The 48,951-nt window shown below is 46.0% G+C and carries 33 protein-coding genes, 1 rRNA gene and 1 pseudogene (1 of these 35 only partly in view); 6 read left to right on the top strand and 29 right to left on the bottom strand.

Translation table 11 applies throughout. The annotated features are described in order from the left end of the window. A 16S ribosomal RNA gene (locus tag ACPV3A_RS01380) occupies window positions 1-128 on the bottom strand; the annotation flags it as partial. Window positions 129-621: 493 nt separating this feature from the next. Between ACPV3A_RS01380 and ACPV3A_RS01375 the strand changes: the two genes are divergently transcribed. Further along, window positions 622-1,878, top strand: a complete 1,257-nt coding sequence (locus ACPV3A_RS01375) for an MFS transporter (RefSeq protein WP_426197962.1) — start codon at window positions 622-624, stop codon at window positions 1,876-1,878. Window positions 1,879-2,150: 272 nt separating this feature from the next. Next, complete coding sequence (locus ACPV3A_RS01370; RefSeq protein WP_426197961.1) at window positions 2,151-3,929, top strand: protein kinase domain-containing protein; 1,779 nt, start codon at window positions 2,151-2,153, stop codon at window positions 3,927-3,929. 159 nt (window positions 3,930-4,088) lie between these two features. Here the strand turns inward: ACPV3A_RS01370 and ACPV3A_RS01365 are convergent, their stop codons facing one another. The 23 genes from ACPV3A_RS01365 to ACPV3A_RS01255 form a co-directional block, all read right to left on the bottom strand. Further along, the gene (locus ACPV3A_RS01365; RefSeq protein WP_426197974.1) at window positions 4,089-4,625 is read right to left on the bottom strand and encodes an S-layer homology domain-containing protein; all 537 of its coding nucleotides are present in this window, start codon (window positions 4,623-4,625) and stop codon (window positions 4,089-4,091) included. Window positions 4,626-4,832: 207 nt separating this feature from the next. Continuing rightward, window positions 4,833-5,651 (bottom strand): DUF5011 domain-containing protein, encoded by an 819-nt coding sequence (locus ACPV3A_RS01360; RefSeq protein WP_426197960.1) that lies wholly within the window; start codon window positions 5,649-5,651, stop codon window positions 4,833-4,835. Then, a complete protein-coding gene (locus ACPV3A_RS01355; RefSeq protein WP_426197959.1) occupies window positions 5,642-7,825 on the bottom strand; it encodes a hypothetical protein in 2,184 nt (727 codons plus the stop codon). Before ACPV3A_RS01355 ends, ACPV3A_RS01360 begins: the two co-directional genes overlap by 10 nt. Before the next feature lie 229 nt (window positions 7,826-8,054). Beyond that, window positions 8,055-12,554, bottom strand: a complete 4,500-nt coding sequence (locus ACPV3A_RS01350) for a S8 family serine peptidase (protein ID WP_426197958.1) — start codon at window positions 12,552-12,554, stop codon at window positions 8,055-8,057. A 361-nt stretch (window positions 12,555-12,915) separates the two neighbouring features. Continuing rightward, complete coding sequence (gene ligA / locus ACPV3A_RS01345) at window positions 12,916-14,931, bottom strand: NAD-dependent DNA ligase LigA (RefSeq protein WP_426197957.1); 2,016 nt, start codon at window positions 14,929-14,931, stop codon at window positions 12,916-12,918. A gap of 138 nt (window positions 14,932-15,069) precedes the next feature. Beyond that, window positions 15,070-17,400: a DNA helicase PcrA gene (gene pcrA / locus ACPV3A_RS01340; protein WP_426197956.1), complete on the bottom strand. Its 2,331-nt coding sequence runs from the start codon at window positions 17,398-17,400 to the stop codon at window positions 15,070-15,072. A gap of 314 nt (window positions 17,401-17,714) precedes the next feature. Further along, entirely contained in the window at window positions 17,715-18,404 is a 690-nt protein-coding gene (locus tag ACPV3A_RS01335; RefSeq protein WP_426197955.1) for a heptaprenylglyceryl phosphate synthase, read from the bottom strand. A gap of 422 nt (window positions 18,405-18,826) precedes the next feature. Beyond that, the gene (locus ACPV3A_RS01330) at window positions 18,827-19,699 is read right to left on the bottom strand and encodes a phosphatidylinositol-specific phospholipase C/glycerophosphodiester phosphodiesterase family protein (protein ID WP_426197954.1); all 873 of its coding nucleotides are present in this window, start codon (window positions 19,697-19,699) and stop codon (window positions 18,827-18,829) included. Window positions 19,700-19,817: 118 nt separating this feature from the next. Then, window positions 19,818-21,218 (bottom strand): undecaprenyl-phosphate glucose phosphotransferase, encoded by a 1,401-nt coding sequence (locus tag ACPV3A_RS01325; protein WP_426197953.1) that lies wholly within the window; start codon window positions 21,216-21,218, stop codon window positions 19,818-19,820. Further along, on the bottom strand, window positions 21,215-22,126 hold the full coding sequence (locus tag ACPV3A_RS01320; RefSeq protein WP_426197952.1) for a glycosyltransferase family 2 protein: 912 nt from the start codon (window positions 22,124-22,126) through the stop codon (window positions 21,215-21,217). The genes ACPV3A_RS01325 and ACPV3A_RS01320 overlap by 4 nt, the downstream gene beginning before the upstream one ends. Window positions 22,127-22,235: 109 nt before the next feature. Next, entirely contained in the window at window positions 22,236-23,165 is a 930-nt protein-coding gene (locus ACPV3A_RS01315; protein WP_426197951.1) for a glycosyltransferase family 2 protein, read from the bottom strand. Between the two features lie 129 nt (window positions 23,166-23,294). Continuing rightward, window positions 23,295-24,179: a dTDP-4-dehydrorhamnose reductase gene (gene rfbD / locus ACPV3A_RS01310; protein ID WP_426197950.1), complete on the bottom strand. Its 885-nt coding sequence runs from the start codon at window positions 24,177-24,179 to the stop codon at window positions 23,295-23,297. After that, entirely contained in the window at window positions 24,176-25,198 is a 1,023-nt protein-coding gene (gene rfbB, locus ACPV3A_RS01305) for a dTDP-glucose 4,6-dehydratase (RefSeq protein WP_426197949.1), read from the bottom strand. The genes rfbD and rfbB overlap by 4 nt, the downstream gene beginning before the upstream one ends. Window positions 25,199-25,210: 12 nt before the next feature. Next, entirely contained in the window at window positions 25,211-25,759 is a 549-nt protein-coding gene (gene rfbC / locus ACPV3A_RS01300; protein WP_426197948.1) for a dTDP-4-dehydrorhamnose 3,5-epimerase, read from the bottom strand. Window positions 25,760-25,780: 21 nt separating this feature from the next. Next, entirely contained in the window at window positions 25,781-26,524 is a 744-nt protein-coding gene (locus ACPV3A_RS01295) for a sugar phosphate nucleotidyltransferase (protein ID WP_426197947.1), read from the bottom strand. A 23-nt stretch (window positions 26,525-26,547) separates the two neighbouring features. After that, a complete protein-coding gene (locus tag ACPV3A_RS01290; RefSeq protein ID WP_426197946.1) occupies window positions 26,548-26,913 on the bottom strand; it encodes an EamA family transporter in 366 nt (121 codons plus the stop codon). Then, complete coding sequence (locus ACPV3A_RS01285; RefSeq protein WP_426197945.1) at window positions 26,900-27,289, bottom strand: DUF2304 domain-containing protein; 390 nt, start codon at window positions 27,287-27,289, stop codon at window positions 26,900-26,902. Before ACPV3A_RS01285 ends, ACPV3A_RS01290 begins: the two co-directional genes overlap by 14 nt. A 9-nt stretch (window positions 27,290-27,298) precedes the next feature. Continuing rightward, complete coding sequence (locus ACPV3A_RS01280) at window positions 27,299-28,000, bottom strand: glycosyltransferase family 2 protein (RefSeq protein ID WP_426197944.1); 702 nt, start codon at window positions 27,998-28,000, stop codon at window positions 27,299-27,301. Window positions 28,001-28,125: 125 nt separating this feature from the next. Beyond that, window positions 28,126-29,514, bottom strand: coding sequence for a DUF2142 domain-containing protein (locus ACPV3A_RS01275; RefSeq protein WP_426197943.1), 1,389 nt, complete (start codon window positions 29,512-29,514; stop codon window positions 28,126-28,128). A gap of 201 nt (window positions 29,515-29,715) precedes the next feature. Continuing rightward, window positions 29,716-32,007, bottom strand: a complete 2,292-nt coding sequence (locus tag ACPV3A_RS01270) for a glycosyltransferase family 2 protein (RefSeq protein ID WP_426197942.1) — start codon at window positions 32,005-32,007, stop codon at window positions 29,716-29,718. Window positions 32,008-32,021: 14 nt separating this feature from the next. Beyond that, complete coding sequence (locus tag ACPV3A_RS01265) at window positions 32,022-33,581, bottom strand: methyltransferase domain-containing protein (protein ID WP_426197941.1); 1,560 nt, start codon at window positions 33,579-33,581, stop codon at window positions 32,022-32,024. After that, on the bottom strand, window positions 33,578-34,807 hold the full coding sequence (locus ACPV3A_RS01260; RefSeq protein WP_426197940.1) for an ABC transporter ATP-binding protein: 1,230 nt from the start codon (window positions 34,805-34,807) through the stop codon (window positions 33,578-33,580). Before ACPV3A_RS01260 ends, ACPV3A_RS01265 begins: the two co-directional genes overlap by 4 nt. Before the next feature lie 14 nt (window positions 34,808-34,821). After that, entirely contained in the window at window positions 34,822-36,189 is a 1,368-nt protein-coding gene (locus ACPV3A_RS01255) for an ABC transporter permease (RefSeq protein WP_426197939.1), read from the bottom strand. Between the two features lie 150 nt (window positions 36,190-36,339). On the opposite strand from ACPV3A_RS01255, the gene ACPV3A_RS01250 reads away from it, so the two are divergent. Continuing rightward, window positions 36,340-38,799: an O-antigen ligase family protein gene (locus ACPV3A_RS01250; protein WP_426197938.1), complete on the top strand. Its 2,460-nt coding sequence runs from the start codon at window positions 36,340-36,342 to the stop codon at window positions 38,797-38,799. Window positions 38,800-38,862: 63 nt separating this feature from the next. Here the strand turns inward: ACPV3A_RS01250 and galU are convergent, their stop codons facing one another. After that, window positions 38,863-39,744, bottom strand: coding sequence for a UTP--glucose-1-phosphate uridylyltransferase GalU (gene galU / locus ACPV3A_RS01245; protein WP_426197937.1), 882 nt, complete (start codon window positions 39,742-39,744; stop codon window positions 38,863-38,865). A 198-nt stretch (window positions 39,745-39,942) separates the two neighbouring features. On the opposite strand from galU, the pseudogene ACPV3A_RS01240 reads away from it, so the two are divergent. Continuing rightward, window positions 39,943-40,122 (top strand): annotated as a pseudogene (locus tag ACPV3A_RS01240) (hypothetical protein); the annotation flags it as partial. A 59-nt stretch (window positions 40,123-40,181) separates the two neighbouring features. Further along, window positions 40,182-41,054: an acyltransferase family protein gene (locus tag ACPV3A_RS01235; RefSeq protein ID WP_426197975.1), complete on the top strand. Its 873-nt coding sequence runs from the start codon at window positions 40,182-40,184 to the stop codon at window positions 41,052-41,054. A gap of 430 nt (window positions 41,055-41,484) precedes the next feature. On the opposite strand, the gene ACPV3A_RS01230 is transcribed toward ACPV3A_RS01235, so the two are convergent. The 3 genes from ACPV3A_RS01230 to ACPV3A_RS01220 form a co-directional block, all read right to left on the bottom strand. Beyond that, on the bottom strand, window positions 41,485-41,745 hold the full coding sequence (locus ACPV3A_RS01230; RefSeq protein ID WP_426197936.1) for a hypothetical protein: 261 nt from the start codon (window positions 41,743-41,745) through the stop codon (window positions 41,485-41,487). A 304-nt stretch (window positions 41,746-42,049) separates the two neighbouring features. Further along, complete coding sequence (locus tag ACPV3A_RS01225; RefSeq protein ID WP_426197935.1) at window positions 42,050-44,563, bottom strand: DUF3656 domain-containing U32 family peptidase; 2,514 nt, start codon at window positions 44,561-44,563, stop codon at window positions 42,050-42,052. 621 nt (window positions 44,564-45,184) lie between these two features. Then, a complete protein-coding gene (locus ACPV3A_RS01220) occupies window positions 45,185-46,282 on the bottom strand; it encodes a DNA alkylation repair protein (RefSeq protein WP_426197934.1) in 1,098 nt (365 codons plus the stop codon). A gap of 590 nt (window positions 46,283-46,872) precedes the next feature. Between ACPV3A_RS01220 and ACPV3A_RS01215 the strand changes: the two genes are divergently transcribed. Next, window positions 46,873-48,081 (top strand): MFS transporter, encoded by a 1,209-nt coding sequence (locus ACPV3A_RS01215; protein ID WP_194539880.1) that lies wholly within the window; start codon window positions 46,873-46,875, stop codon window positions 48,079-48,081. A 339-nt stretch (window positions 48,082-48,420) separates the two neighbouring features. Here ACPV3A_RS01215 and ACPV3A_RS01210 read toward each other — a convergent pair whose 3' ends face one another. Next, window positions 48,421-48,951 carry the 3' portion of a GTP-binding protein gene (locus ACPV3A_RS01210; protein WP_426197933.1) on the bottom strand. 1,428 nt of this gene lie beyond the right edge of the window, so only the last 531 of its 1,959 coding nucleotides appear in the window; its start codon lies off the right edge, out of view — the gene reads right to left on this strand; the stop codon is at window positions 48,421-48,423.

Below are 48,951 nucleotides of genomic sequence, written 5' to 3'. Positions count from 1 at the left end.
CCTACGTGTTACTCACCCGTCCGCCGCTAACCATCAGGAGTGCAAGCACTCCATCAAGTCCGCTCGACTTGCATGTATTAGGCACGCCGCCAGCGTTCGTCCTGAGCCAGGATCAAACTCTCCAATAAAGTGTTTGACTTGCTCATTTCAAAGCTAACGTATTAACGTTTGCTTGTGTTACATTGACGTGATCCATTTGTTCAGTTTTCAAGGAACTTGTTGGCTGCTTTGCCGATCATCTCAATCAGCAGCGCAGGTTTATATCTTATCAAGTATTTAACTTGATGTCAACACTTTTTTCGACGCCGTTCGACAAGCTTCAAAAGCTTTCGTCAAAAGCGACAGTTAGTAATATACCATGATCCAAAAGATATAGCAAGCATTTTTAAAAGAAAATATGTAAAGTTTCGCATAACATCGTTCCTATCAGGATTTATACCTTATAGAGAACGATATCTAACCCCGCCTGCCGGCGACCTTACTATAAATTCGCTTCATCTCAGACTTTAAATTCATGAAGTATCATCTCGAAATGTAATTGATTTCCTATAGAAAAGGTTTTAAGGTTAGTTCATCGCTTTTCTGAAGCCCGACTATATACATAAGAAAGGAGTTCGCCGAATGGCAGACAAAAGCATCGTTCTCCAAAAGCCCACTGATACTCCAAGTCCTGCGCACAGAGAGGGAAATCAGGCTACCGTATATAAAATTCTAATCGCCATCAGTTTCGTTCATTTGTTTAATGATTCGATTCAGTCCGTGATCCCTGCTATCTTTCCTATATTAAAGGATAACCTGCTGCTTACCTTTACGCAGATCGGTTGGATCTCCTTTGCCATTAATTTTACTTCATCCATTATTCAGCCGGTTATCGGGTATGCTGCGGATCGAAGGCCAACACCGATTCTGCTACCGATCGGTATGTGTTTCACGTTTGCAGGCGTATTCATTCTTGCATATGCACATACATATATCCTTGTTCTGTTCGCGGTCGTTCTGATCGGATTAGGCTCGGCGACCTTTCACCCTGAGGGAATGCGAGTCGCTCATATGGCTGCAGGTATGCGAAAAGGGTTATCCCAATCGATCTTTCAAGTAGGAGGCAATGCCGGGCAATCACTTGCTCCGCTCCTGACACGATACATCTTCGTACCGTTCGGACAGTTCGGCGCGATCGGTTTCACCTTCGTTGCCGCGGCTGGTATCCTCGTGCAATCCTATGTTGCCCATTGGTATCATGGCATGCTGAAAGCTGGCTACACGTTTAAAAAGAAAGCCGCCGGACGTACGCTTGATCCCGCCCGCCGCAAAAGCGTACGCCATGCAACGCTGGTTCTCGTCATTCTCGTATTTATCCGCTCCTGGTATGGCGCAGCCATTAGCAGCTATTATGCGTTCTACCTCATGGATGCGTACAAGATCACGATTGATAACGCTCAGATTTATATTTTTCTATTTCTCGCATCCGGAGCTGTGGGTACCTTCTTCGGCGGTCCGCTGGCCGACCGTTTTGGCCGCCGCAACATGATCATGCTCTCCATGATAGGCACAGCACCCATTGCGTTGATTCTGCCGTTCGCCTCCCCGTTCTGGGCGGCTGTATTGCTCCTTATTGGCGGATTTGTTCTATTGTCCAGTTTTTCAGTTACCGTCGTCTATGCCCAAATGCTGCATCCGGGCAATATCGGCACGGTATCCGGGCTGATTACCGGGTTTGCTTTTGGCATGGGCGGGGTCGGTTCGCTTGTGCTCGGCAATCTCGGGGATGCTTGGGGAATCGGCAATGTTATGATCGCCATCGGCTTCTTGCCGCTGCTTGGTCTGCTTGCCCTGCTTCTTCCCGGTGATGATAAGCTGGACCAGTGGTCAAGAGATTAACAGTTTCCGCTAAGTCTCTGTAACCGTTCAGATTGCTTGCTTTAAATAACATAGTTATGGTCCTTATAAGACAGACGCCCAGATCATCCGCGCCGATACGGATCGACTGGGTGTCTGTCATTTATATTGACATAAAAAGGATATCTGTGCCTGTATCGCTAATCTTCCCTTCCTTTAGCGCTTTGTTTTTGATAATCCCAGTCAATAGACATGGTATACTAAACAAAATACAAGCCATAGTATGACCAGGCTAGACCAAAGGAATGTGCGATATGTTGAAAATCCCAGGATATACGATCATCGGCATCGTCTATGAGGATTCATATATAACGGTGGCGTATGCCCGTTCCGAGCGAACCCGGAGAACGATGCTCCTGAAAATTGTAAAAGAAGGTACCCGTACAACGATCGAGAACGCGAAGCTTATCCACGAATATCATTTCCTCAGTGACTTGGATGTGGACGGGCTGTTCAAGCCAGTATCCTACCTATCATTCAAGACAATGATCGTGTTGGAGTTTGAACCCATCCACGCTATTACCTTAAGGGAATATGTGCGAATTCACGGCTCCTCACCCTCAGTATTAATACCAATGCTTGAGCGTGCTGCCCGCAGGCTGCAGGAACTGCATATCCACGACGTTCTTCATTTAAACATCAGGCCAGATACGCTCCTTGTTCAAGAAAGTTCCCAGGACGTTTATTTAACAGGCTTCGGATACGCCGTTCGCAGGGATCAAATGAATATAGAAGGACATGGCAGTCTGGAAGCCAATCCAATCTATATGTCTCCGGAACAAACCGGGAGGATAGGCCATCGACTGGACAGCAGAGCCGATATCTACTCACTTGGCGTAACATTCTACGAGCTATTCGCTCATAGACTTCCCTTTACCGCGAACGGCGCGCTTCCTTGGGCTCACGCCCATCTTACCATAAGGCCTGAGCCCTTCCATGATATTCATCTGCCTCAATGGATATCCGAACTTATCCTGAACATGCTGGAAAAAGACCCCGCTGACCGCTACTTCGACATGCAGAGCATTACTGAGGAAATAGCCCAGCATCGATTAGCGGCTATAAAAGAATCAGATTCGGATGCCAAGCGCTGCAAGCATGAAATCAGGCAGAATCCTTTCGCTTCCAATTCAATTCCGACTCAGCAGCATCATGAAGTACCCAATGCTAAGAACGAGGAGGATAAGTCCTTCCAAGAAACGATCCCCTCCATCTCGCTTTCAGGCCATATCGTCAACTATCCACAAGTGTTGGATTTGGCCGCCATCATGCAGGCATCACATATTTTTAACTCGGAGATCGTAACGGAACGAGTAGCTGAACGTTTCTTGCAGCTCCTGATTAAGAACGCTGGTGCCCATCGCGGACTGATACTGACACTTCAGGAAGGCATGTGGTATGTAGAAGCTGAGGCAAAGCAAGACGGGAGACTTATGACGGCTTCTTCTCGGCGAACGCTCCTTGGGGATGCCCATAGAGTCAGTCGGCGTTTGCTCATTCAGACAGCGGAATCCAAAGCTGCCCTTTGCGGCTCGGCTGCCACATCAGGGATGGACGAGTTGAATTCCCCTTCTTCCGCTCATTCGGCAAAAGGTTCCGTGCTTTATTTTCCTGTCGTTGTACAGGATCAGTTGCTAGGAGTATTGTTTTTGCAAAATGATGTGATCACGAAAGCGTTTGCCCCCGAACGATTTCACGTGTTGAGTACCATTGCCTCCCAAGCTTTATTCGCCATTCATGCGAGAGTCCGCTCCCATGCCGAGCTGCAGCTTTCCGAACATGGCCTCCAAACAGTAAGAAAGCATACGGGAGAAGTGCATGATTTAACGGGACGGGAGAAGGAAGTGCTTCGCCTGATCTCAAAGGGGCTCTCGAATAAAGAAATCGCTGCGGCACTTACCATTACCCATGAGACAGTAAAAACCCACATCAAGAAAATCTTCGAAAAACTGAAGGTTGACCGAAGGGGAAAAGCCGCAGCCATCGCTAATACGCTCGGTTTGCTTCACGAAGACCATCAATCTCCTGAATAGCTCCTACCTTCTGAATGAACTAAACGCCAGTTATAAGCTGCTATCCCGTCGCCTCTGTTCTTCTGTTCCACGAATCAGTTATGCTGGGCAGCAAGGGAAAGCTCTTATAATAGATCTAAAAAGCTTACTTAAGGAAGGGTCCTTAAGTAAGCTTTTCTTTTATACGCTCTGTTCAATTGCTGTTATAAAACGGTGTATAACCGCTGTTACCTCTGCTCGTGTTGCTAAGCCTCGAGGCAAAAAGCGTCCCCCGGGGTATCCGTTCATCAACTCGTTCTCGACCACGTTGGATACATGCTGCTTCGCCCAGATAGAAATAGAGCTTTGATCTTTGAAGGACAGCATATCTTTGCTGGATTCACCGGAGGAAAGACTCGCAAGCCGGCTTGACTTAGACAGCATAACAGCCATTTGCTCACGTGTGATCGGATCATCAGGGCCAAAAGCACGGCTGCTGTAACCACCAATAATCCCATGGGCTAGAGCCGTGCGAATCGCATCGCCAGCCCAGTGATTTTTAATATCCTCGAATGCAGCGCTGTATTGCCCTTCTAATCCCAGGCTCCGTACCAGCAGCGCGACAAATTCGGCCCGGGTCACCGGACGGTCTGGTTTGTAGCTTCCGTCAGGATAACCTTTTGCCAGCTTCAGATCATATAATGCCTGGATTTCCGACTCCGCCCAGTGGCCGGAAATATCCGCAAAGGCAGGAGTTTGTTTGCTAGGGGGCGGCTGAGTAGCAGACGAGTCGCCGTCATTTCCCTGAGCTGGTGGTGTTGGGGGTGGTGTTGGGGGTGGTGCTGGGGTTGAAATCGATCCTGGAAGTCCTTCGTTCTGATCCCCCTTATCTACCGGAGAAGGATTCGGCTCACTCCCGCCGTTTCCCGGAGTAGGATCAGTCGGTCATGTATCTCCACCACCCGGCCGAGGCGTAACGTTAACCGTTCGAACAACCTCTTCCGCCTCATTGCCGGCACGATCGGCTACCGAATAACGGAGCGTGTATTGTCCCGGTCTGGAAGTATCGACTTTACCTTCAACCTCGATGCGATCCGTTAGATCCCCGTCCAGATTGTCAATGGCCGTGGCCCCCGGGTCCGTATAGTCAGAACCTTGCATCAATGAGATTCGAGAATCACCAAGCAGCGTAATCACCGGCTTCTCCCGATCGATATTCGTGATTTCGACCTGTTTTACCGACTCGTTGCCTGCATGATCGCGGACATAATAAGTAATCCAGCCGTTCTCATGGACCTCCAGCTTATCGCTCCAAGGCTCACCACCTCCAACTCCGAAATAGGCAGCATCCTGTTGTCCGAAGACAAACTTGCGATCAACTAAAGGGCTCGGGGCATAGACCGAAGCGGTGACTGTTACTTCCTTTTGCGTTGGCACGGTTGGGGACACCGTAACCTGAATGACAGGCACGCTTTTAAAAATGTTCGTAATTTCAATGGTCTCAATCCTCTTGTTGCCCGCGGCACTCTCGGCGTATACCGTGTACCATCCGTTCAGCTCCGCTTCGAAGGTTCCGTTAAAGTCGTTACCTTCCGCGTCAAAATAGGACAACGGCTGAATTCCCGGCGCCCACTTCGTAACCATGGTCGGACTTAACGTACCGTATACATCAGCCGTCACGGCCACGTTCTGGTTCGTCGGATCCTTGATAGAAGGCTGCAGGCGGATGATCGGTTCTTCTTTATCGATGTTGCTTACATGCAAGGACTTAACATTCCCGTTACCGGCAGCGTCTTTCGCATATACGTGTATTCTCCGTTCGCGTCCACCATAAATACATCCTGGAACACTGTGCCCCATCCCTGCTCGAAGTAGGCTTCATCCTGCACACCGGCGCTCCATTTCATAAGTGAGATCACGCCGGAGTTGTCCATGCCGGATACCCATATTTCGACATCCTGACTCGTCCACGCTTCGGGCGTCAGCCTCAGCTCCGATATGATCGGTTTTTCGTTATCCATTCGGGTAACCTCAATGACGGCCACGGCCTCGTAACCAGCATTGTCTTTAATATAAACGGTATACATTCCATTGCTGTCAACGGCAATGCTGCTACCGGTAAACGGAGTGCCTTCATTCATGAAATAATTGGGATCATGATGTCCGGCTGCCCATTTCTGCACTGCAATACCGCTGCCATTGTCCGTTATATCGAGCTGTATTCGTACGGGGCTGTTCGTCCAATTGATGTTGTCGAGTGAAAGACGGAGGTTTGGGCCACTTTTATAAATATTAGTGATTTCTACAGTCTCGATCTGTTCATTCCCGGCCTTGTCCTTGGCATAGACCGTGTATAGACCATTCTCCGAAACCGTAAAGCCTGTCCCTCGCAAGGCGCTCCCCTCTCCCGCAAAATAGGAATACGGCTGCTTGCCCGCTGCCCATTTGACGATCTCGATGCCGCTTTCCTGATCGGAGGCGTCTACAGTAATAGCGATATCCGTCTGCGTCGGCTCTGTCGTGGATGGCGCCAACGAAATTACAGGAGGGATGGCGTCCAGTTTGTCAATCGTGATCTGCTCTGTTACCGCATTCCCCGCTTGATCCTCTGCATAGACGGTGTAACCCCCGTTATCTGTCACTGTAAAAGAATCGCTGAACATGGTTCCGGCGCCATTCTTGAAAAATGCCAAAGGCTGGCTGCCGGCGGCCCACTTCGTGAGCTTAATCCCGCTGAGATCATCTGCGGTTGATGCGGTGATTTGGACAGACCCAGCTGCCCACCCCGTCGGCGATGACGTCAGGCTAAGCGTAGGTGATACTCGATCAATGTTCCCGATCTCAATGTACTGCACCGTCTCATTTCCCGCTTGATCGCTGGCGTACCAGGTATACCATCCGTTATTAAACGCGGTAAATGTGCCGCCTTGCGGCAAATGACCGTTATTATAGAAGAAGGACTCCGTTTGGCGGCCTTCCACCCATTTCTCAATCTGGACCCCGCTCCCCGTATCATAAGCTCGTCCGTTAACAATGACGTTGCCCTGTGTCCATTCTGACGTAGATTGCGTCAGAGATATCGACGGCGGGCTATTGTCGAAAAATACGGAGCTTCCATCCGTGGTTGCCGATACGGTCATTGGAATCCCTTCGTCTTGGTATGCAATGCTGAAATCTATTTGCCCTTCAGGATGGCTAGCGTCCAGCGTCACAGATGCCCTCCATTCGTTTAAGGCAGCGTTTGGTATAGCGGTTGCTTGTACTTGCTGTCCGGCTAGCATGACACTCGGAGATTGCAGTGCTGGAAGCGAAGTAAAGGACAGGGTAACGTTATCGCCTGCCAGTGCATATCCCGGATCGGCCCCATGGGACTCAATCGAAACACTCCGGATGAGGTCCGTCTTCAGGTTGTAACTTGCCTGGGAACGACTGTAGTTTAAGGCCTTGTTTTCGCCGCTCCAGGTGGTCGTATAATAACTTATTGTGGCCCATAACGCGTTAGCCGGCACCTCAGGACCACTTAAAACATTGACGCCGTCCACACTGTACGTATACTGCTGATTATCGATGGGGTGATTCTCAAAGAACGATCCATCAAAGTTGCTTAATGTCAGCCACTTCACATCGGCAGGAATGTCGTTCAATTGTCCAGTGGTAAGCATTCTCTTCTCCGTTGTAATCCCATCCCGGCTATAATAAAGCTCCATGCCGTCAAAATTGATCGGCACAAACGTGGCCCACTTTGCGCTTGATGGGACTTCCGATAAATTGGTCGACCTGATGGTCGTCCCGTCGCTGTAAATATGAAGGACTCCGGCAAATCCCCTTGGATCATAAACGATGTCACCGAGCGTCTCGGCCTGTACCTGTAATGCAAAAGCTTGATCTCTCACCGGAATGGCCAGGCTGCCTAATAGAAGCGGTACGATCATGGCCATCACAATGAATGTTTGTGCTACACTGCGCTTAATGGCTCTAATCCTCCTTTTTTTGTTTTTTAAACATACAACCTTAGTGAAATAGGAATGTATACCTATATAAAATAGTAGCTTTTGCCTGGGTAGATATACATCCCCCGTATGAGGGATCTTTGGAGAAAATGAAAAAGACTCGGCTGCTGCCAGCCGAGTCTTTCATAGTTAAAAATCCGCCTTTGCCTATCCTAGATTAGATTTTGTTCAGATAATCCAGCAAACGGTACACAATCACGGATACCTGAGCCCGAGTGGAAGTCTCACCCGGTCCGAAGCGGTTGCCATTCACTCCCTTCACCAGACCTTCCTTCACAGCAAAGGCTACGGCCGCGCGTGCCTCCTCCGAAATCAGATTCGTATCGTTAAATGACAAGGAGCCTGCTTCAGAATCAATCTTCAACGCTTCCGTAATCATGACCACCATATCCTCACGGGTCAGCGGATTCTTCGCTCCCGCTTCTTTGCTGCGTGTTTCCCAATCGATGCCTGTTTCGAAAATACGATCAAGCAGTGTCGCAAATTCGGCACGGGTCACCGCATTGTTTGGAGAGAAGCGGCCTGCACCTGTACCGTTCGTGATATGCTGCGAGGCAGCAACCTCGATCTCATCCTTAGCCCAGTGGCTGACGATGTCGTTAAAGGTCACGTTGTTCTCGGCCGCCACATATGAACCCGGACCGTTAACACGGAACGTGATCGATCCACGCGCAGCCGATTGCAGCAATCCAGCGGATTGCAGGTCTCCTTTTTCCGACTGCATGTAGGCACCTACCTTGCGCGCATCCTTCACTTTTGTTGGGTCATAGTTCAATGTCAACAGAAGTGGGTGTTTGAACTTGTCCCCGTGTTTGATCGAAACGATCGGGGATACAGCGTTCAATGTATTTTCGGATCCTGCTTTGCTTGCAGCTACGGAAACCGCTAAACTGAATCCGCTGCTCGTAGTGAAATCATCCAAGGCATCAGCAGAAACCGTCAGGCTAAATCCGTTACCCGCAATCACAAGCGGTTTGTCGGATGCTTTCAATTTATCTACGGCAGCCTTACCGAGGGTAAGAGCTACATCGCTATATTTGCCGAAATCGAGCTTCGATACGTCCAGCTTCACTTCTTTGCCGTCTCCGGTAATTCCTGCCGAAACCGCTGCTTCAGACAGAGCGGCCGTTGCAGACTCGGTACCATCTGAATTTTTCTTCGTGGTTACTTTGGCATCCCCCGATACTTCAGGTGCTGGAGTTGACGGAGTTCCCGTGGAACCCCCACCGGAGGACGAACCTCCACCGCCTCCTCCAGATCCGCCACCTGGGTTACCTGGATCCGGGTTGCCTGGTCCAGGCGCGCCCGTCAACTGCAAAGATACGGAAGCCGTTCCTTGAAGTCCTTGACGGTCTTTGACGGAAAGCTCAACGGTATAGTTGCCTGAAGATAATCCGTCTAACGCAATGTTAAATGCACCATTCTGTTCAACATCAAAGGTACCTTGCTTGGCGACCGTTTTGTTAGCTCTTTTAATAACATAGCTGGCATCCAGCCATTCGCTCACATCAAAATCAATTGCCCACTCATCCCACAGAGCCGGAACAGCCGTTACATAGAGGTCATCGATCGTGCCGGTTAGTGCAGGGTTATTCTTGCCAGAGATTTTGACATCCAGCTCGGTTTTGATCTCAGGCGCCGCTCTCTTCACAAAGAAAGGAATCGTCGCATAATCCGAGTGGACTACGAGATCGGTATCCAGGGATAAAAGCTCGATCGAGTATAGACCATCCTGAACCTCTACCTCTTTCTCAGTTTCATAATCGGCATACTTCCCATTCCAGCCGATCGTAAACGAGGTGTTTGCATCAAAATAGGCTTCCCCTCCGAATATTTGGCCAATAATACCGTCGCCGTCAACACCCGCTCCTGGATTAAGACTGTCATACAAATCCACAATGACGATCTGCATCGGATTGTAAAATTCGAAAGCCAGGTTAAGCTTGCCCAATTCACCAGTCTCGGTCAACGGAACATGCGGTAAATAGTTCTCTTTGTCACTGTAGGCTTTTGTATATTTCACACCTGTGATCTCAAGGTTAAAGTACGCAACGTAAGGAACTGAATAGGTGTGGGCTCCATTCGTAAAGGTAATATACCCTTGTTGTTCTGATACGCCCTCTATCCCTTCCGGCACTTGAATGGTTATTGTGACCTCTTCTTGACCGTTGAGGGTGAAGGTGCTTTTATCGGTTGTAACACTTACCCCAGGCGTGACTTGCGTGTTATTGATTTCCACGTTAAAAGTTCCGCCCGCATTTCCAATACTCTCTACCTTTATTTTTTTCTGAACAGTCTTGGCCGCTTTGCCCGTGAAATTACCGAAGTTGATGCTTCCCGTAATATTATCCTGCTCTTTACTTGTTCCGTTCTCCTGATATAAGGTCTTGTCCAAGACCTTCACCAGAGCCTCTGCCTGGATGGTGTTGAGTGCTTGTACGCGCCCGGCTCCTTGATCCGTTACATCGTAGGATTGGGTATTCAGCACTTTGGCGTTATTCATCAGTGCGACTTTGACGTCGAACGGAGTCCAGTCGTTGTGCTTCTCCAAAATGAGAGCTGCAAGCCCTGCCACATGCGGGGATGCCATACTGGTGCCCGTGAAGCGATCATAGGACTGACTGTAATCTGCATCGGCAATGTCCCTACCGTACGCCGGAATGGATGACAATATGCTTGTTCCCGGTGCAACCACGTCAGGCTTGATGTCCAGCGTCTTTTTGGCCGGGCCGCGGGAGCTGGAATCATTGATTTCATCGCCTGCGGTTCGGTTTTTGATAAAATCCGTAAAATTCACTTTCATATTCGGGTTGGCATCGAGCAGCGATTTGATATAATCGCCGTCTTCTTTGCTCATACTAAAGGTTGGAATGAAGGCAAAACTGTCTCCAAGCAACACACCGATAGGTCCAGGGTTCTGGTTGAACACAATAACACCCTTCGCGTCTGCCGCCTTAGCATTGGCAATTTTTTCGACAAAAGCAATTTCGCCGCGTTTAATCAATGCGATTTTGCCCGCTACGTCTTTACCCGTGAAATCCTCTGGCTTACCCAGATCCGCATAAACCAGTTCGAAATCTCCATCCAGGACTACTTCCGGATCCTCGGCCAGATTCCAAGCCATTAATTCAAGCTTATACGTTGCATCTGTCACCGTGATCGGAGCGGCATCGTCTGCCGAAGGCAGTTCCTTATCCTTGACAGGTTCAACAGCCTCTTCTTCCGTGACCGGCTCCTCTCCGGCTCCTTCAGTCGGTTGAGCCGGCTCTAGATCTTGCTCCGTATCGACGGAAGGCTCCGCCTCAACCATAGCAGCCGTGTCATCAGTCGATGTTGGCCCAGCGGCTTCATCTGCCTGCGCTCCTACATCTGTCTGCTCTTCAGGCGTAACGGGCTGTGTTGGCTCAGCTCCAAGCTCCAACGGACCCTCATTGTTATCAATTGGCTCACCGGGCAATTCCGCATCCGTGAAAAAGTGCGATGTTGCCGCAATTTCGTCACTTGGACCCGTTGAGTTTCCTACCGTAATCGGAAAAGCCGCTGCCCCCGGCGATCCAACCGTCCAGCGGTTAGGCCCCGAATTGCCGCTAGCAACGACTGGCGTGACACCAGCCAGCGCAGCATTGTTGAGTGCTACGGACGTTACATAGTCCGGATCATTGCGTGAATTGCCAAGCGAGAGGTTGATTACATCCATCCCGTCCTGAACGGAACGGTCAATACCTCCCAGTACCCAGCTGGAATAGCCGCTTCCATACGGCCCAAGAACGCGATACGCATAGATATCCGCATCCGGCGCAATGCCTGCAACTCCATATTCGCCCACATCACGGGCTCCGATGGTACCCGCCACATGTGTTCCGTGATCCGTCCAGTACGTGCTGCCGTTGTCATCGACCTGTGGGGGATTGGAAGGGTCATTCTCCCAGTCGAGCGGGGTGGTCTCATAGGGATCGTTATCATTGTCTACGAAATCATATCCACCCTTATAAGCATCCTTCAAAACAGGGTGTACGTAATCAATACCCGTATCGATAACGCCTACTTTAATGCCTTTACCTGTATAACCGAGATCCCATACTTCCGGCGCACCGATGAACGGCCCCGTATCTTTCATGTATGGATTCACTTCGCCCTTCGGTCCAACCGTTACCTCCAGATCGGGATATACGCCTAGAACGCCAGGGAGATCAAGCAGCGCTTCAATCTTGCTGCCGTCAATCTCCATGGACACCCCGTTGAATGCGTAACTATATTGCTCCGAAATTTCGTGCGTTATATTCTTCGTGCTCAGGCTGCGTATAAAAGTCTGCTGCTCCAATTGCACCTGTGCCTCAACCTTCGCTTCTGCGGAAGAACTAAAGGATTGACCATGAACAGAGGAAAGCCCTTTGGCTAAGGCCACTGGCTCAGTAGACAGCTCTACAATGACTCTTGTAGGACCCCCGGCAGATCTCTGCAGGCTTTGATCAAGTACCGGAAACTCGGCAAGCTTAGCTCGCTGTTTCAGAATATCCTTTATCTGCCCAGCTTCATCGGCACTGAGCTGATTGTCCAGCTCGATCTGACGTTCAGACGGAGCGGCCCCAGCCGCTGGTGCAACGAGTGATAGCGTTAATACAAAACTTAGTAGTGCGGACCATAACTTTTTACTCAAGGCTTTGCCCCTCCCATAAGATAGATTTCCCAATCACATTAGGGTCTGGGATGTCATCAGCATATCTGCGCTGCCTAACGATGGTATCCACTCCTTTCCGCATAAGACTGACCCGTGGTAAATTATTCTAGAATCCAAAATTAGATTCCTTCATCCTTTTCTGTATGCTTTTGTTAAATTCAGTCGAATGTTTAGGAGCTTTTGGCGAATGATCGAAAACGTCATAGATTCATAGAAAATATAGCTTACACCACAAGTAAGGGAGAAGTCAGGGAACCGGGGGAAAAGAAAAACCGAGGCTATCGATAGCCTCGGTTCACATGGAGTTGCAACTGATCCTGCAAGATATAACCAGATGGTATTATGATTCGTCTAGCAATCGCACGAACTCTTCTTCATCCTCCAGGATGTCGATGCCGAGCTGCTGGGCTTTCGCCAGCTTGCTGCCGGCTTTTTCACCTGCAATGAGAAGGTCAGTTTTCTTGGACACGCTGCCGGTGACTTTGGCGCCGAGCGCTTCCAAGCGTTCCGTTGCCTCTTCGCGGGTCAGCAGATGGAGGGTGCCTGTCAGCACGACCGTTTTGCCGCTGAAATAGGAATCGGTGCTGACCGGCTTCGGTGCTTCCGGCGCTTTCGCTTGGACACCCAGCGAGAGCATCTTCTGAATGCTTGCTTGGGCAAACGGGTCGGCGAAGTATCCGGCGATGCTTTCGGCCACGATGCCGCCCACGTCCGGCAGCTCGACCAGTTCTTCTGCGGTCGCCGCCATCACGCGGTTCAGATCGCGATAGTGATCGGCCAGCATTTTGGTTGTGGATTTGCCGGTATTCGGTATACCCAGCGCAAAGAGGAAGGATGCAAGATCCCGCTCCTTGCTCTTCTCGATGGCATCCAGCAGGTTCTGGGCTTTTTTCTCGCCGAAGCGCTCCAGCTTCAGCAAGCTATCAAAAGATAGGGTGTAAAGATCAGCCGGTTCTCTCACGCCCAGTTCGTCGTATAACTGGATCGCGGTTTTGTCGCTGAATGTCTCAATGTCCATGGCATCCCTGGAAGCAAAATGCGTGATCCGGGCCACGATTTGCGGTTTGCACCCCGTCTTGTTGTTGCAGAAGAGGTGAGCGCCGCGCTGCTCCAGCGGGAATCCGCAAGATGGACACTGTTCCGGATACAGGATCTCTTCTCCGTCCTGCTCCTCCGTTACTTTGCCGAGGATCTCGGGAATAACGTCATTTGAACGGCGAATGAAGACTCGGGAGCCCAGTGCGAACTTGAGGTTCTTGCGCTCAATATCCCCGATATTGTTCAGCGTACAATTTTGCACCGTGACCCCGGCAAGCTCAACAGGCTCTACACGCGCTAACGGCGTGATTTTTCCGGTCCGCCCCACATTCCAGGTTACCGACTGCAGCACGGTCGTGGTTTCTTCCGCTTCGAATTTATAAGCGACTGCCCAGCGGGGGAACTTATCGGTATATCCGAGCGCCTCGCGGATGCGGAAATCGGTCACCTTCACCACCGCTCCGTCAATGAGGTAATCGAGCTCGGAACGGCGTTTCTCGATATCGGCCAATTGCTCCATTACATCGTCAAACTGCTCGAAATAGAAAATGTACGGATTGACCTTGAGCCGGTTCTCGCGCAGGAAATCCATCATTTCCTTGTGATCGGCAAAAGTGATTCCATCCGAATAACCTACATTATAGAAGTAAGCGTTCAGTTTACGCTCGGCCGTCACCTTCGGATTTAGATTGCGGAGAGCCCCTGCGGCGGCATTGCGCGCGTTCTTGAGCGGCTCGGCCGCAGTTTGATTGTATTTGTCCAGCACGGACAGGTTCATGATGCCTTCGCCCTGTACTTCAATCGTACCTGCCTTGTAGGGGATTGTCATCGGCACCGACTTGATGGTTTTCACCTGAGCCAAAATACCTTCGCCAACTACACCGTTGCCCCGTGTCGACGCCTGAACCAGCTTGCCGTCCTGATAGGTCAGATTCAGCGTGAGCCCGTCAAACTTCAGCTCCAGTGCATAACAAGGCGCCTTAAGAGGATTGCCGGGATTCTTCGTATTATAGTCATTGACCAGCCTGACCACCCGATCATGCCAGGTACGGAGCTGCTCAATGTTCTGAGCCTTATCGAGACTCCATAACGGAGCCAAATGGCGATGCGGGGCAAAACCCTTCAGAATCTCCCCGCCCACCCGCTGGGTCGGAGAATCCGGAAGCGTCACTCCGGTCTCGGCCTCCAGCGCTACCAGCTGGTCGTACAGGGCATCATATTCCTTGTCGCTTACAAGCGGCTGATCCAGCGTGTAGTAATGGTAATTGTAATTGTTCAGCTCCGCAATGAGCTTCTCCATCTTTTCCTTGAAATCCATGCAGGGGCAATCCTCCTTCAATAATATAAGGCCATTATAGGTTGCGTTGTGACTTATGTGGACTGTTGTTCAATCATTGTATTACATTGTTGTCCAAACATCCTGCTCTTAATATGCAGTAACCACCATCGTCCTCGGTTATTCCACCTTCGTAATCGGCGCGAAGCCAGCAAGCAGACGTTTCACGCCCACAGGCGCCGGGAATGCAATCTGCAATTCCATGTCGTTGCCACTGCCTTTTACCGCTACGATCGTACCGGTTCCCCATTTGCCATGGGCCACTTTATCGCCGGCTTTAAATTCCCCACTGCCCGAAGCCACAGCCGGACGGGATGACGCACCAGTTGTCATCGTCACCCGGCTCTTCGGCGCAGCTTGCGCGGAAGCGGTCGATCCGCTGAGGGAGAGGTCTACGCTGCGGCCGCCGCCAAAGTTGCTGCCTCCGCCTCCACCGAAGCCGCGTCCTGCGTAAGATCCGCCCACATTGCTACCGCCGCCGCGGCGGTATCGGTCATGCGCCATCTGGGTGTCTTCCTTCAGTTCTTCCGGGATTTCCTCCAGGAATCTCGAAGGCATGTTCGCCGTCGTGCGGCCAAATAAGGTACGCATACGTGCACAGGATAAGAACAACTGCTTCTCGGCGCGCGTGATGCCCACATAAGCAAGTCGACGTTCCTCTTCCAGCTCCTCGTTATCCATAAAAGCACGGCTGTGCGGGAATACCCCTTCCTCCATGCCGATGATGAACACCACCGGGAACTCCAGACCTTTGGCACTGTGCATGGTCATCAGCACGACAGCGTCGTCACGATCTTCTTCGTCATCGTTCATCGAGTCGATGTCCGCGATCAGCGCAAGATCCGTGAGGAAGGAGATGAGCGATTTATCCTCGTTGTTCTTCTCGAACTCTTGCGTAACCGACAGGAACTCGTCGATGTTCTCAAGGCGGGATCTGGATTCGATCGTATTCTCGTTTTGCAGCTCGAGCCGGTACTCGGACATTTCCAGTATTTTTTCCGTAAGCTCGGTGACCGACAGAAACTCAACCATTCGGCTGAGCGCGGCAATCATGTCGTAGAAGCCCACCAGCGCATTACGCGTCCGTCCGGCAAAGCCGAGGTCGTCCACGATTTCCAGCACGCGGAAAATCGAGATGCCCCGCTCCGCGGCTGCAGCAGCCAGCTTCGCGACGGTCGTGTCGCCGATGCTTCTTTTTGGCACGTTAATGATCCGCGTTAAACTGATATCGTCGTCCGGGTTGGAGATCAGGCGTAGGTAAGCGAGCAGGTCCTTAATCTCTTTGCGATCGTAGAACTTGATGCCCCCGACGATCTGGTACGGAATATCCGACTTGATCAGAATTTCCTCGATCACCCGGGACTGCGCATTGGTCCGATACAGAATCGCGTGGTCCTGATAGCTTTTGCCGGCGGTAACGCTCTTGCTAATTTCCGAGGTAACAAAATACCCCTCATCATGCTCCGTATCCCCGCGGAACACCTTGATCTTCGGTCCTTCACCCTGCTCGGTCCACAGATTCTTCGGTTTGCGGCCTGTGTTCAGGCCAATCACATTGTTGGCAGCGTTCAAAATATTCGCTGTAGAACGGTAATTCTGCTCCAGCAGAATCGTCCGCGCCTCGGGATAATCCTGCTCAAAATTCAGGATGTTCGTGATATCCGCGCCACGCCAGCGGTAGATCGACTGATCGCTGTCCCCGACAACGCAGATGCGGTGATGGCTGTCTGCCAACATGCGGCAAAGCATGTACTGCGCCCGGTTGGTATCCTGATACTCATCCACGTGAATGTACTGGAACTTCCGCTGGTAGAAGTCGAGAACCTCCGGCACTTCCTTAAACAGCTGGATCGTGGTCATGATCAGATCGTCAAAATCGAGCGAATTGTTGCTCTTCAAGCGCTTCTGGTATTCCGTATATACCTTGGCAACAAGGGTTTCAAAATAGTCTCCGGCCTTCTGTTCATACTGCTGCGGGGAGATCAGCTCATTCTTAGCCGCGCTCATAGCTGCTTGAATTGCCTTCGGCTCGAATTTCTTCGGATCGATGTTGTGCTGCTTCATCACGTTTCGGATTACGGACAGCTGATCGGTCGAGTCTAGAATACTGAAATTCGATGTAAAGCCAATCCGTTCAATGTCTCTACGCAAAATCCGCACGCACATCGAGTGGAACGTCGATACCCAGATGTCCTGGCCTTCCCGGCCGACCAGCTTGGATACCCGCTCCTGCATCTCACGGGCTGCTTTATTCGTAAACGTAATCGCCAGGATGCTCCAAGGTGCAGCTTTGCGCGTGGCGATCAGGTACGCGATCCGGTGTGTCAGTACCCGCGTCTTACCGGAGCCGGCACCTGCCATAATGAGCAGCGGTCCGTCGGTTGCTTCGACGGCCTGGCGCTGCTGTGGATTCAGCCGTCTGACGGCGTCGTGTATATCAATGGAATGCATAGTATTGCCTCCTAATAGGTGTAGATTTGATAAGGGAGAAACTTGGTTAAAGGTTAAAGGTGAAAAGATGAAAAAAGTTTGGGTCTGGCTGATAGATAAAATAAAGATTATGAATCGTATAGAATGCTGCCTGTCTAAGACACGGTGCGTTCTGCTTGCTTGGTTAAATGGAATATAAAATTAAATATTATATAAATGTATACTTAACCGTCACAAGGTGGATGGAGAAAACACACTATTATAGAGCCTGAGCTGGCTTAACGCGCCTCTATATTTTGGGGCAGATCTTATTAACATCTTATAACAGAGACAAGTCAGCCCTTCACGGCCTTGACCGTTTCGAGCGCCTGCTCCAGATGATCATACACAACGTTGCCAACAACGATCGTATCTGAGATAGCAGCTGCCTCCGACGCTTGCTGGGCGCTCGTTATTCCACCACCGTAGAATAAACGGGCGTTATCCAGCGATCTTCGAACCGTACGAACGGTCTCCATATCCCCATATACGCCACTGTATTCCAGGTACACAATCGGCAGATTCATCAGCTTGTCCGCAATCTGGGCATAAGCGGCGACAGCGCTCGCTTCAATTGAAGTCTCTGCTCCGGTCAGCTTCGCCACTGCAGCATTCTCGTGCAACACAATATACCCCTCTGTCACAACCAGATCCCACGGGATCATATACCCGTAGCGTTCGATACCTTCGCGATGCCGGCCCATAATCCAGGTCGGATCCTGCGTATTCATGACCATCGGAACCATGTATAGATCAAATCCGGGTACAACGGCTTCCAGATCGGATACTTCCTGCACGCAAGGCAGCTCGTAACGCCGAACTCGGGACAGCAGATCCACGGTATTTTCATAAGTGACTCCGGTTGAGCCTCCGACCATAATGGCATCGGTTCCTGACAAACATACCGCATCAAGGGTCTCGTCATCGATCTCCTTGTCGGGGTCCAGCTTAAACACATGCCTCCAGGATTGTATCATCTCTTTCAAGCGTCATTCCTCCACGTTCACGGGTTACTATTATACTAAAATAAGTCTATGCTAGCACGGTAAGCAAGTCAATTTATGTTCGCATAAAATACGAACATTTTTTTGGTAATTGCGGTTTATCGGTTAAGCCGACATACGAACTACGCAGCTGGAAAGGGAATTAGACTGATACTTCGCTAAGAAAAGAGCGTCAATCGACGTACAATCCCAGACCTCATGACGCACAATCCCAGACATATAGATGGTGGTTTCCTGTGATATCAAGTAGGCCATGCTTCGAATTTATATCTTCTGATATCAAGAAAAAGCCCGCGTCTCTTTTGGAGACAACGGACTTCGATGTTCAGCATCACTATATATGAACTATACCATAGACGGGCAGTGCTACATGAAATAAGCCATGAAAAGCACCCTCTTACGAGTCACTTTTTAATGGTGTATCTCAAACTGTTCTGCTCCAGCTCCGGCTCTGTCAGCAGGTCCGAGTAAACGCCATACACACCCCATTTTTCATAATTGTTCACGGTCGTGGTGTCATTGATGGTGTGAACATAGGTCACGGCACCCGCTTGCTTCAGCTTGGCTACAAAATTCGGACTGACCTTGTACTCCGGCATGGTAACGGCGTCAATGCTGTTTTCCTGCACAAAGGCCGTGATCTCGGCGGGTGAATCCTGCGTGGCATACAGCGTATAGATAATCGACTTAAACGGATAGATGTCCCTGACCATATCGAGCATCGGCTCATTATATATTTGGATGACCACCCGATCCAGAAGTGCCGGGTTCCTCTCATTAGCAGCAATTACAATCTCCGTGAACAGGTGCTGAATATCCTGATCCTCCTGCTCCTTCGTATCCGTCACGATATAGATATCGGGATGACGCTCCATCATATCCATAATGGCCTCAATATCCATCGGCTGGTATTGCTCCAAAATCGGCGTGTTAATAAATTCCTCATGGCTCAGACGCGCTGCCTGCTTATCGTCCGGGAGCTTCTCCTTCTGACCCAACTGCTGTGTCATGCTCTCCGTCCACTCGTGCCTGGCCACGACTTTGCGATCCTCCGTCAGCATCAAATCAATCTCGAATACCCGGGTGCCTTTCTCGTAGTTAACGACCATGGCTTCGTAAGCGTTCGTGTAGGGCTGTTCCCCTATGCTCCCCATGGCATGGGCGATCAGCCGATAGGCCGTGAATCCTTGTGGCGCTTCCTCCTCCATCTCAAGATGGGTCAGAAGCAGTATCATTATGGCGGAAAATAATAGAAGGACAGCTACGATCCGTTTCATGGTATCCCCACCCTTTGTTTCATTCATCGCTGTTGCTAGGTAAATACCCGGTTACATGGTCGGCCAAACAAAAAAACGCCACTTGGCTGCTGCCAAATGACGTCTACATCCATTACAATCAGTATGCGTTCTTGAATCCGTTGCGGATCGTGCGCAGAATGATTTTGATATCAAACAGAATGGACCAATTCTCGATGTAGAAAATATCGTGCTTGATCCGTTCCTCAATCGAAGTGTCTCCACGCAGACCATTGCTCTGCGCCCACCCCGTGATGCCCGGGCGTACGTGGTGTTTCACCATGTACTTCGGAATCTCCTCTTTGAACTGTTCAACATAATAAGGTCGCTCAGGTCTTGGGCCAACCACACTCATATGTCCGAACAGGACATTGAAGAATTGCGGCAGCTCATCCAGACTGGTCTTTCGAAGAAAAGAGCCGAACTTGGTGCGGCGTGGATCATTTTCCACGGTCCAGCCCGTATCCGGCGCCCCCTCCGGGAGCGGCTTCATGGAACGGAATTTATACATATAAAAGTTCCGGCGGTTCAACCCCACCCGCTCCTGCTTGAAAATGACGGGGCCCCGAGAAGTCAAACGAATACCCAGGTAAATCCCGATCATCACCGGCAGGGTCAGGGTAATCGCGACTAAGGAGAATACAATATCAAATGCTCGTTTGAACAGTCGGTTTGCTGCTAGATCCAGCGGAATATCACGCACATTGATCATCGGCATCCCCGCGAAGTTATCAAACACCGGCCGTGCCGGGAGGTAATCGAAAAAGTCCGGGATGATCAGCGTTCGAACACCGGCCTTTTCACAAGCAGCAATGATCTCCGGGTATTTGTGGTGCGCATCTAGTGGAAGTGCTAGTACGACCTCATCGACGAGCTTTTCGTTTAGCACCTTATGTAAATCGCTAACAGAACCGAGAATAGGTTTAAGCCGTCTCGCCTCGATGTCGTCCCACTGCTGGTAATCATCCAGGAAACCGATGACTTCATAGCCAAGCTCCGGGTATTGCTTCAGATTTTTGAAGAAGCGCTTGCCCAGTGACCCTGCACCCACGATGAGCACAAATTGTCGATTGTAGCCTTTTTCCCGAAAATGCTTGAGGGATTTCTTTAGGAAATAACGGTATAGGATGATGAAGGCTACATTGAGAATCATGTAGATGGCGAGATACCACCGAGAGATATTCACTTCCTTCACAAAGAACATTAAGCTGAGAAGGATAAACATCCCGATGAAATGCATCTGGAAGATTTTCAAAAACTCGTCGGCAAAGCGCTTTTTCCGCTTCGGCGAGTATAAGGAAATCATGATGCCGACAGCCAAGGCTACTGCACCATAAACTAGACTCCACAAAGTATAGGTTTCAAGAGGGAGCGGTTCTTCGTACGGAAACCAACCGCTCTCAAACTTGATCCACCATGCAAACAAGAATGCCAGTTGGATAAAAGCAAAATCGGTAATCATATACAATTTGGTCAAAAACCCCTGATTTTGGCGAATCATGATTTCACCTCCACTCCACCTGAAGATTGCGTTATCGTTGCTGGACGAATAGGCTTAAGCCGGTTCATAAGCAAGGATAGGAGCAATTTTAAACCCACGCCTGCATAGACGGCTCCATTAACGAATATGTTGTATTTCTGCCGGTAATGCTTCCGATGAAAAAGTATCATCGCCCGGTGGAACTCATAAATGATCTTGAACGGCCTGCGCCGGGCGCTGCCGCCTTTATAATGGATGATCGTGGTCCGAGGATAATAGTGAATTCCCCATCCCGCCTGCTTGATGCGGTAACACCAGTCAATATCTTCCCCGTACATAAAGAACGTTTCATCCAATCCCCCAACCTGCTCGATCGTCTCGCTGCGTACCAGCATGAACGCACCAACCAAACAATCCACCGGGTACTCGACGTCCGGATTCAAATACCCCAACTGATACTGGTTGAACTCCGGCTTGTTCGGGAACAGCTTGCTGAGCCCAAAAGCATAGTAAAAAGAAGCTGAAGGAGTTGGGAATCCTCTTTTGCAGGCCTTATCCAGCGAACCGTCCGGGAGGACGATTTTACAGCCGGAGGCACCGATGATCGGATTATAGTCCATAAAAGCGACCATCGTCTGGATCGTATCCTGCTGGATAATCGTGTCGGAATTTAGCAGCAGCATATAGCGGCCTTCCGCCACTTCCATCCCCTGATTGTTGGCTTTGGCAAAGCCGGTATTCTCCGTGTTCTCGATCAACTTGACCTGCGGGAATAACTCCCGAATGGTCTGAACCGACTCGTCCTTCGAGTTGTTATCTATCAAAATGACTTCATATGTATACTCCGTCTCTGATGCAAACACGGATCGCAAACAGTCCACCGTCAGCTGACAAGTATTGTAGTTCACGATTAAAATGCTTAAATCCATTGCATAACGTCTCCTGACAAATATAGTAATCTATCGACATTATAGCATAGTTCATGGGGAAAGAAGGAATATCAAGGAATAAGTTAGCTCTACTCTATTTCATTCAACCTCATATAAACCCGATCAAAATAAAAAACTTGAACAACAAACTCTCTGCCTTGGATTGTCTGTACAATTTGCTCTTGCGCGCATAATGTAATCTATCAATGAATCTTGTGCGAGATGCGAGAAATAACTTCAGCTGTTCTTTCAGTTCTCCAGTCAATCGCGACCCATAGATTCGATCAAATTCACTCGCTTGCTTATGCAGCAAGTCTTTGCCTGTATGTCTTTTAAAACTGGCCCATTTGCTCTTCAACTTACCCACGATGGAGTTGCTGCCCCCTACCACATTATTATTGTGCTGACGGTATAACATGGATGGCTTGTTATCGTAGATTACGGTTCCAAATGCGGAAACGAGCAGGTAGAACCACCAATCGTGCATAAGAACCTTTTGACTGTCCACCGACTTACTATTTATAAACAGGTTTCTTGCTGATCGATTCATCGTGATGGTCGCGCCAATGGCAATATTTTCGTACAACGCATTGAAGAAAGAAGGCTCCTGAGCAGGAAGCTTCGGCCAAGTACCTTTCCGGTTTAACTCGGCATCCGTAAGATAGGTCGATGTAAATACCATCGCCGGCACTTCCGTATATATAGAGGAATCTAGACGGACTATTGCATGCTCTACCTTATGATCAAACCACACGTCATCCTGGTCGCAAAAACAGTAATAATCAGCTTCAGGGTCTGCAGCACGCAGCAGTTCAAAGAAGCTGGACACAACGCCAACATTCGTTCCTTTTATGAGCTTGATCTTGTCTGGATGTAACTTGATTAATTGTTCGAGAACTTGAATTGTTTGATCCGTGGATCCATCGTCTCGTATCAAAATCGAGATGAAGGGATGCGTCTGGTTAAGAATGCTCTGGATTTGTTCGGATATATACTGTTCACCGTTATAGGTGGATAGCAATACTTGCACTTTAATCATAATGGGAGAACCTCCGGAAACACATTGGCTTCATACTTTGAGTAGTTCATTTAGATCTATGAATGTTTTAGGGGAAAAGGCTAATAAAAAAACCTGATCTTACAGATCAGGTCTCTTACATCGCTGTATTCACTTTAAGTATAGTTCAGGGTGCTGCTTCATATCCAGCATAAACTGCTTCAGCCCTTCACGCCAATGCGGTAAATCTTGTAGTTGGTTTAGGCGGATAGCCAGATGATCCATCGTTGAATTAGCTGGACGCGGAGCGGGCCGTGGAAACTCTGCCGTCGTGCAAGGTTGCAATTCAGCCGTTATCTCTAGTCCCAATTGTTCACGGGCTTCTTCAAAAATGGCCTCTGTGAATTCATACCATGTACAAGAGCCGCTGTTGGAGGTATGATATAAACCGTATTTTTCTGTGGAGATGAGGTTTATCAAGAACTGTGCCAGATCTATCGTGTAGGTGGGGGAACCCTTTTGATCGTTAACCACCTTTAATAACGGTTTTTCCTGACCTAGACGGAGCATCGTCTTTACAAAATTATTCCCGTGAAGACCAAATACCCAAGAAGTTCTCACGATAAACCACTTAGAGCAGAAGTCCCGAATCATTTGCTCGCCTGCCAGCTTGGAGCGGCCATAAATCGTTTGCGGGTCGGTGTCGTCATACTCAACATAAGCCATCTCACTAGTACCATTAAAAACATAATCCGTACTGATATAAACTACGGTGGTACCCATCTTTTCGGCGGATACAGCAATATTACGCGTACCTGTGGCATTCACAAGATAAGCACCGTCCGTATCGCTTTCGGCTGCATCCACAGCCGTATAAGCCGCACAATGAATGATGACATCCGGATTATGAGAAGAAATTACCTGTCGGCATTGCTCCAAGTTCGTAATATCTAGCTCAGCTCGTCCGCAGCCGACAACCTCATGTCCAGCATCAGCTAGTACATGTATTACATCCCGCCCTAACTGTCCGTTTGCCCCGGTTACAAGTACCTTCATTTAATTTCACCCAACCGATTGCCGTACTGCTGGGTCATATAATCCCGATAAGCTCCGGACTGGATACGCGTCCACCAATCCTTATGGTTCAAAAACCACTGAATCGTTTCCTTAATACCCGTCTCGAAATTATGCTTTGGCTTCCAGCCCAGCTCATTCATAATTTTTGTAGGATCAATGCCATAACGGCGGTCGTGGCCTGGACGGTCTGCCACGTAAGTAATCAGTGACTCTGGTTTGCCAAGCTCTCTCAGGATTGTTTGTACAATATGCAGATTTGTCCGCTCATTGTTGCCCCCTATATTATAAACCTCACCTATTTTCCCCTGATGAATAACCAGATCGATCGCACTGCAATGATCCTCGACATACAGCCAATCACGGATATTGAGGCCATCGCCGTAGACAGGCAGGGATTCATCATTTAGGGCACGAGAAATAATCAGTGGGATCAGCTTCTCAGGGAATTGGTATGGACCGTAATTGTTCGAGCAGCGGGTAATGTTAACCGGGAGACCAAAGGTCTCATGGTAAGCTCTTACGAGCATATCCCCGCCTGCTTTGCTGGCAGAATACGGGCTATTCGGTGCTAGTGGCGTCGTTTCAGAGAACAAACCTGTTTCGCCCAAGGACCCATATACTTCATCCGTGGAAACTTGAACAAATTTGGTCACACCATAATTTTTGGCTGCATCCAGAAGAACCTGTGTCCCCATGACATTGGTATTCACAAAGATTTCCGGTTCCAGAATACTGCGATCTACGTGTGACTCTGCCGCGAAATTAACAACCACATCGATGCCTTTTTGGAAAACTACATCTACTGCTGTTTTGTCAGCAATATCTGCTTGGACGAATGAGTAGTTAGGGTGGTGTTGAACGGATTTTAAGTTTTCAAGGTTGCCTGCATACGTAAGTGTATCCATGTTAATGATCTGGTAATTCGGATGCTGCTGAATCATATATAAAATAAAGTTACTGCCGATAAAACCGGCGCCGCCGGTAACAAGAAGTTTCATCCTCACTGCCCCCTAGTCAAAATTCATCTCTGCGTCTTTCAGCAGCGGGTGCCGCTGGTCTTTGTCCGATAAAATCGGATTCGACGTTGGCCAATCAATCCCCAAAGCCGGATCATTCCATAATATGCCGCGGTCATTCTCGGGGGAATAATATTCGTCCACTTTATAGAGGACCTGGGTATTAGGTACAAGAGTACAAAAACCATGAGCAAAGCCTTTAGGTACTAGCAGCTGACGAAGGTTATGCTCGCTCAAAATGATACCGACCCACTGACCAAAGGTAGGAGAGCTTTTTCTAATATCTACGATCACATCGTAAATAGCACCTGTTAGGACACGTATGAGTTTGGTTTGAGCCTTAGGGTTGAGCTGATAATGAAGACCACGCAGAACTCCAGCCTCAGCGGATAAAGATTGGTTGTCTTGGATGAAGTTATAGGTAATGCCATTCTGCTTAAATAATGATTCATTGTAACTCTCCATGAAGAAGCCACGGCTGTCACCGTGGACCTTTGGTTCAATCACCAAAGCTTCGTTTAAGGATAAGCGAATAATATTCATATCTCTACCTCCTACCAGCTACTAGACTTTAAACTTGCCAAATTCCTCGGTAAATATTAGATTATGTGCCAACTCATTTGCTCTTGCAAGAGAGGAGTGTGTTCCAGCATCTGTCCACCATCCGTTTAAAACATCATAGGAGAGCTCACCTCTTGCAATATATGCATTGTTAACATCTGTGATCTCAAGCTCTCCGCGTGCCGAAGGCTTTAGTGTTTTAACAATATCAAAAACGTGATGATCGAACATATAAATACCAGTAACTGCATAATTAGATTTCGGATTAGATGGTTTTTCTTCAATTGAAATAATTCTATCACCTTGAAGCTCAGGTACACCAAATCGTTTAGGGTCTTCTACTTTCTGAATTAAAATTTTGGCTCCATGTTGCTGCTCTCTAAAATTCCGAACGAATGGTGATAGATCGTCTTCAAAAACATTGTCACCAAGGATGACAACCATTTGATCAATTCCAACAAAGCTTTCAGCAAGATCCAATGCTTGAGCGATCCCGCCTGCTTCATCCTGAACTTTATAAGTAAAGGTAACTCCCATATCACTACCGCTTCCTAAAAGATTTACAACATCACCCATATGTTCCTTCCCTGTTACGATTAAAATATCCTGTACATCCGCTTGTTTCAACTTATGTACAGCATGAAAGATCATCGGGTATTTTCCAACGGGAAGTAGATGTTTATTAGTTACTTTAGTTAAAGGATACAAGCGTGAGCCAGTACCGCCAGCTAGTATTATACCTTTCATTTAGAATACCTCCTAATTGATTATTAATTTGTGGCTATGAAAATAACACCAATCAGTATAAGTGAAGCTCCTATCCACTTCATTAATGATACTGGTTCATTAAACATATATACAGCAGCAAAGATACCAAGAATATAGGCTATGGATTGTGTTGGATAGGCTATGCTTAAAGGAATTCTCGACAAAACAACAAACCATATTAAAGTAGCTATCACATAAAGCATAAGACCAGAGAATATTATCGGATTAAAAATTGCTTTCCAGGATTGCGCAAGGCTTACTCCTCCCATTCTTTCTAAACCAACTTTGAAGAGTATTTGACCTCCGGATAACATAATTACATTTAATCCTAACAAAAGATAACTGAATGCAACGCTATTTTTTAACATCCCTATCCTCGCTCTTCAACTTTAATTGTACAGATAACATTTCTACATTTCTCTTCATAATTCCAATTTCTTGAGTTAGATCTTTAATTTTGTTATTGGCTTTAGAGATTTCCAATGTTGCAGAAAAGGAAATACATATCAAACCAAAAATTGAGAACAAAAATAATGTGTTTACCGGTAGTTCTATTCCAAGCAATTCAGAGAAAAAGTCAAAAACTTTAGGGAATATGGATAATATGAATAATAACACTACAACAGCGATCCAAAGAATAGAATATTTTAATTCTAGTCTGTATCTTCTCAGAAGGTTTATTAGTAAAACTACGCAAAGTAGCGAAGAAGCTATTAATATTACTTGTAATTTAAACGAGATCATAGTTCCTCCTTAAGAAACTTGCTTTCTCATTCGATCTATAAGTATAGCTAGTGATACTTTAGTCATGTAATATACGGATTTCAAAGAAGTAATGGATGATTCACCTTGTAACCTCGGTTCCATCATTACAGGAATCTCTGTAATCTTAAAATTATTACGTTTCAAGAACATAATAGATTCAGGTTCAGGATAATCAGTTGGATATCTTTTGGAGAATAGTTGGATAACCCGCCTATCACATGCTCTGAATCCAGATGTTGGATCAGTAATCAATTGTCCAGTAAGCATCTTTAAAAGTTTAGAAAAATAGCGAATTCCCAATCTTCTCATTGTTGTAGATTGAAATCCTTTTTTATTAATATATCTTGAACCAATAACTAAGTTAGCCTCCCCCCTAAGAATTGGACTAACGAGATTTTCGATATAAATTGGATTATGTTGGCCATCCCCATCTAGTTGAATAGCAATATCATAATTATTATTCAGAGCGAATTTATATCCTGTCTGTACAGCGCCACCAATTCCTAGATTGCATGGTAGATCTATCAAATGCACATTATAGTTTCTACATATTTGAGAGGTATTATCAGTAGAACAATCATTAATCACAAGAATATCTAGATCAGTATTATAAATACTATTTATCTTTTGGAGGGTTGTTTCGATATTTCCTCCCTCATTAAAGGCTGGTATTATTACCAATATCCTCATTTTTTTGTTATCCCTCCCTTTCACTTTATATATAAATAATCCACTAATTTTGTAATGCTAGTTACATATTCCTGAAATCCAGACGAGTAAGCGTAAAGAATCATTGATATTAAGTGACATTACTTCTAATAATACCGACTATATATAAGGCTAATTGACATTAAATTAAATAAAATCATTAAGAATGCAGCCGAATAATAAACGTAGTTTGTATGTTTCTGGAAAATGTATTTGAATCCATAAATCAATACTAAATTAATTGGAACAAGAGAAGTGAACAAATATCGCCCTTGAAGCATGAAATTATGGTATTCACTGAAATAAATAATCTCTACTAGATATAAAAACAATACATTCCCTATAGAAAAAAGCAAACAAAACAAAACTATTTTATAATTTTCTCTTCTGCGAATTATGCCATACACTGCCCCAGTTAATCCCGTAATCACTATTAGAGCAACCAATTTATAAATCAAAATCGAATTGAATCGAGTATCTAACCACCCAAATTTAGCCCAATATGTCCGTATCCATAAATCGAAGAATCTATTCCTGCCTGCTTCATTTAAAAAGGCATTTTGAAAATACCATTTCAAACCAAGTGACACATCACCTTGTGGTTGCATTGATACGCCACCAGTGAAAGAACCATAGTGTCTCAAACTAAAGAAGGCCCATGGAAGGTATAAAATAAGCATCGGCACAGAAACAATCACAGCAGAACGCAGTGTAAATTTAATTCCGTATTTTTTTATGAAAATTAAGAGAGCTGAGAATAAAATAAATCCACAAACGTATACCATATGAGCTTTAATAATCAAACCAAATCCACAAAGTAAACCACCGATGATAAGTGTTTTTTTACTAATAGATCCTGTTGATATAGTAAACAGCCAAAGCAAAAGGGCTATAGAAACAACATCCATCATAATATCATTGTTTACCGCTGAACCAATCATTGAAAACATCGGGTGCATGCCCGTTGTAATTGCTAAAACCGAAGCTAAAAAATTTGAGTTTGGCTCCATTTTTTTCCCAGCGAAATACGCCAATGTAACAGCGACCAAACTTAACAATACTGAAAATATTCTAACAGCATAAAACCGAAAAATTATTGTGGTTTCATATCCCAATTTGTAAAATAAGGATGCGAAAAAGTAATAACCTGGCGGATACCCTGCGGCAAGATTACTTCCATCAGAAACACGTTGTAACGGGTTATTGTTTTCAGGCTTTGAGAGCATGTCATAAATAGGTTGATTGGTGCTATACTTTGACTCTGGCTTGAAGGCAACTTCATTAAGTTTAACAGCCATTGTAAACAAGTTTAGCTCATGAGAAAAAGATTGTTCAGATGTTTGGATAGGCATCCTGTTTTCTTCACCCATAAATTGGACATATGCAAAATGTACAGGCTCATCAGGGTTTTGTAAGGGGGGAATAATGAATGTCCAAACCAACCCTTTTATCAGCATAATGGTTAATATAATCCAGAGCGCAAAATTCTTCTTCACTAAATACCCCGCCTTGACTTCAACATCTCAATGTTATTTTTTTAAGTAGTTTCAACATGAATTCTCACTAAAGAAGCGAGGGAAATGTTCAAATTGCTCACTAATTTATCATGTCAGCCATTTTCTCTAGTATCAATCACTTAGAGTAGGGACAAGATACAAATATGTAGAGTGCGATTCCCCTAATATCAAGCTGTATTTCTACTTTATTAAAGAACCCTCTATGTTTAGAGCATACCCTGTATCCAATGAAAGATTAGGATTATAGTAAGGATCTTCTAGTAGAATATTCCCCCATTTATTTTGCAGGTATAATGCCTCTTTGTTTAATCTAATTAATTTCTCATTAGATAATAAATCATCACCTCTAGTTTTTGATTCATGATGAATCATCTGAACATAAGGCAACCAAATATTCAAGTAACTTTCAGATCTTAGCTTCAGACAAAAATCAACATCATTGTAAGCAACTGATAATTTTTCATCCATACCGCCTACTTCTAGATATAACTTTTTTTTCACCATTAAACATGCAGCTGTTACAGCAGATACATTCTTGACAGATAACATCGCCCCAAAATATCCTGGATCAGTTATTGGACGATTGTGATGTCCATCTCCGGCAGCTCTTTGTTTACCTAAACCGAGAGTTAAACCAGAATGTTGGATCGTTTTATCAGGGTACATTAAAAAGGCACCTACTGCCCCAATCTCTTCTCTTACTGCCTGTCCTACCATATCATCAAACCAATTAGTGCTAATAACCTCAATGTCATCATTTAATAATAAGAGAAGCTCTCCACTCGCATTTTCAACAGCTATATTATTTATTCTTGCGTAATTAAATGGTTCATCAACTGTTATGATTTTTAATTGATCCTTAAGGATACTCTTCCATTTTTCAAAAAGTAAATATGTATCTCTTAGAGAACTTCCATTATTAACAATAATAATCTCATATTTTTTATCCAACAGTGTTTTCGTTAATGAATTCAAACATTGATCTAGCAATACGCCGTCTCTAGTAGGAATAATTATGCTAACCAGTGAATCAACTCTATTATTATAGTGCACTCTATAAAAATTCGAGTAACCTTCGAGTTCCTCAATGTAACCATCAATCCCTCTTCGTTGTATAGCATCATTAACTGCTTTTAGTCCGGCATAATGTGTGTAGTTTTTAGCTCCTGGACCAGACGCGGTCGATTCAGGAATAGTTCTCCAGTGATATAGAATTTTAGGAATATGGTAGATGTTGTGAGTTAGTTCGCTTACTCTCAAAGCTAAATCGAAATCCTGACTACCTTCTAACCCTTTTCTAAATCCTCCAATTTTCTTAACCAAAGATGTACGATACACTCCAAAATGGCAAACATACATATGTGTCATTAATAAATCAGGTGACCAGTCTGGTTTAAAAAATGGCGAGTTTCTCACACCTTCTACACTAATCTTGTCTTCATCACTATAAATCATATCAGCATCTGGATGTTCATTAAGGAGTCTGACATTTTCATATAATGCATCAATTGATAACTCGTCATCATTATCAAGTAACCCAATGAATTCTCCCTGTGAAATACTAAGAGCAGTATTTGATGATTCAGAGATGTGCCCATTCTTTTCTCTGAAGACTACCTTTATTCGGGCATCACGTTCTGAATACTCCCTAAGTACTTTCTTAATATGGGGTTTAGGTGAAGCATCATCAGCAATACATAGTTCCCAGTTAGGATAGATCTGATTAATCACTGAATCAATACATTTCCGTAACCAAACCTCATCAACATTATATACCGGCAAAATTATTGAGATTAACGGCTTGTATGTAAATTGCTCGACTTCTCCGTTAATCTTTAATTTCTCCTCATCTGACAATTGATTTTGTATAATCCATATCTGGTAATCCTGAGCACTAGTTTCTGAATCTATCCCCAATGTACTCTTTGCCTTTCTCCATATTGCCTTGAGCCCTTGAGTTTTGTAAGTTCTATAAGTTTTATTTATTATATTTTTAAAGGTTACTAAACTACCTCCTCTTTCCATGAGAATTCTACTGAACGATGCTAACAATACATCTAACCTTGTCGTTTTTCTGAAATACAGATTCTCCAAACCAAAAGTTAGCTCTCTTTCCCCAGGATCCAACCGAAGATTGGTCGTTCCTACGGGGATGTATATAAATTGTTCATGTTTCAAGTTTCCAGGCATTATAGTACATATGACTTTACTATCTTTTTCAGAAAATCCTTCTCCAATATCCCAGTATATCTTCATTGGGATGTACTCTTCAGACTGGGAGCAATATGAAATTTTATTCCATCCCCCAAAAAAATTACCTTCGAGTAAAAAGGCAGGATCATTGCCTTCGGAGACCCATTTTCCCTCTAACTTTCTTAGATCTGAGATAGGTTCTAGTCTTATTTTCGTCTTGATTCTAAATATGCCAGTTATCACAGAAGTTATTTTATTTTTAAATCTCCCCAATTTCAAAACCTACACTCCTCTTAAGTCTTAATAGTCCTTTTAATCAACTTCCAAACCCTAGAGTTATAAATTCGATTTAACTCATTACTTTTTAGTTCTAACTGCTCTCTAACAATCCTCATCTCATTTTCATTATTAGACTCTATAGTCCTCACTTGCGATTGAAGTGTCTCCAACTCTAGTTGCATTCTTTTTAATTCTTCCTCTTTTTGTTCAAGTAATACAAAAGCTTCATTTTGTTTATTAGTTATCTCAGACACTACATTATTCAATCTGTTAATTTCAGTTAATCTGTTCTCACAGATATCATTTAATGTAAGAATATCATTCTTAATCTCAGGAATAAGAACTCGATAATCATCAAAGAACCTTAAAACATCGAATTCTATACGTTTCAGAGTAACATTAGAATCGAACTTAATAATTATCTGTGGATCGTCCTCTTCAAAAAGATAATTATTTTTATGATTAAAACTATAGTTTCCTGATATCGTATATCGTGAAAATGCTTCGCCAATATTATCAACTAGCCTTATGTTATATATTTTAAAAACGCCCATATAATTAGAGGGATCAATTCTAATCGAGGCAATAGAATTGTGATAATTAACTTCCTTAGAAAAGTGTCTCACCGTATGTCCGTGAATATGTTTTATAATATGACTGTTTTGCTCATTGAACCCATGTCCTTCATCAATGAAAACTTGAATATGATCAGGCTCATCCTCTTTATTAATTAATTGTTCCATTGGAACATTCTGCTTTGGATTCATAAGAGTTGCAAGTCTATAAAAATTAATTACTAATTCATTGATTTTAGTTATTCTATCTGGAGGAATGTCACAGAGAGGGTTCATTTGAACAGCCTCAATACTTCTTTCCTTACCCACAACAAATATTTTCCGGTAGGAGCTATCAGTAAAGTCATAATCAAATAAATATCTATTATAATAATCGTCAATTTCCTGTCGATACATTAATAACTCAGGATTGGAAGCAGCAATAAAATGAACTCCCATTAATTTTTCCCAAACATCTATATTCCCATGATTAAAAACGCAATACGGATAATGGTTGTTTTTCAGTTGACTTTCCAACTCTTCTTGTTTCGGCAAACCATTTGCTGAATGTTCCTCTAACCAAATAAAATCAGTTTTAAAGAAAAGATTATATATTTTATTTACTCTCTTTTCAGCTTCAATTACCTCCGGTGAATAAAACGGTGCAGTAAGTACAAAGAACTGAGAGCTAACTCGATATAACTCATTAATAAAATCCTCCCTTTTTCTTGGAGGAATATGTTCAAACACATCTAAGGCTACTACTATATCAAATGAATCATTTGAAAAGGACATTTCCGTTGCATCGCCCAAAATGTATTGCGGATTATTTAAAAGCTGATCGGGAATTTGTATATCCAGATAAAATATCATGTCATCTGGCAAAAACAATTCTAGGTTCTGATGCTCATTAGCTCCGACCTCAAGGATTCTAAACACTTCTTTTTTCGTACGAAGACGATTTATTAGATTCGCAACATTCTTGTATCGTTGATACTGATCAAAAGAAATATTGATCATTTTATCACTTCCCATCTATGGTTCAAATAAACGAGACCCTCCGAAAAATAATCATTTGTAACTACAAATTGACTGGCATTCTCCTTATAATTCAAACAGATTAAACCTTCATTGCTAAATATCCCAACATCAATACAATAGGTACCTCCCATCAATGGAAGCTTCGGAACTATATATTTTATACTGTGTCTCCCAAAACTTTTCGGGATCTCTATTTTTTCCAAGTGAGTATTAGGACCAAAAATATAGTCTCTTTTGGGTGTATAAAGGGCTACTCCAATTAATAAATCTTCGATAAAGTCTTCATATACTTCATAGATAACTTCAATTTCTAATTGGTCGAAGGATTTAAGTTCGTCTTTGAAAATATTGACGTTAGTGATGGATGCAAGAATATTAGGGTCTTCAGGCAATACAATGTTTTCCTCATTACTTACATTATAAGATTTATTAACATCAGCTGAGTTTGTATTCGCAGTCCCAAAATAATCATTGCCATGCTTCATGTAATCTTCATATAAATCTACAATCTCACTCGATGCACCTTCAGCCTTAACCTTACCTTCTTTAATCCACACTGCTTTGTTACAAAATCTCTTTACTTGTTCCGTTGCATGGGATACAAATAATATAGTCGTCCCTTTCGACTTCAATTCCTTCATTTTTTCAATACATTTTGTTTGAAATCTAATATCTCCTACTGCCAATGCCTCGTCAACGATTAGAATATCTGGTTCAACATTAATAGAAACAGCAAATGCTAGTCTTGCAAACATTCCACTTGAATACACTTTTACGGGCTGTTCTATAAATGTTCCTATATCAGCAAAATCTATAATTGAATTGATTTTCTCATCCATTTCTTCCCTAGTGTATCCCATCATTAATCCATTCAAATAAATATTTTCTCTACCAGTATATTCAGGATTAAAACCAGCACCGAGTTCAAGAATAGCGGATACTTTCCCATTTACAAAAATCTCCCCAGAACTTGGAGATATAACACCGGTGATAAGCTTAAGTAATGTGGATTTACCCGATCCATTTTTCCCAAGTATCCCCACTGCATCGCCCTTATTTACAACAAAAGACACATCGTTTATTGCATTAAATTCCTGGTGGTATTTTTTTTTATAGGGATTCAGGGATTCCTTTAAACGATCTATTGGTTTATTATACAGTCTGTACTTTTTGACAATGTTTTTAACCTCTATAATAGGTTCCATAAAATATTCAACTCCTAAAGTACGTCAGCAAAGTGAGGCTTCAATTTTCTAAACACCACTGTCCCTAAAGTAAAAATGCTTAAACATACTATCCAAAAATACAATGTTTCATATGGTCTTTCATAAAACAGTATCTTGTCAATGAAAGTATCTCTATAGCCCTGTACAATATAAAAAACAGGATTAAGCTTAAAGATATATGCCCAGAAGTCTGACAACATAGTTACCGGCCATCCGATAGGGGTAAACCAAAACCCCATTTGTAGAATTATAGTTATAATTTGACCTAAATCTTTGAAAAATAACACTACTGCAGCTGTTAGAATTGATAACGATAGAACCAAAACTATCAAGCAAACAGAGTAATAAAGAAATTGAAAATTATAGATTTTCGGATAGTAACTGTATGCAGCAAATACAACGAATAGAAAACCAATAAAAAATAAATGAACAAATAAAGCAGAAACTATTTTCACTACAGGCAAGAGTTCAATTTTAAACACAACTTTTTTTACTAAGTAACTATATTCTTGTAATGAATTTGTAGCGCCTGAGAATGCTTCTGCGAAAAAAAACCAAGGAACGATACCTGTGATGAACCATAGAATAAATGGAACTTCTGAAACATTGCCGCTTCTTAGCCCTACTTGGAAAACAAACCAATATGTAAGAATAGTCAAAAGAGGATTTACAAATCCCCAAATGACTCCAAGATACGATGAGGCGTATTTAGTTTTAAAATCATTTCTCGCTAAGTTTAAAATTAAGCGGTTATTAGCAGTAATAGTTCTCAAAAATTGGAAACTAGTTTTCAGGTATCTAGTTATAAATACAATAAGACCACTAAAAATAATACTAATAACAATGTTTTTAGTCTTATGAACATAGCTCGTTTTATGCACCGAATCATGGATGAATTGCTGTACGCTGAATTCTACATAAGGGTCTTTCCCCAAAGAATACATCTCTAGCTGATCTTCAATCACATTCTCCAGTTGAACTTGATTATACGAAGTTTTTTCTAGCTCATTCAAATAAATAGGCACTTGTGAATTAGCATTAATAACCAACGAACGAAGAAGTATGTTACCTTTTTTCATTCCAAAGTCAATTCGTAGTTGACTTGTATCCTTTGGAATTTGATACTCGAGAGTTTTCCATTCTCCTGGCGTATTATAGTTCATATGTAAAGAATTTTGTTCTTCCCATCCTAAATTAGCTTTAGAATAAAAAACTTGATAATCATCTGAGAACTCTGATTTCACATCAAAGCTTAGTATGACATCGAAATTAGATCGATTATATATTTCCAGGATAGAAAAGGAACCTATCATTGCTATTACCGCTATTGCAAACAAAAGAATTCTCTTAAAACGACTCATTGCACTTCCCCTTAATTCATTTGGTTTACTTTTGAGAATCAATTTTGACTTCTGAATCTATATTTCCCAAGATAATGTTTCCTAGCTTGGTTATATTATTATTCATATGCTAAAATATTGTCGTATCTACAAGAAAAGGAGCTAATTACGTTGTCGAATCCAGTATACGGTAAAAAAGCCGCTGAGTCGAGGATAGAAGGAAAGAGACCTGCTGTGTTCTGGGTGTTAATTTCAGGAATTATCTTATTTCTGTTCTGGACACCTTTCCAAACGGCTCTATTTAACGGTCAAGAGTTACAATTTGAAAAACCGATTTTTTGGGCTGCTATACTAGCAACTCTACTATTATTTCTTTGGATCGCACAATTTTATAAAAGCATCCAACTCAAGGATGAAAGAGATTGGCTTGCTGTGGGTGTGCTTTTACTACCTCTAACTTACATACTCTCACTCATCAGCGCGGCTTCCCATAGTCTTGCCATGAATATGATCATCATAAATTGTATTTATGCCATTATGTTCATCATTGGATTGTACGTTCTTCGTGACAAATTAGGAAATCGAATCATTCAAAGCACAATTATGGCTGTAGCATATCTTATTGTTGGTTTTGGTCTACTCCATTGGTTTGGCCAGGGTAAGACTGCCGGAGCTATTGCAAAATGGTTTTCTAACACGGTTTTAAACGGCACGTATACTCATGCGGTCATGACCGACTCTAATGGTCTTCGTCTGACTTCGGTATTCCAGTACGCGAATACTTATGCAGCCTTTCTAATGGCTTTCTTGTTTGCAGCAGTCTTTTTCATTACGACATCAAAAAAATGGTACAGCCAAGCTTTTCATAGCTTTATGCTAGTACCCATCATAGTATCGCTACTCTTGACGTTATCTCGAGGCGGTCTGGTGATGTTACCTGTTGTATTTGTTCTGTTGCTCCTTTTCCTGAAGCCAGCTAAACAATTGATGTGGATCCTATACTGCGGTATAGCAGGCGTTGCTTCACTAATCATATCCAAACCGGTAACAGAGCTGGGCTTGAGTTTAAATGAAGCCTTCAGCAGTAGTGGCGCCTTTAAAGGTTGGGGAATCTTACTTGGTGCGTCCGCTGCTGTGGGCCTTCTTGGATGGGTCATTCAAAGTTTCATCGCTCCAAAACTAAATAAAGCATTAAGTAATTGGTCCACTAAAAAGGCCTCCAACATGTGGATTCCCATCGGCTCATTAGTTATTGGGGGGCTGCTGATCTTCCTATTCATCGGCACCAGTCTGAAGAATGTTTTACCACAAAATATTAGTGTCCGCCTTGAGAACATTAACTTTAACCAGCACAGTGTTCTTGAACGATTTACTTTCTATAAAGATGCCATGAAGGTGCTAGCAGACTACCCTATCATCGGAGCCGGCGGGGGAGCATGGGCATCTCTCTATGAGCAATACCAGAACAACCCTTATACAAGTCGTCAAGCGCATAACTTCTTTTTACAGTACTTGATCGAGGTCGGAATTGTCGGATTTTTGATATTCATGTCGTTTATCCTATATATTTTCTATAAGTATATTCGCGGCTATGTCAAAGGCAATGAAGAAGATCGCAATCGTCATTTCCTTTATCTCATCATCGTCCTTTCGATTTTGATTCACAGTATTTTGGACTTTAACATGAGTTATGTGTTCATGGGGATTCTTGTATTCCTGGGGCTTGGCGGAATGGCTGCCGTAATGGACAGCAAACCAATCAAAAAATGGAGTGTACAGGATTCAACAGCAAGAAATATCTACACAGCTGTTGTAGGCCTTGCTTCTATTATTGTACTGATCACTTCCATCCGTTATGTACAGGCTGCCGAAGCTGGTATGGAAGCTCGTAGAGTTGTCCAGGTTAGTACATCGTTTGAAGAGATTAAAGCTCCACTGGACAAAGATCTCAGCATTCGGCCTAGCCATACAGAATCCGTCCTGCTACTTAACTCATTATATCAATCAGTTTACCAGCAGACTCAGGATGAAAGTTTCATTCAACTATCTTCGAATCTCTTAAATCAGGCACTTGAAGACGAGCCCTATAATAAATCCATACTGAACCGATTGGTACAGAGTTATGAAATGATCCAACAACCAGAACAAGCTTATGACATACTTGTGAATAATGCCTATAAATTTAAATGGGACATCAATTGGTATGAGCAGATCATCAATAAAGGGTATGACCTTGGAATGAAAGCCTTAGGAGAAGGGGATGCTGCCGGAAAAGAGAAGTACTTTAATTTTGCAACAGAGGGCTTTGTTAAAGTACAAGAAGGTATTAAGCATTTAGCTACACTACCGGAAGGGCAACTACAAGGTAATCCTTTCGAAAACACACCCGACATGATTCTCCATACAGGCAAAATGTACTTCATGATGAATCAACCGGAGCAAGCAGCGGAAGCACTTAAGCTTGGCATACAAGAAGATCTCTCGCAAACAACCCAACAAGAAATTGTTCGTTGGTATCTGGCAGCATTGCAAAAGCAAAACTTAAGCGATGATGCCCTTATGGGGAAACTAACTCAAGTTGATCCGAATGCGAAGCAAAATGTTCAACAGCTTGCTGATCTTCAATTCTAATTAAAAAGGGACAGTTCGTGGTAGAAAACCTCTACCCAACTGTCCCTTCTTTCATATGTTAAGTCATATTAGATTACGTACTTTCGCCAAAACTCCACTTAAATATGCAATCAAGTCCTCTCTCAAATATTCTCGCTGCAATGCATAATGAATGCTGGTTTCAATAAATCCCAACTTCTCGCCGACATCATGGCGCATCCCGTCAAAATGATATGCATAGATCGGGCTGCGTTCAGCCAAGGCTGAAAGCGCATCTGTCAGTTGAATTTCCCCGTTCTTTCCAACCTCCTGATTCTCTAGCAGGTCGAAGATTTCCAGCGGCAAAATATAGCGGCCCATGATGGCCAGGTTAGAAGTCGCCTCAGCACGGGACGGCTTCTCTACCAACCTCGACGTTTCATAGATTCGTTCTGATTTCTGAAGTCCATCTACGATCCCGTAACGGTCCACTTCGTCCCAGGATACCGGCTGAACGCCTACAATGGCAGATTGATAGGTGTCGTAGACTTTCATCATCTGTTTTAGGCAAGGGACTTCCGATTCCACGATATCATCGCCTAGCAACACCGCAAAAGGTTCATCTCCAATGAACTTACGTGCGCACCAAATGGCATGACCCAGCCCCTTAGGCTCCTTTTGACGGATATAATGGATATCTGCCATGTTGGAGGGCTTACGCACTTCTTCGAGGAGGTTCCATTTCCCATTCTCTGCTAGGTTATGTTCCAGCTCAAATGAAGAATCAAAGTGATCCTCAATCGCCCGCTTCCCCTTACCCGTCACAATAATAATGTCCTCAATGCCGGAAGCGACCGCTTCCTCGATGATGTATTGTATGGTCGGCTTGTCCACAATCGGAAGCATCTCTTTCGGCATCGCTTTCGTGGCTGGCAGGAACCGCGTACCAAGTCCAGCGGCGGGTATGATCGCTTTACGAATGTTCATCTTATCTCCTCCATTCCCGTAGTCCCAATATATTGATGCCATTGTACCATGAGTCTGACCAACCCATCGATTAAAATAGGTTTTTGTCAAAGGCAGGCAGCTCATTGTCCGTGCTTTAGCAGCTTAGGCGGTGTTACCTTTCTCTTCACCTTATCGGTTTTGATGTGGCAATTTTCAAGGTGGGGCCGATAACTGGAAATGACACCTCCCAGTTTTATCCATGGAAATGACCAAGCCCCCTCCGATATACTAGTACGAAACTTCGATGGACCAAAAAGCCAAAGGAGCTGGTTGCTGATGAAAGAGAGAGACTCCTATTTCGATAACCTCAAATTCATATTGATCTTGTTGGTGGTCGTAGGGCATCTCATCGAGNATCAGTTCATTTACTCGTTTCATATGCCGCTGTTTATTTTTGCGGCCGGTTATTTTGCCAAATGCATTCAATTCCCAAACAATACGTCGGCCTGCTGTCGGGACTGGTCGTGCCGTATTTCATATTCGAGACGCTCTATACCCTGTTCGACTATTACATGCAAGGCTTGGATCGGCTCGATTTCACGTTCTTTTACCCCAATTGGATCCTGTGGTTCCTGTTCAGCATGATGCTGTGGAAAATGCTTCTGCCGTACCTGCTGATGCTCAAATACCCGCTCGTCGTCTGTTTCGCGATGTCCATCATGCTCGGGTACTCGATCGATGTCGACTATTACGCGAGCATTTCGCGCACGCTGTACTTCCTGCCTTTTTTTCTCGTCGGATATATTTTCAAAAGGGAATGGCTGGATGCCATCAAGACCCGGCCATTTCAGCTGCTATCGATTATCCTGCTATCTGCCGGACTTGTCTTCCTGTACGTCATATCGCCGATCCTGCCAACTAACTGGTTCTACGGGGCGATGCCTTACCTGGAGTTCGGCTTGGACTCGTGGTATGCAGGCTTCTACCGTATGATCACCTACGCCTTCTCCGTCATCATGGGACTGTGCGTCCTCTCCCTCATTCCGGAGTCGGATACGCCCTTCACCGACCGGGGGGTCAATACCATGTACGTCTTTTTGCTTCACGGGTTCATCGTCAAAACGATGCAGCATCTGAGCTGGTTTGAAGCGTTCCGGTCCGCGGGAGGCAAGCTGCTGCTGATCCTGTTCGGCGCCCTTTTAACCTGGCTGCTATCCTCGTCCTGGATCAAACGCGGCTTCGGTTGGATCGTCGAGCCGAGCGTCGGGTTTCTATTCCATTATCGATCCAAGCACCGCCATGAACGAGCTGAAATGAAGCGTTCCGACGCAAAAAGGAGTGATGCCTAACTTGGCATCACTCCTTTTATTTATGAGCTTTAAATTGCTCGGTATATAAGCAATACTTATACTTCCTTACTTCACCAACTGCCGCCCCCCGAGTTTGAATAGACGAACTCCTTTCGAAATCAGAGTTCCTAATTAAAACAAAGCAACGAATTACAGTTGTTAGTCGCTATTGTAGACCCTCTCAAATTGATCTACTTTTACATTTATATAGTACAATATATCATTGGTTGTTGCAGATAATATTGGCTCAATGTAGTAATAGACATTGATAATTGCTCAACCATGGGCTGAAGTCGGAGACTTTGGCTGCTCTGGATGTATTGGGAATCGGGTTTGAATGTTTCCGAGTTCTCCATGAGCCCTATGCGCATAGTTTTCCATTATTCGCGATTACGAAGCTCATCAGGACTGACTTGAATGGTTCTATTCGTTAGACCTTATTAAGCGCATCATTCAACTCCGGACTCAAAAACGTATTCAAGGTGGTCCAATCTTTATAATTAACGGAGATGTTAAATCGCTGTTCTTCCTCTCCGACCACGTGTCCCTCCATATTAACCTGGGAAGCCACATAGGTAGGGAGCATCTCTTGTTTCGTTATTCGGACCTCTAAACCGTACTCTTCTTGAAAGTGCGTAATTGCCACCTTTTGTGCTTCCTCTATAATTGCTGTTTGATCATTTCCCTTCACGTCTTTACACCCCCCAAGGACTACAGCCAATAAGGTAAGTAACCCGAGCCAAAGCATATATTTTTTAGAAATCATATTCCCCCACCTTTTTACTCTTAATCCATAACAAGCTGTTCTCTCGATACTATCACTAAATAAAACAATAGATTCCAATTATAAACAATTGTCGTATAAATCTCACCATGCGTATAGGGGACTGAAGTCCCGAATGCAGCGCACATGAAGCACCCCTCATCCTATTCTAAAAACAAAAAAACATGCCTGACCCTTTCAAAGGTCAGACATGTTGTATACAATCCGTTCCTTACTTCACCAACTGCCCCCGCGTAACGCCAAGCTGGTTGGTGGCCTTCAGCTTCTTCCACACCTGGGTGCCGCTGATCTCACCGCGCAGGGCGCGGTTGTAGAGATCGATGACCTCGTGGACTTGCTCCGGCGTTTCCTCGAGGAACTCCACGCGGTAGCTGGATACGCCTAGCTCCATGAAGTTGGCCAAGTACTCGGCACCGGATTGCTCGATGGCATTGTACACGGTGTTACGGCAGCCTTCGTCGACCCGTACCGGGTGGGACATGCCGATCCGGTCCTGCAGGGACACGCGGCTCTCTTCGCACGGACGACCGCAGTTCGTGAAGTCTGTTCCTTCGCTGAGGAACGTACAGTACACGCAGTGCCCGGTATGGAACATCGGCAGATGCTGATGGATAACGATCTCCATCTTGGACGTGTCGGCCTTGCCGAGAAGATCCACCATTTGCTGGATGTTCAGGTCATAGGAAGGCGTGACGGTGTCGCATCCGGCTTCGACGAACAGGTCAACCGCCTTGTGGTTGGCAATGTTCAAGGAGAAGTCGCCGATCAGCCGGGGATGCTTCGCCCCCGGGTTCTCCATCCGCTGGCGCAGATAGAAATACAGCGCACCGGTATTGCGCACCAGCACAGCGTCCGGCTGGAGGCGCAGAATGTTGTTATGGTAGCCGTTCTCGCCCGGCATGTGAATGCGCGGCGTTGCCAGCGCAATCTGTTTGCCGGCTGCACGCACGGCTTCCACCGCTGCCGGGAACTGCTTGATGAATTCGAAGTCGGCGTAGATCATCTCAACGCCGGCCGCAAGCGCAGCCTCAACCTGCGGGAGGCTGCGGCACAGCGCGGTGAGCTTCGCCTCACCGCGAGCCACGGGCGCTGCGGGCACAGCCGCATCGCCATACACCGACACCGCCCGTTTCACGTACACGGGCGGCTTCGGCCGCTCGCCAGCGAGCAGCTCCACCGCACGGCGGCGGATGCTGTTGAGCTCGCGAATCGGCACGATGACGTCGCCGTACAGATCGACGTCGAGTGCCTCGAGCTGGAACACCGTTCCGCCCAGGCGGCCAAGCTGCTCCTCCAGGATCTCCTGGCTGAGCGGCCGCTTCTGGGCTATCTCCAGTTCCAGCTCCGAATCCACTTGGACCGTCGTGCCCTTCTGCACATCGGTCCACCAGGTAGACAGCGGCTGTCCGGGACGTCCGCTGATACGCACATGTAGCGGGAATACCCGGTACGGCTTCTCCGTCTCGTACGTCTGACGGAGGCGCTTATCCAGCGCCGGATCGTTCGTCTTCCAGATCCGGTCGCCCACATGCAGCTTGCGCAGGTCCACGTCGCTCCGGCCGGGAACGATATCGACGATCCAGCCTTCCTGCGCTTCGCCCTCCAGCTTGACGCCTTTGCGGCGCACGTCGTAGACGCGTCCGCCTTCTTCTTTTTTCGTTGGGTCGCCGGCATCGAACACAATACCATCTCCACGCTTCAGCGGCGCATCCAGCTTGCAGACGACACCGTCACGCAGAATTTGTTCCACCCGGCCGAGGTACACACCGCGGCTTTTCGGGAACGTACCCTCAACCAGCTTCTTATTGTTCGTTCCATCCAGGAAGCCATGCGTGAAGCCGCGGGAGAAGCTCTGCTGCAGCTCGCGAACCTCTTCCTTGCTCGGTCTCGCATCTTCGCCGTCAAAATACCGGTCGATCGCCTTCCGATACTTGCTCACAACGTTAGCCACGTACTCTGGAGTCTTCAACCGGCCCTCAATCTTGAACGAGGTCACGCCCGCTTCAATCAGCTCCGGCATCAGATCAATCGCAGCCAGATCTTTCGGTGAGAGCAAGTAGGCGACGTCGCCCATTGGTTTCTGCTCACCATCCACGATCAGATCGTACGGCAGACGACAGGCCTGCGCGCACTCTCCGCGGTTGGCAGATCGGCCGCCCCACATTTCGGAAGTCAGGCATTGGCCCGAATAGGATACGCATAGCGCACCATGCACGAATACTTCCATTGGGAGCTTCGCCTGCTCCCCGATCTTCTGGATTTGCTTCAGATTGTTCTCGCGTCCCAGTACGACACGTTCCATATTGAACGGTTTCGTGAACTCAACGGCCTCCGGCGACGTAATCGTCATTTGCGTAGAACCATGGATCGGGAAGTCCGGGGAAATCTCGCGAATCATTTTTACCAGACCCAAATCCTGCACAATCACCGCATCCACGCCTGCATCTACGCACGCATCGATCAGTTCCTTGGCATCCTCCAGTTCGTTCTCGAACACCAGAATATTGAAGGTCAGGAACCCCTTAACCCCATAACTGTGCAAGAAGGCCATAATCTCGGATAGCTCGTCCATCCGGAAATTGTTCGCCCGTGCGCGCGCATTAAATTTCTCGACCCCAAAAAAGATCGCGTCCGCCCCATTCGCCACCGCGGCCCGCATGCAATCCCAATCCCCTGCCGGTGCCAGCAGCTCCACGTCTTCTCTTCGTAGTGCTTTCGTGTCCATCTATATCCTCCCAGGCCGGTTCAAGCCGGCGTGCTGTGTACTACTATTCTTTCATTGAAACCTGCAAGCCATACTCTATGTTCATAGAACAGGGCCTCCGACATCTATATCAATTGATTTTGTAAATGCTTCGAAAGCTTTTCAACTTATCTAGTTTACCAAAAGTCCGGCTTCTCTTCTACCTGCTAACTTGATTTCCACACTTTTGATAGTGTTGCCATAATCCGCATAGCACTCTGCTTCGTAAAAACAAAAACAAGCCCTCCCATCGGAAGGCTTGCCTCACATCTTCCGCAGCGACTGCTACTGGCGCATGATCACCTTGCGGGGCTAGTGCTCTTAACTCTTTTCTTTGCCTAAGGAGATTCCCTTCCCTCACCTTATACCAGGGATACCGCATTGGGATTTCAAAATCCTTTAGTCAGAACCTCCTTAACATCTCAGCGGTCGACAGCCATCCAAGCATGCCGCGAACCACGCATCGTGCGCACGATGTACAAAACTTTGGAACGGAATCGCCCCAACCGTCAACTGGTTCCAGGATTTCTGCATCACAGGTTTGCAAGCGCACGACCTGCCCTCAAGTTTGCCAGTACATCGTCCTGCATCACGCCCCTACTCTTACTCCGCACCCTCCAGCACAAAATCCATGCTCGCCAACCGCTTGCCGTTCACAACAATGTGAAGACGGTGATCACCCGAATAGAAACGACGCGTGGAGATCGGTTTAAACGACTGCTTCTTCTCCACCTTCCAGCTTCCCGGCGCATAGATCTTGTCCGAGCATTTATAGCGCTTCGGCGCAAGCTCGCCGTTTGCCTTCATATAATCGATCTCATAATCGATGCGGAGCGCCATCGCATGGCCGGTTTCGTTGACCACATGAAAAGCGAACTCCAGATCATCCCCCATCGCGATTACTGAACGTTTGATACGCAGCTCGCGCACCTCAAGTCCCTCCAGCTCTTCAAGCTCCTCATACCCGAAAATGGCCAGTGCCCGGATATCCCCCTTCCGCAGCAGCGAACGCAGCGCATGCCGCACGATCCAATCCGTTAACGGATGATGGCCATACCACTTTGCAGCAATCTCAAGCACAAGCTCCGGATGATCCTTGGAGATATCGTTCAAGTGATTGGCAACGCTTTTTCTAACATATAAGGAAGGATCCTCTTTCAACTGCTCCAGGATCGGGAGCGCCGGACGCGGATCCTTAATCAGGGCCGGCAGCTGCGGTGCCCAAGGCAGGCGTGGTCTGCAGCCTTCACTCGCCAACCGGCGCAAATGTTCGTCATCGGACTGTGCCCATGTCATCATCTGAGCCAGCATCCGTTCCTGATCCTGGATGATAAAAGGCCGAACCGCAAACTCCGCCGTGGAAGAACGCGTGAATACCGCCAAAGCCTCCATCGAGGTCTCCAGATCCTCCATCCCGTTCACCTCGACATAGTCAGGAAAAAACACATATTCCACGCCTCTAAAATGCGGGGCTACCTGTTTCAGAATCTGAACGGCTTTCGGGTAAGAAGCAGGCAGCGTGTCCGTTAAGGCCAGCGTAATATGCCGGATGCGCTGCTTGAACTCCTCCTGTCCCCAGGCTTCATTATGGATCAGCTCCATGAACCGGTTCGAATCGAATGCCGGATAAACCTCCTTCAACCGGTCGGTCACTTGCTGGAACAACGTATTTGAATATAGATCCTTCAGCGTTTCTCTCATATAAGTTCTCCCTAAAAAAATAATTTTTACGATATTGCATCTACGTCCTATAGAATCCTGAAAGCCCTTTATTTATGCGATAACCTGGCGGTTCCACCCCTTCTCCAAAAGAGCCGTCGACCGCTCTACCCCCGTTCCCCGCCTCTTCCCATACCAAAACATGTGGTGTAGGATGAAGTTGCACGCCTTTCGCTTTAGCGCGGCAGTCTGGTTCATTCCAGTTTGCCAAATTAGGGGGGCGTTTTGCTTTATCCGAATCCGGCCTCCCGTGCTGGGATGTCACAATGTATATATGAACAACTTTCTTATCTCTAAAGAAAAACGTCTATCGACGTACCTTCACAGATGACAGACCGCATGTAGAGGAAGTTTTTCTTTCGAGATAAGCGCAGCGCCTTCTCCAGGACGGTAAACCGACGGATTCTCCTGCAGAACTCCTGCACCTTCTCGGCGAACAAGGACTCAAGTCTCGAAGTTTATACTTTTGCTATCTCTAAAAATGTAATACATACATCATTATCCCATTTCAAAAGACAGGAGGCGAAGCTCGAAGGATTACAACAAATCGCACACCAGGAGATGAAGAAGACATGGAAAGCTGGAAAAAGAATTTATGGATACTATGGTTCGGCTCATTTATCGTTTCATCAAGCTTCTCGATGGTCATACCATTTCTCCCGCTTTTTCTGATTGAGCTCGGCGTTACCAAGCATACGGAAATGTGGTCGGGACTGCTGTTCAGTTCCGCTTTTTTTGCGGGCGCCTTGTCCTCTCCCTTCTGGGGAGCCGTCGGGGATAAATATGGACGCAAACCGATGATTATCCGCGCGGGGCTGGTGCTCTTTGTCATCTATATTCTGATGGCATTCGTCACGAATGAGTATCAGGTGCTGATTCTCCGCCTGCTGCAAGGCCTTCTCTCCGGCTTTATCCCGGGTGCAATCGCCATTGTAGGCACCAATACCCCCGAGAAAAAGGTCGGCTACGCACTCTCCATGATGTCCACGGCAACCGCAACCGGCGGCATTATGGGCCCGATGATCGGAGGCACCCTGGCCTCCCTGTTCAGCAACCGAATGGCATTCGGATTGGCAGGGATGCTGTGCTTCGCAGCCACGCTGCTTGTCATATTCTGGGTCAAGGAAGAGAAATTCGTACCCAGCAAAGAGCGCGTCTCCGTCATAAACACGTTTAAGGTCGCCGGACATAACAAGGCGCTGATGACCGTGCTCATGCTTACGGTGCTGACGCAGTTCTCCGTCATGACGATCGAGCCCGTACTGCCGCTGTATATCGCTCAAATCGGCGGCTCTTCATCACATACCTCAATGATTGCCGGCTTTGTGTTCTCCATCGTCGGGATCGCCAGCATCCTGTTTGCGGCCCGCTGGGGACGCTTATCTGATAAAATCGGATTTCAAAAGGTGCTGCTGATCGGTCTGCTCGCCGGCGGAATCGGATCGCTCGCCCAAATCCTGTTCAGCAACATTTGGGCATTCTCGGCCATCCGCTTTGCTTACGGCGCCTTCTTCTGTGCCGTATTCCCGGCACTCAACGGCCTAGTTGTCAAACATACGCCAAGCGAATTCCGCGGGCGTGCGTTCAGCCTCAACCAGACAGCCAACCAAATTGGCGGGATGGCCGGACCTCTGGCGGGCGGCATGATCAGCGGCATCTTTAACATCCATTCGGTATTCTTGATGACCGGTGTGTTAATGCTGATTACGACCGCCATTACTTATTGGACAATGCGGCCAACGCGACAGCAGCCTGTTGAAAAAGGATCGCTCTCTTCATAAAATCTCTTTACTATGCGCACGCGGGATGATTTCATATCTCGCGTGCGCATTTCATTACGGATTTAAATTGAATCATCGGGTGGGCTTATATGTCCCAACATCGTTAACTCATAATCGCTCGATTGTCTATATACTCCATTACATAATTAATGTCATTGATATTTAATCCTGCTAATAACGGCTTCGCTTACGCATGATTGCCTTTCACAGCAGCATTCTGCCTCGCTACACATCATTCAATTCATTGCTGCACCATTCACTTGTCACGAGCAATATGAAAACGGCGAATATTCCACTAGCGCGCACATCTTGCCTGTACACCTATTCTCCTCCGCCACTTTACACATGCATATGACGGTCCGCTTCATCCCACGGCACCGCATATCCGCTTCCCTTCGCGCAAAATATCGAAGAGGAGCTGTATTCCGGGTCCGCATTTTTATCGTATCCTTTACGTTCAATGACCTCGACCTCGTTATGGCACCGGCCATATCCGCCGTAAACCAGGGATATCGCACCTCTTCCCTTCGTGTAGGCGGCTAATTCCATGCTGTAATTCATCATGGTCGATACGGGAGCCGATCCCGTGACCGTCACCTTGTTTCCCGCCGTTTCCGGCGGCTCGAAGCTTGCCTTCGCCTGGGTCAGATCTGACATCAACCGTCCGATATACTCGGCATCCACCTTTACCTTGAAGTGATAGTAAGGCTCCAGAAGCATATTGACTGCCTTCTCCAGGCCTTGGCGTAACGCACGGTAGGTGGCCTCCCTGAAATCCCCGCCGTGCGTATGCTTGTTGTGCGCACGCCCTTTTAGCAGGGTAATCTTAATGTCCGTGACGGGTGAGCCTGTAAGCAGCCCGTGATGATC

The organism is Paenibacillus sp. Dod16, from assembly GCF_049893405.1.
Classification (GTDB): Bacteria; Bacillota; Bacilli; order Paenibacillales; family Paenibacillaceae; genus Paenibacillus_AQ.
The sequence above is the reverse complement of the archived record's forward strand: the minus strand, read 5'-3'. Positions and strand labels throughout refer to the sequence as shown.

Coding starts and splice junctions, on each gene's coding strand:
- ACPV3A_RS01290 (WP_426197946.1), bottom strand. CDS start 26,913: ATGTTAAAAAATAGCGTTGCATTCAGTTATCTTTTGTTAGGATTAAAT.
- ACPV3A_RS01330 (WP_426197954.1), bottom strand. CDS start 19,699: ATGAAACGGATCGTAGCTGTCCTTCTATTATTTTCCGCCATAATGATA.
- galU (WP_426197937.1), bottom strand. CDS start 39,744: ATGAACATTCGTAAAGCGATCATACCCGCCGCTGGACTTGGTACGCGG.
- ACPV3A_RS01260 (WP_426197940.1), bottom strand. CDS start 34,807: ATGGAACCTATTATAGAGGTTAAAAACATTGTCAAAAAGTACAGACTG.
- ACPV3A_RS01285 (WP_426197945.1), bottom strand. CDS start 27,289: ATGATCTCGTTTAAATTACAAGTAATATTAATAGCTTCTTCGCTACTT.
- ACPV3A_RS01220 (WP_426197934.1), bottom strand. CDS start 46,282: ATGAGAGAAACGCTGAAGGATCTATATTCAAATACGTTGTTCCAGCAA.
- ACPV3A_RS01370 (WP_426197961.1), top strand. CDS start 2,151: ATGTTGAAAATCCCAGGATATACGATCATCGGCATCGTCTATGAGGAT.
- ACPV3A_RS01325 (WP_426197953.1), bottom strand. CDS start 21,218: ATGATTCGCCAAAATCAGGGGTTTTTGACCAAATTGTATATGATTACC.
- ACPV3A_RS01255 (WP_426197939.1), bottom strand. CDS start 36,189: ATGAGTCGTTTTAAGAGAATTCTTTTGTTTGCAATAGCGGTAATAGCA.
- ACPV3A_RS01225 (WP_426197935.1), bottom strand. CDS start 44,563: ATGGACACGAAAGCACTACGAAGAGAAGACGTGGAGCTGCTGGCACCG.
- ACPV3A_RS01280 (WP_426197944.1), bottom strand. CDS start 28,000: ATGAGGATATTGGTAATAATACCAGCCTTTAATGAGGGAGGAAATATC.
- rfbC (WP_426197948.1), bottom strand. CDS start 25,759: ATGAATATTATTCGCTTATCCTTAAACGAAGCTTTGGTGATTGAACCA.
- ACPV3A_RS01315 (WP_426197951.1), bottom strand. CDS start 23,165: ATGATTAAAGTGCAAGTATTGCTATCCACCTATAACGGTGAACAGTAT.
- ligA (WP_426197957.1), bottom strand. CDS start 14,931: ATGGATTTCAAGGAAAAGATGGAGAAGCTCATTGCGGAGCTGAACAAT.
- ACPV3A_RS01375 (WP_426197962.1), top strand. CDS start 622: ATGGCAGACAAAAGCATCGTTCTCCAAAAGCCCACTGATACTCCAAGT.
- rfbB (WP_426197949.1), bottom strand. CDS start 25,198: ATGAAACTTCTTGTTACCGGCGGCGCCGGTTTTATCGGCAGTAACTTT.
- ACPV3A_RS01355 (WP_426197959.1), bottom strand. CDS start 7,825: ATGGCCATGATCGTACCGCTTCTATTAGGCAGCCTGGCCATTCCGGTG.
- ACPV3A_RS01235 (WP_426197975.1), top strand. CDS start 40,182: ATGCATTCAATTCCCAAACAATACGTCGGCCTGCTGTCGGGACTGGTC.
- ACPV3A_RS01320 (WP_426197952.1), bottom strand. CDS start 22,126: ATGGATTTAAGCATTTTAATCGTGAACTACAATACTTGTCAGCTGACG.
- ACPV3A_RS01295 (WP_426197947.1), bottom strand. CDS start 26,524: ATGAAAGGTATAATACTAGCTGGCGGTACTGGCTCACGCTTGTATCCT.
- ACPV3A_RS01215 (WP_194539880.1), top strand. CDS start 46,873: ATGGAAAGCTGGAAAAAGAATTTATGGATACTATGGTTCGGCTCATTT.
- ACPV3A_RS01265 (WP_426197941.1), bottom strand. CDS start 33,581: ATGATCAATATTTCTTTTGATCAGTATCAACGATACAAGAATGTTGCG.
- rfbD (WP_426197950.1), bottom strand. CDS start 24,179: ATGAAGGTACTTGTAACCGGGGCAAACGGACAGTTAGGGCGGGATGTA.
- pcrA (WP_426197956.1), bottom strand. CDS start 17,400: ATGCATTCCATTGATATACACGACGCCGTCAGACGGCTGAATCCACAG.